Below are 57,671 nucleotides of genomic sequence, written 5' to 3'. Positions count from 1 at the left end.
ACAGCGCCCAGGCGGCCAGCGTCGTCGCCAGACAGAGGTCGAGTGCGGCCTGCGGAAGACCGGGAGCCAGGACCCGGAGCGCGTACGCGGCGAGGAAGGCCAGGGAGGCGACGGCGAGGGGGACCTCGGTGTGCTGCTCCCAGCGGGCCTGGCGGTGGGCTGCGTCTTCGAGCGGGCCGGGCTCGGGGCTGCCGGCTCGGGGGCGGGGGGTGCGGTGGGTTCCGGGGGTGTTCGTGGTGTGGGTCCGTCGGTGGGTGGGGGTGGCGCGGGGCGGGGGGCCCGGTGTGCCGGGGGTCTGGGGGGCTGTGGTGCTGTGGAGGTCGGGTTCGCGAGGGTTGTGGACCTCGTCGCCTGCTGGGCCGTGGTTTTCGTGCTTGCCAGTGGCGTGGGGCTCGGGAGTGTGGTCGCCGGAGGGCTTTTGCGCGTCGCTGTGCTGAGGCTGGGGCACGTTGGTGTCTTGAGGCTGGTGTGCGTCGGTGTCCTGAGGCCGGTGTGCGTCTGTGCCGTCGCTTTCGTGCCCGTCTTTGCCGTTGCTCTCGGAAGCGTCGTGCGCGTCGTTGCGCTGAGGTCGGCGCTCGTCTGTGCCGTCGGTCTCGTGCTCGTCGCCGTTGGGGGGTGTGCGGTTGTCGTCGGCTCTCTGCTGGTTGTTGTCGGGGCGCGCGTCAGTTTCGTCGGTCGTGTGCTGGTTGTTGTCGGGGTGCGCGTCGGTGTCGTCGGCCGGGTGCTCGTTGCCGTTGGGGGGTGTGCGGTTGTCGTCGGCTCCCTGCCGGTTGCTGTCGGGGCGCGCGTCAGTTTCGTCGGGTTCGTGCTCGTTGCCGCCGGGGCGCGTGCCGCTGTCGTCGGCTCCCTGCCCGTCGCTGCCCCGGCGCGTGCCGCTGTCGTCGTCCACCCGCCCAGCTTGGCCCGGGCTGCTTTTCCCACAACCCCGCCGACACGGCGCGAACGGGCGAAGTCATATGCTGCTTTGCATGACGAGTGAGCCGGAGCAGCAGTTGGGAGTGGGGACGCAGGACGCGTTCCAGCGTCTGTGGACACCCCACCGGATGGCCTACATCCAGGGCGAGAACAAGCCGACCGGCCCGGGTGCCGACGACGGCTGCCCCTTCTGCTCGATTCCGGCCAAGTCCGACGAGGACGGTCTGGTCGTGCGGCGCGGCCGGCTGGTGTACGCGGTGCTCAACCTCTACCCCTACACCGGCGGCCACCTCATGGTCGTGCCCTACCGTCATGTGGCCGACTACACCGACCTCACCGAGCCGGAGACCGCTGAGCTGGCAGCGCTGACCAAGCAGGCGATGACTGCCCTGCGGACGGCCTCCGGGGCGCACGGCTTCAACATCGGCATGAACCAGGGGACGGTCGCCGGCGCTGGTATCGCCGCTCACCTCCACCAGCACATCGTCCCGCGCTGGGGCGGCGACACGAACTTCATGCCGGTCGTCGGCCACACGAAGGTGCTGCCGCAGCTTCTCGGTGACACCCGCAAGATGCTGGCGGAGGCCTGGCCGAGCGAGTGAGCGAATGAGGTAGGGGGGCCGGTCATCGCGGCCCCCCTAGCCCTACGGGTCGTACCCGTCACCCCTACGCGTCGTAGACGTCCGCCTTCCGGGGCGACACGTCCTGCACCTGCGTGCTCAGGAAGCCCGCCCGCGTGCCGAACTTCTCGGTGTCCACGCCGTTCTCCTGGAGGACCCGGATCGCCGCCGAGTGCACGACCCTCAGTACCGGGGTCGCGGCGCGCAGCGCGTCGTCGGCCATGAAGCGGTGCCGCCACGGCTTGTCCGCCCAGGCGTGCCGCAGACCGAACGGCTCGGGAAGGACGAGCGAGCCGCCGAGCCAGTTGAGCAGCGGCGGATACCGGGTCAGGGGCGCCCGCGCGGTGAGGCGGACCACCTCGTCCGCGTCGACCAGCGGAAGCTTGATCTTCTTGGTCTCCCAGAACCTGACCTGCTTGGCGACTTCCTTCTCCTTGGCCGCCGGCTTCGAGGTGAACAGCCCGTGCACCGGCCCCAGGGCGTGCCCGGTGACCTCGATGCGCAGCGTCTCGTGCAGCACGGTCACCGTGATCAGCATGGTGAGGACCAGCTGCCCCTCCCAGAGGGTCCACTGGACGCCCAGGTAGTGCCGGTCGCCACCGCCGAACTGCTGCTTGTTGCAGATGTCCTGTATCGCGTGGGTCTTGACCTGGTACGCGTCCACGTCCGTGCCCCCGGGCCGGGACACCTCCTTCGCGCCCTCCGCGATCGGGGTGACGACCCAGTGGCGTACGGACGGCTTCGGGAAGCCGCCGGTGTTGATCGTGTTGCGTTCCAGCATGCGGAGCTGGTCATGGATGGAACGGATGACGTCCCAGCTGCGGAAGGGATGGATCTCCCGGGTGGGATCGGCGGACACCAGGTCCTCGGCGAGCTGCCAGCTGCCCCACCGGGTGCCCATGCCGAGTATGCCCTTGGGACCGGCGTAGAAGACCGAGTTGGACTGCTGCTCGGCGCTGAGCGTGGCCAGGGACTGGCGCAGCTGCTCGGCCGCCGTCTCGCCGGGGTTGCTCGGCACCGCCTCGGGCACCTTGGCGCCCACACTGCTGCCGGCCAGCAGACTGGCCCAGCGGTCCCGCAGATCCCTGGCGGTGCGCTCGCAGATCTGCTTGGCCCAGAACCAGCCGACCACGGGCAGGACGACGCACGCGCGTGCGTACAGACCCCAGAACCCGCTGAACGGCATCTTGAGGAGGAAGAGCACGGCGAGCGCGCCCATCGCGACGAGCAGCGCCGTGGCGAGCGCGCCCGCCTGCTTGTTGTCCTCACGCTTGGCGATGTTGGTGCGCAGCGTGAAGACCAGCAGCCAGACGAGGAGCCCCGGCAGGAAGAGCACACCGCACAGCACCATCACGGCGGTCAGCCAGTTGTCCCGGTCCCGGCGGATGTTGTTCGCCGCGAGACAGTGCTCGACCACGACCTGCGGCTCGGCGCCGAAGGACTGGATGAGCGGCTTGCGGCCCGCGCCGAGCATGCGGGTGACCACGGCCGTGGAGAACGCCTCGCCCAGGTTGGGGCGGAAGATCTTCGCCCACTTGCGGCCGTTCTTGACGGCCGACTCGTGCCACTCGTTGTTGGCCTTGAGGATCTCCTCCACCGGATTGTCCCGATAGGCCGCCGAGGCCAGGGCGAACGTCGCCGTCTGCGCCTCGTCGCCCGTGCGCGGCACCTGCGGACCGAAGATGTCCGCGTAACCGCCGTCAACGGTCATTCCCGCCCCCGATCGCCGCCGGACTCACCCACTGCGGCTTTCCCGACTTCCGTGCTTCGCACACCTGTTGATCAGGTCATCAGCGTATCGGTACGCGCTGACATTAATCGGCGGACGGCCGAAGCCGCCCGCCGATTCGGAGGGGAGGGTTCCAGAAACGTCACCCGAGGGGCTCCGGACGCCACTTGTGCGACGTCCGGACCCAACTACGAGGCGGCACGCGCCTCTTCACGGATCCTCTCGGCGATCTGCGGCGGCATGGGCTCGTGCCGGGCGTAGCAGCGGCTGAAGCGCGCGGTGCCGTGCGACAGGGACCTCAGGTCCACCGCGTACCGCCCGATCTCCATCTCGGGCACCTCGGCCTTGATGAGGGTGCGACCGCCGTTGGTCTGCTCGGTGCCCAGCACCCGGCCGCGCCGCCCGGACAGGTCGCTCATCACGGCGCCCACGTAGTCGTCGCCGACCAGCACGGACACCTCGGACACCGGCTCCAGCAGATGGATCCTCACCTCCGCCGCCGCCTCCCTGAGGGCCAGTGCCCCGGCCGTCTGGAACGCGGCGTCCGAGGAGTCCACGGAGTGCGCCTTGCCGTCCAGCAGCGTGACCCGGACATCGATGAGCTGGTGGCCGGTGGCAACTCCCTTGGCCGCCTGCGCCCGTACGCCCTTCTCGACGGACGGGATGAACTGCCGCGGCACCGCGCCGCCGACGACCTTGTCCACGAACTCGATGCCCGAGCCGCCGGGCAGCGGCTCCACCTCGATCTCGCAGATGGCGTACTGCCCGTGGCCGCCGGACTGCTTCACATGCCGCCCGCGCCCGGCCGACTTGTCCGCGAACGTCTCCCGCAGGGACACCCGGTGCGGTACGACGTCCACCTGCACGCCGTAGCGGCTGCGCAGCCGCTCCAGCGCCACGTCGGCGTGCGCCTCGCCCAGGCACCACAGGACGACCTGGTGGGTGTCCTGGTTCTGTTCGAGCCGCATGGTCGGATCCTCGGCGACCAGTCGGGCGAGCCCCTGCGAGAGCTTGTCCTCGTCCGCCTTGCTGTGCGCCTGGATGGCGAGCGGCAGCAGCGGGTCGGGCATCTCCCACGGCTCCATCAGCAGCGGGTCGTCCTTGGCCGAAAGGGTGTCGCCGGTCTCCGCGCGGCTGAGCTTCGCCACGCACGCGAGGTCGCCCGCGATGCAGTGCGTCAGCGAGCGCTGCTGCTTGCCGAAGGGAGCGGACAGCGCGCCGATGCGTTCGTCGACGTCATGGTCCTCGTGCCCGCGGTCGGCGAGCCCGTGCCCGGAGACATGGACCGTCTCGTCCGGACGCAGGGTCCCGGAGAAGACCCGCACCAGCGAGATCCGGCCGACATAGGGATCGGACGCCGTCTTCACGACCTCCGCGACCAGCGGCCCCTCGGTGTCGCACGCCTTGATCTCGCGCGGCTTGCCGTCGATGGTCGTGACGCCCGGGGTGGGGTGTTCGAACGGTGTCGGGAACCCGCCGGTGATCAGCTCCAGCAGCTCGACCGTACCGAGCCCCTGCCGGGCGCCGTCGCCCGCGGGGGCGGCGGCCAGCACCGGATGGAACACCCCGCGCGCGACGGCCCGCTCCAGGTCCTCCACGAGCGTCTTGAAGTCGATCTCCTCGCCGCCCAGATAGCGGTCCATGAGGGTCTCGTCCTCGCTCTCCGAGATGATCCCCTCGATCAGCCGGTTGCGGGCCTCCTCGATCCCCGGCAGCTGGTCCTCGCCCGGCTCGGACTCCTTGCGCTCCCCGGACGAGTAGTCGAACAGCTTCTGCGACAGCAGTCCGGTCAGCCCGGTCACGGGCGCGTGCCCGTCGGGCCCCTGCGGCCCGCGCAGCGGCAGATAGAGCGGGAGCACGGCGTCGGGGTCGTCGCCCCCGAAGACCTCCGCGCAGATCCGCGTCATCTCCTCGAAGTCCGCCCGCGCGGCCTCCAGATGCGTGACCACAATCGCGCGGGGCATCCCGACGGCAGCGCACTCCTCCCACACCATGCGCGTGGAGCCGTCCACCCCGTCCGAGGCCGAGACGACGAAAAGGGCCGCGTCCGCCGCTCGCAGACCGGCCCTGAGCTCCCCGACGAAGTCGGCGTATCCGGGGGTGTCCAGAATATTGATCTTGTACCCGTCCCATTCGACGGGCACCAGGGAGAGCTGCACCGAGCGTTGCTGCCGGTGCTCGATCTCGTCGTAGTCCGAGACGGTGCCGCCGTCCTCCACGCGGCCCGCCCGGTTCACTGCCCCCGCGGTGAGTGCGAGAGCTTCCACCAATGTCGTCTTGCCCGATCCGGAGTGGCCGACCAGCACCACATTCCGTACGGACGCGGGGTGGTCGGCCGCTGTTGCCCTGCCGGCGGCTCCGGGGTGTGCGTTCGCCTTGTCGCCCATGGCCTTGCCTCCCGTGCACGGTGAGGTCTCTGTGGGCGCGGACATGCGGACCCGCGTGCGGTGCGGCTCCGGTGACGCCCGCGGTCCTTCGAGCTTTCCACTCCCGTCACGGTGCGTCCATACGACGGACGCGATCGCGCCGTGACCCGGACGCGTCGAGCCCGTGACACGGGCTCCGGGTGCCCGGCCGTCGCCCACGCGTGCGCGTGGCTACGATGGGCCAGCCGGTGGCCAGCAGGGGCCGCGCGGCGACACCGACCCTCGGGAAGGCCATGCTGAACAAGTACGCGCGTGCTTTCTTCACGCGTGTTCTCACGCCGTTCGCCTCGTTTCTGATCAGAAGGGGCGTCAGCCCCGACACGGTCACCCTCCTCGGCACGGCCGGAGTGGTCGCGGGCGCGCTGGTCTTCTATCCCATGGGCGAGTTCTTCTGGGGCACGGTCGTGATCACGCTGTTCGTGTTCTCCGACCTCGTCGACGGCAACATGGCCCGGCAGCTCGGCCGCTCCAGCCGCTGGGGGGCCTTCCTGGACTCCACGCTCGACCGGGTCGCGGACGGCGCGATCTTCGGCGGCTTCGCCCTCTGGTACGCGGGCGGGGGCGACGACATCGCCCTGTGCGCGGTCTCCATCTTCTGCCTGGCCAGCGGCCAGGTGGTGTCGTACACGAAGGCCCGTGGCGAGTCGATCGGACTGCCGGTCGCCGTCAACGGCCTCGTCGAGCGCGCCGAGCGTCTGGTGATCTCGCTGGTCGCGGCCGGCCTCGCGGGCCTGCACAAGTTCGGCGTGCCCGGCATCCAGTACCTGCTGCCCGTCGCCCTGTGGATCGTCGCCGTCGGCAGCCTGGTCACGCTGATCCAGCGGGTCGTCACGGTCCGCCGGGAGTCCGCGGAGGCCGAGGATGCCGCCGACGAGCCCTCCACGACCCATCCTGCTGCGGGGGAGTCCCGGGAACAGGGGAGCGAGGCCGCGAAGTGAGCGCCCGGGAGCGGCTGACGGACTCGCTGTACGGCCTCGGCTGGGGCGTGGTGAAGAAGCTCCCCGAGCCGGTCGCCGTGCGCCTCGGCCGGAGCATCGCCGACCTGGCCTGGAAGCAGCGCGGCAAGGGCGTGCTCCGGTTGGAGGGCAACTACGCGCGCGTGCTGCCCGACGCGAGCCCCGAGCGCCTCGCCGAGCTCTCACGCGCGGGCATGCGGTCGTATCTGCGCTACTGGATGGAGTCCTTCCGGCTGCCCGCCTGGAGCAAGGAGCGCATCAAGGCCGGCTTCGACCCCAAGGGCCTGCACCACCTCACCGACGGACTCGCCGCGGGCAAGGGCGTCATCCTCGCGCTGCCGCACATGGCCAACTGGGATCTGGCCGGCGCCTGGGTCACCACCAAGCTGGAGACACCGTTCACCACGGTCGCCGAACGGCTCAAGCCCGAGACGCTGTACGACCGTTTCGTCGCCTACCGCGAGGGCCTCGGCATGGAGGTGCTCCCGCACAGCGGCGGCACCGCCTTCGGCACGCTGGCCCGGCGGCTGCGGGACGGCGGCCTGGTCTGCCTGGTCGCCGAACGCGACCTGTCGTCCTCCGGGGTCGAGGTGCGGTTCTTCGGCGAGGCGACCCGCATCCCCGCGGGCCCGGCCCTGCTGGCCCAGCAGACGGGCGCGCTGCTGCTGCCGGTGACACTCTGGTACGACGACTCGCCCGTCATGCAGGGACGGGTGCATCCCCCGGTCGGGGTGCCCGAGACAGGTACACGGGCCGAAAAGACGTCTGTCATGGCACAGGCGCTGGCCGATGCCTTCGCCACAGGGATCGCCGACCATCCGGAGGACTGGCACATGCTGCAGCGTTTGTGGCTGAAGGACCTCGAACCCCGACCCTCGGACGGGGCCCGCCCGTGAGAATCGGCATCGTCTGCCCGTACTCCTGGGACGTGCCGGGTGGCGTCCAGTTCCACATCCGCGATCTCGCCGAGTACTTCATCCGTCTCGGCCACGAGGTGTCCGTGCTCGCCCCGGCCGACGACGACACCCCGCTGCCGCCGTACGTGGTCTCGGCGGGCCGTGCGGTCCCGGTGCCGTACAACGGCTCGGTGGCCCGCCTCAGCTTCGGCTTCCTGTCGGCGGCCCGGGTCCGGCGCTGGCTGCACGACGGGGCGTTCGACGTCGTCCACATCCACGAGCCGTCCTCGCCCTCGCTCGGGCTGCTGACCTGCTGGGCCGCGCAGGGGCCGATCGTCGCCACGTTCCACACCTCGAACCCGCGCTCGCGCGTCATGGTCGCCGCGTACTCGATCCTCCAGGCCGCCCTCGAGAAGATCAGCGCCCGGATCGCGGTGAGCGAGTACGCCCGCCGCACCCTCGTCGAGCACCTCGGCGGCGACGCGGTGGTGATCCCGAACGGCGTGGACGTCGGCTTCTTCGCCAAGGCCCAGCCGAAGCCCGAGTGGCAGGGCGACACGATCGGTTTCATGGGCCGCATCGACGAGCCCCGCAAGGGCCTGCCGGTGCTGATGAAGGCCCTGCCGAGGATCCTCGCCGAACGTCCGCAGACCAGGCTGCTGGTCGCCGGGCGCGGCGACGAGAAGGAGGCGGTGGAGTCCCTTCCGGAGGAACTGCGCGCGCGCGTGGAGTTCCTCGGCATGGTCAGCGACCAGGACAAGGCGCGCTTCCTGCGCAGCGTCGACCTGTACGTCGCCCCCAACACCGGCGGCGAGAGCTTCGGGATCATCCTGGTCGAGGCCATGTCCGCGGGCGCCCCGGTGCTCGCCTCCGACCTCGACGCCTTCGCCCAGGTCCTCGACTACGGCGGGGCGGGCGAGCTCTTCGCCAACGAGGACGCGGACGCGCTGGCCGAGGCGGCGGTACGACTGCTCGGCGACCCGGCGAGACTGGCCGAACTCCGCGACCGCGGCCGCGCACACGTCCGCCGCTTCGACTGGTCGACCGTCGGCGCGGACATCCTGTCGGTCTACGAAACGGTGACGTCGGGCGCGGCGGCGGTGGCGACGGCGGACGACGACCGGGGGCCGGGCTTGCGAGCGCGCCTGGGACTGGCCCGGGACTGATCGCCGCGGCGGGGGCTGGGCGGGGTCGCCGGACTCAGGCCGACTCGCCCCGTGCACGGTCACTTGGGCAGGCTGCCGATGTGGCCGCCGCGCAGGGGACTGACCTGGGTTGCGGCCTTGGGGGTGGTCGGGGGGAGGTCGACTCGCCGCGTGCTGGGGCACCCGGTGAGGGGGACGAATTGATCGCCGGGCCGGCGGCTGAGCACTGTCGTGGCCCTGCGAGGCGGGGCCGCATCGCGGGCGCCCGCATGCCTGTCACGGACCTGGTCGTCTCGTCCCGCGCCCGGTCACCGCGTGAGGCGCCGCACGCACCCGACCGGACGGCCGTACCGGTGACTGGGTGGCCCTGAGGGACGGGCGGCGGCCCGCCCGGCACGGCACCGGCTGACCTGCCCCCGGGAGGGAACTGCCGACGCGGACCTCCAGGGTCGCCAGTGACAGCCTCCTGGCGCTCGGACATCCCCCGGCCCGCCCTCGTCTCGCCCGCGGCGGTCCACCCGTGCCTGGCCCACCCGGCCCCCACCCGCCCCGATAGCCTTGCTGCCCGTGACTGCCACCCTCATCTGGATTCTCGTCGCGCTGGTCGCGATCGGCCTTTATCTGAGCTGGACCGCGGGCCGTCTCGACCGGCTGCACGCCAGGATCGACGCCACGCGCGCGGGCCTGGACGCGCAGTTGCTCCGGCGTGCCTCCGTGGCCCAGGAGCTGGCCACCTCGGGCGTGCTCGACCCGGCCGCGTCGATCGTCCTGTACGAGGCCGCGCACGCCGCCCGGCAGGCCGAGGAAGAGCAGCGGGAAGTGGCCGAGAGCGAGCTGAGCCAGGCACTGAGGGCCGTGTTCGCGGAGCCGGCCCAGGTGGAGGCGGTTCGCGAGGTGCCCGGGGGAGAGGCGGCCGCCCATGAGCTCACCGAGGCCGTACGCCGGGTCCCCATGGCCCGCCGCTTCCACAACGACGCCGTCGGCGCCGCCCGCCGGCTGCGCCAGCACCGCAAGGTCCGCTGGTTCCGCCTGGCCGGCCACGCCCCCTTCCCGATGGCCTTCGAGATGGACGACGAGCCGCCCGCGGCCCTGGTGGACCGGGCCGCGTAGACCGAAGGCAAAACGATCCACCGGCTCTGCATTGGCCCTTGCTGTGGACTGGTCCGGTGGCGTTTCCTCGGTGCTGCAGCAGTCCCTTTCACTTCAGCGAGGTCAACCCGTGTCCAGCATCGAGAACCAGGCTCCCGAGACCGGCACCGCGCGCGTGAAGCGCGGCATGGCGGAGCAGCTCAAGGGCGGCGTGATCATGGACGTCGTCACACCGGAGCAGGCGAAGATCGCGGAGGACGCGGGCGCCGTAGCCGTCATGGCTCTGGAGCGGGTGCCGGCCGACATCCGCAAGGACGGCGGCGTGGCCCGTATGTCCGACCCGGACATGATCGAGGGCATCATCGAGGCCGTCTCGATCCCGGTCATGGCCAAGTCCCGCATCGGCCACTTCGTCGAGGCCCAGGTCCTGCAGTCCCTCGGCGTCGACTACATCGACGAGTCCGAGGTCCTCACCCCGGCCGACGAGGTCAACCACAGCGACAAGTTCGCGTTCACGACCCCCTTCGTCTGCGGTGCCACCAACCTGGGCGAGGCCCTGCGCCGCATCGCCGAGGGCGCCGCGATGATCCGCTCCAAGGGCGAGGCCGGCACCGGCAACGTCGTCGAGGCCGTCCGCCACCTGCGCCAGATCAAGAACGAGATCGCCCGCCTGCGCGGCTACGACAACAACGAGCTCTACGCCGCCGCCAAGGAGCTGCGCGCCCCGTACGAGCTCGTCAGGGAGGTCGCCGAGCTCGGCAAGCTCCCCGTGGTGCTGTTCTCCGCCGGTGGTGTCGCGACCCCGGCCGACGCCGCGCTGATGCGCCAGCTCGGCGCCGAGGGTGTCTTCGTCGGCTCCGGCATCTTCAAGTCCGGCGACCCCGCCAAGCGCGCCGCCGCCATCGTGAAGGCCACCACCTTCTACGACGACCCGAAGATCATCGCGGACGCGTCCCGCAACCTCGGCGAGGCCATGGTCGGCATCAACTGCGACACCCTCCCCGAGGCCGAGCGCTACGCCAACCGCGGCTGGTAACCACTCATGAGCACTCCTGTCATAGGCGTCCTGGCCCTCCAGGGCGACGTCCGGGAGCACCTCGTGGCCCTGGCCGCGGCCGACGCCGTGGCCAGGCCGGTGCGGCGCCCCGACGAACTCGCCGAGGTGGACGGCCTCGTCATCCCCGGCGGCGAGTCCACCACGATCTCCAAGCTGGCGGTCCTGTTCGGCGTGATGGAGCCGCTCCGCGCGCGCGTGCGGGACGGCATGCCCGTCTACGGCACCTGCGCGGGGCTGATCATGCTGGCCGACAAGATCCTCGACCCGCGCTCGGGCCAGGAGACGATCGGCGGCATCGACATGATCGTGCGCCGCAACGCCTTCGGACGTCAGAACGAGTCCTTCGAAGCCGCGGTCGACGTCAAGGGAGTCCCGGGCGATCCTGTGGAAGGCGTCTTCATCCGCGCCCCCTGGGTGGAGTCCGTCGGCGCCCAGGCCGAGGTGCTCGCCGAGCACGACGGCCACATCGTCGCGGTGCGTCAGGGCGACGCGCTCGCCACGTCGTTCCACCCGGAACTGACCGGCGACCACCGCGTGCACTCCCTCTTTGTCGACATGGTGCGCGCGTACCGGACGCGGGAGTCCTTGTAGGATCTCAGGCGTTGGTTGCAGAGATGGGTTACGCGAAGGAGATAGGCAGATGTCCGGCCACTCTAAATGGGCCACGACGAAGCACAAGAAGGCCGTGATCGATGCCAAGCGCGGCAAGCTCTTCGCGAAGCTGATCAAGAACATCGAGGTCGCGGCGCGCATGGGCGGCGTGGACCTGGACGGCAATCCGACGCTGTACGACGCCGTGCAGAAGGCGAAGAAGTCGTCTGTTCCGAACAAGAACATCGACTCCGCGATCAAGCGTGGCGGCGGTCTTGAGGCCGGCGGCGCCGACTACGAGACGATCATGTACGAGGGCTACGGCCCGAACGGCGTCGCGGTGCTCATCGAGTGCCTCACCGACAACCGCAACCGCGCCGCCTCCGACGTGCGGGTCGCCATGACCCGCAACGGCGGCAACATGGCCGACCCCGGTTCGGTGTCGTACCTCTTCAACCGCAAGGGCGTCGTCATCGTCCCCAAGGGCGAGCTCACCGAGGACGACGTGCTCGGTGCCGTCCTGGACGCGGGCGCCGAGGAGGTCAACGACCTGGGCGAGTCCTTCGAGATCCTCAGCGAGGCCACCGACCTGGTCGCCGTCCGCACCGCGCTCCAGGACGCCGGGATCGACTACGACTCCGCCGACGCCAACTTCGTCCCGACCATGCAGGTCGAGCTGGACGAGGAGGGCGCCCGGAAGATCTTCAGGCTGATCGACGCCCTCGAGGACAGCGACGACGTCCAGAACGTCTTCGCCAACTTCGACGTCAGCGACGAGGTCATGGAGAAGGTCGACGCGTAACCCTGCCGCGAGTTGAGCGGATTTCGGCGGGCCGGTGGGACACACCCCACCGGCCCGCCGACGTTGTCGGTGGCAGCGGATAGCCTGCACAAACAGGCGATCGAAAGCGAGAGGGGGGCGTGGTGCGCGTACTCGGGGTGGACCCCGGACTGACGCGGTGCGGTGTCGGTGTGGTCGAGGGGGTCGCGGGCCGGCCGCTCACGATGATCGGCGTCGGGGTCGTACGCACGCCCGTGGACGCCGAGTTGGGGCAGCGGCTCGTCGCCGTCGAGCAGGGCATCGAGCAGTGGCTGGACGAACACCGGCCCGAATGCGTCGCAGTGGAGCGGGTGTTCAGCCAGCACAACGTCCGTACGGTGATGGGCACCGCCCAGGCCAGCGCCGTCGCCATGCTGTGCGCCGCCCGCCGCGGCATCCCCGTCGCCCTGCACACCCCGAGCGAGGTCAAGGCCGCCGTCACCGGCAGCGGCCGCGCCGACAAGGCCCAGGTCGGCGCCATGGTCACCCGCCTGCTGCGGCTGGACGCACCGCCCAAACCGGCCGACGCCGCAGACGCCCTCGCGCTCGCCATCTGCCACATCTGGCGCGCGCCCGCCCAGAACCGACTCCAGCAGGCCGTCGCCCTGCACGCAGCCACAGCACGGAAAGGCCGTACGGCATGATCGCCTTCGTGAGCGGCACCATCGCCGCACTCGCTCCCGACACCGCGGTGGTCGAGGTCGGCGGTGTCGGCATGGCGGTGCAGTGCACGCCGAACACGCTGTCGACCCTTCGCCTCGGCCAGCCGGCCAAGCTCGCCACCTCCCTCGTCGTGCGCGAGGACTCCCTCACCCTCTACGGCTTCGTCGACGACGACGAGCGCCAGATCTTCGAGCTGCTCCAGACCGCCAGCGGAGTCGGCCCGCGCCTTGCCCAGGCCATGCTCGCCGTGCACGCGCCGGACGCGCTGCGCCGAGCGGTGGCCACAGGCGACGAGAAGGCGCTCATCGCCGTGCCCGGCATCGGCAAGAAGGGCGCCCAGAAGCTGCTCCTGGAGCTCAAGGACCGGCTGGGCGAGCCGATCGGCGCCCCCGCGATCGGCGCTCCCGTCACCCAGGGCTGGCGCGACCAGCTGCACGCCGCCCTCATCGGCCTCGGGTACGCCACGCGCGAGGCCGACGAGGCCGTCACCGCCGTGACCCCGCAGGCAGAGGCGTCCGAGGGCACGCCTCAGGTCGGCCGACTGCTGAAGGCCGCCCTGCAAACCCTGAACCGCGCCCGCTAGGAGAACGTCAGTGAACTGGGACGACACCACCGACGAGACCACCGCCGAGCGGCTGGTCGGTGCGTCCGCCGACGGTGAGGACCAGGCCGTCGAGGCCGCCCTGCGCCCCAAGGACCTGGACGAGTTCATCGGTCAGGAGAAGGTCCGCGAGCAGCTCGACCTGGTCCTGCGGGCCGCACGCGCGCGGGGCGCCACCGCCGACCACGTGCTCCTCTCCGGTGCCCCCGGCCTCGGCAAGACCACCCTCTCGATGATCATCGCGGCCGAGATGGGCGCCCCCATCCGCATCACCTCGGGCCCCGCCATCCAGCACGCCGGCGACCTCGCCGCGATCCTCTCCTCCCTCCAGGAGGGCGAGGTCCTCTTCCTCGACGAGATCCACCGCATGTCGCGGCCCGCCGAGGAGATGCTGTACATGGCGATGGAGGACTTCCGCGTCGACGTCATCGTCGGCAAGGGCCCCGGCGCCACCGCCATCCCGCTGGAGCTGCCCCCGTTCACCCTGGTCGGCGCCACCACGCGCGCGGGCCTGCTGCCGCCCCCGCTGCGCGACCGCTTCGGTTTCACCGCCCACATGGAGTTCTACGAGCCCGCCGAGCTGGAGCGCGTCATCCACCGCTCGGCCAACCTGCTCGATGTCGAGATCGGCTCCGAGGGCGCCGCCGAGATCGCGGGCCGCTCCCGCGGAACACCCCGTATCGCCAACCGCCTGCTGCGCCGGGTCCGGGACTACGCCCAGGTCAAGGCCGACGGGATCATCACCCGCGACATCGCCGCGGCCGCGCTCAAGGTCTACGAGGTCGACGCCCGGGGCCTCGACCGCCTCGACCGCGGAGTCCTGGAAGCCCTGCTCAAGCTCTTCGGCGGCGGCCCGGTCGGCCTGTCCACGCTCGCGGTCGCGGTGGGGGAGGAGCGCGAGACCGTCGAAGAGGTGGCCGAGCCCTTCCTCGTACGGGAGGGCCTGCTCGCCCGCACCCCGCGCGGACGCGTCGCCACACCCGCCGCATGGGCGCATCTCGGCCTCACCCCGCCCCGCTCGGCGTCCACAGGAAACGGACAACAGGACCTGTTCGGGACGTGATGCCTTTGTGACGGCGAAGCATTGGCCGGGTCCGGAACCCTGGTGCGATGCTGAGCGTTGTTCCCTGCGCGCGGACTCGCTTAGACTCCGCCGATGCCGCCTTTGTCGGCGGTATACATACCCCCAACCATCAGGCCGCTCTCTTCGCGGTCGCGTGAAGGAAGTACCGACCCGTGAGTCTCGTGACCCTCCTCCCGTTCATCGTGCTCATCGGGGCCATGTTCCTGATGACCCGCTCGGCCAAGAAGAAGCAGCAGCAGGCCGCGAGCATGCGGAACGACATGCAGCCCGGCAGCGGCGTCCGCACCATCGGGGGCATGTACGCCACGGTGAAGGAGGTCAACGAGGACACGGTCCTCCTCGACGCCGCTCCCGGCGTCGATCTTCTCTTCGCGAAGAACTCCATCGGTGCCGTGCTCACGGACGACGAGTACAACCGCATCGTGCACGGCATCGAGCACGACCTGAAGTCCGACTCCGACGTCGTCCCGGACGACGCCTCCTCCCTCACCGAGACCGACGAGTCCGCCGACGAAGCTGCCGCCGCCTCCGACGAGAAGTCCGTCGACCTCGGTAAGAAGGACACGGCCGAGGAGCCCGCCGACGACGCGCCCGCCGAGGCCGCCGAGGCGAAGTCGGACGACGAGCCGAAGAAGACCGACGGCGACTCCGACGCGAAGTAGTCGCACTCCGGGGTGCGCGCCACCAGCTCGGCGCGCCCCGGACCTGCGCGGCTCGCACGGGATCCCGACACCAGTCATGGCCGCCCGCCCGCCGACCGGCGCGAGAGCGGCCCGAGAGGGAGTACGAGAAGGTGGCAGCACCTAAAAGGGGCCGGAGCGCGAGTGCCCAGAGCAAGCCAGGGCGCGCGCTGGCCCTGATCCTGATCGCCATCGTGGCGCTCACCGGTGGAATGTTCCTCTCCGGACACACCACCCCGCGTCTCGGCATCGACCTTGCCGGAGGCACCAGCATCACGCTGGAGGCCAAGGCCGACCAAGGGTCCGCGATCAACAAGGCCAACATGGACACCGCGGTCGACATCATGAACCGCCGTGTCAACGGCCTGGGCGTCTCCGAGGCGGAGGTGCAGACCCAGGGTGACCGCAACATCATCGTGAACATCCCCAAGGGCACCAACTCCAAGGAGGCCCGCGACCAGGTCGGCACCACCGCCAAGCTGTACTTCCGTCCGGTCCTTGCCCAGGAAGCCACCGGCGCCGCGGCCGCCACGCCGAGCCCGTCCGCCAGCGGCTCCTCGACCGCCTCGCCCAGCCCCTCCGCGAGCAAGTCCGGCACCGGCGAGAAGGCGACCTCGTCGTCCTCCCCGTCGGCCACCGCCACCTCGCAGGGTCGCGCGGTCAGCGACGCGCTGAAGGCCGACTCCACGCCGTCGGCGTCCGCGAGCGCGTCGAGCTCCGCGTCCCCGTCGGCCCCCGCCAGCAACGCTCCGTCCGCCGCCCAGGCCAAGCTCCAGGCCCAGTACGCCGCCCTGGACTGCTCCAAGAAGGCGCAGCGCACCGCCGCGGGCGAGGGCGCCAAGCCGGGCGAGCCGACCTTGGGCTGTGGCGAGAGCTCCGGCGTCTGGTACAAGTACCTGCTCGGCCCGGCCGCCGTCGACGGCACCGAGGTCAAGAAGGCCCAGGCGGTCTTCGACACGCAGACCGCCGCCGGCTGGCAGGTCACCATGACCTTCACCGGCAAGGGCGCGAAGAAGTTCGCGGACATCACGGGCCAGCTCGCGAAGAACACCCAGCCGCAGAACGAGTTCGGCATCGTCCTCGACGGCGAGGTCGTCTCCAGCCCCTATGTCAGCTCCTCGATCACCGGCGGCAGCGCCCAGATCTCCGGCAGCTTCACGCAGGACGAGGCCCAGAACCTCGCCAACATGCTGTCGTACGGCGCCCTCCCGCTCTCCTTCCAGGAGCAGAGCGTGACCACGGTGACCGCCGCGCTCGGCGGTGACCAGCTGCACGCCGGTCTGCTCGCCGGTGCCATCGGCCTCCTGCTGGTCGTGATCTACCTGGTGGCCTACTACCGGGGTCTGTCGCTCGTCGCGATGGCCTCGCTGCTGGTCTCCGGCATCCTCACCTACGTGCTCATGGCGCTGCTCGGCCCGGCCATCGGCTTCGCGCTGAACCTGCCGGCCGTGTGCGGTGCCATCGTCGCGATCGGTATCACCGCGGACTCGTTCATCGTGTACTTCGAACGCATAAGGGACGAGATCCGCGAGGGCCGCTCGCTGCGCCCCGCCGTCGAGCGGGCCTGGCCGCGTGCCCGGCGCACCATCCTGGTCTCCGACTTCGTGTCGTTCCTCGCCGCCGCGGTGCTGTTCATCGTGACGGTAGGCAAGGTCCAGGGCTTCGCGTTCACGCTCGGTCTGACCACCGTGCTCGACGTGGTGGTGGTCTTCTTCTTCACCAAGCCGCTGATGACGCTGCTGGCCCGCCGGAAGTTCTTCGCGAGCGGCAGCAAGTGGTCCGGCCTCGACCCGAAGAGCCTGGGTGCCAAGCCGCCGCTGCGCCGCACCCGCCGTCCCGCCCCCGTTGAGACGAAGGAGGCGTGAGCATGTCGAAACTCGGCAACCTCGGCGCCCGACTGCACCGCGGCGAGATCAGCTACGACTTCATCGGTCACCGCAAGCTCTGGTACGGCATCTCGATCCTGATCACCATCACGGCGATCCTGGGCCTCGCGGTACGCGGCCTCAACATGGGCATCGACTTCCAGGGCGGCGCGGTCTTCACCACCGAGAAGACCAGCGTCTCGGTCTCCCAGGCCGAGGACTTCGCGAAGGAAGCCTCCGGCCACGACGCCGTGGTGCAGAAGCTCGGCAACGGCACGCTGCGCATCCAGATCGCCGGCATGGACACCAAGCAGTCCGACCAGATCAAGACGGACCTGGCCAAGGACTTCAAGGTCGACCCGGAGAGCATCGCCGCCGATCTGGTCGGACCCAGCTGGGGCGACCAGATCGCCAACAAGGCCTGGCAGGGTCTGGCGATCTTCATGGTCCTCGTCGTGATCTATCTGGCGATCGCCTTCGAGTGGCGCATGGCCATCGCGGCGCTCGTCGCCCTGATCCACGACATCACCATCACCGTCGGCATCTACGCCCTCGTCGGCTTCGAGGTCACGCCGGGCACGGTGATCGGTCTGCTGACCATCCTCGGCTACTCGCTCTACGACACGGTGGTCGTCTTCGACTCCCTCAAGGAGCAGACCAAGGACATCACCAAGCAGAACCGCTGGACCTACAGCGACATCGCCAACCGCTCGATCAACGGCACCCTGGTCCGCTCGATCAACACCACGGTGGTCGCGCTGCTTCCGGTGGCGGGCCTGCTGTTCATCGGTGGCGGTTTCCTCGGCGCGGGCACGCTCAACGACATCTCGCTGTCGCTGTTCGTCGGTCTCGCCGCCGGTGCGTACTCCTCGATCTTCATCGCCACCCCGCTCGTCGCCGACCTCAAGGAGCGCGAGCCGGCCATGAAGGCCCTCAGGAAGCGGGTCCTGGCCAAGCGCTCGCAGGCCACCGCCGAGGAGGAACTCGCGGAGGTCCGCGGCGACTTCTCGGACGAGGGTGAGCCGGAGGACTCCGCGCACGCGGTCGTCGGTCCGCGCACCCAGCCCGCCTCCCGCGGCCGTGGCCGTGGCCGTCCCTCGGGCAAGCGCCGATGACCGGACTCGTAGACATCACGGCGCTGCTGCTCAGCCGTATCCGCGATGTGGCCGACTACCCGGAGCCGGGGGTGATGTTCAAGGACATCACCCCGCTCCTGGCGGACCCGGCGGCGTTCACGGCGCTCACCGACGCGCTGGCCGCGGTCGCCGCGAACACCGGCGCCACGAAGATCGTCGGTCTGGAGGCCCGGGGCTTCATCCTCGGCGCCCCGGTCGCCGTCCGCGCGGGACTGGGCTTCATCCCCGTGCGCAAGGCGGGCAAGCTCCCTGGGGCGACCCTCAGCCAGGCGTACGACCTGGAGTACGGCTCGGCGGAGATCGAGGTGCACGCGGAGGACCTGTCCGCCGACGACCGCATCCTGATCGTCGACGACGTGCTGGCCACGGGCGGCACCGCCGAGGCGTCCATCGAGCTCATCCACCGCGCGGGCGCCGAGGTGGCGGGCCTCGCGGTGCTGATGGAGCTGGGCTTCCTGGGCGGGCGGGCCCGTCTGGAGCCGGCCCTTTCGGGCGCCCCGCTGGAAGCGCTGCTCGTGGTCTGATCTCCGACCGCACCACGCATGCATCGTGCGACGGCCGTTCCGGGAGACCGGGACGGCCGTCGCGCATGGTGGAGCGAGGCGCCCCGCCCGGATCCGGCGGAATGCCGACGGCAGCCCCTCGTGTTCCAGAGGTAGACGACCCTCACATCGGCCTGCGGGCGATGCCGGGGCGCAGGATCGCTACCATGGGTTCTCCGGAGCCTGACCGGGGGATTCGGATCGCGCACGAGGAGTCCTCTTGCCAGACGAGGCCCAGCCACTGACCGCCGCCAAGCCCGAGCCCGGCTCGGCGCCCGCGGCGAAGCCCGCGCCGGACGCGAAGACCGCGACGAACGACGTCCGCGGGCCGGTCGAGCACGCCCAGTCCGCGCCCGTCGACAAGCCGGCCGAGCCGCCCCGACCCAAGCCCGCCTCGTCCGAGCCCGCCGGTTCGGCGACCCCGGCGGCCCGCACGAACACGGGCCAGCCCGCCCGCACCGGCTCCTCCAACCGCGTCCGTGCCCGTCTCGCCCGTCTCGGCGTCCAGCGCTCCAACCCGTACAACCCGGTCCTGGAGCCCCTGCTGCGGATAGTGCGCAGCAACGACCCGAAGATCGAGACCGCGACCCTGCGCCAGATCGAGAAGGCGTACCAGGTCGCGGAGCGCTGGCACCGCGGCCAGAAGCGCAAGAGCGGCGACCCGTACATCACCCACCCCCTCGCCGTGACCACGATCCTCGCCGAGCTCGGCATGGACCCGGCGACCCTGATGGCGGGCCTGCTGCACGACACCGTCGAGGACACCGAATACGGCCTCGACCAGCTCCGCCGCGACTTCGGCGACTCCGTGGCGCTGCTCGTCGACGGCGTCACCAAACTGGACAAGGTCAAGTTCGGCGAGGCCGCGCAGGCCGAGACCGTGCGCAAGATGGTCGTGGCCATGGCCAAGGACCCGCGCGTCCTGGTCATCAAGCTCGCCGACCGGCTGCACAACATGCGCACCATGCGCTACCTCAAGCGCGAGAAGCAGGAGAAGAAGGCGCGCGAGACGCTGGAGATCTACGCGCCGCTCGCCCACCGCTTGGGCATGAACACCATCAAGTGGGAGCTGGAGGACCTCGCCTTCGCGATCCTCTACCCCAAGATGTACGACGAGATCGTCCGGCTGGTGGCCGAGCGGGCGCCGAAGCGTGACGAGTACCTGGCCATAGTGACCGACGAGGTCCAGTCCGACCTGCGCGCGGCCCGGATCAAGGCCACCGTCACCGGCCGCCCCAAGCACTACTACAGCGTCTACCAGAAGATGATCGTCCGCGGTCGCGACTTCGCGGAGATCTACGACCTGGTCGGCATCCGCGTCCTCGTCGACACCGTCCGCGACTGCTACGCCGCCCTCGGCACCGTGCACGCGCGATGGAACCCGGTCCCCGGCCGGTTCAAGGACTACATCGCGATGCCCAAGTTCAACATGTACCAGTCGCTCCACACGACGGTCATCGGGCCGAACGGCAAGCCGGTCGAACTGCAGATCCGCACCTTCGACATGCACCGCCGCGCCGAGTACGGCATCGCCGCGCACTGGAAGTACAAGCAGGAGGCCGTCGCCGGCACCTCCAAGGTCCGCTCGGACCAGCCGAGGACCACCGGCAAGGACGACCACCTCAACGACATGGCGTGGCTGCGTCAGCTCCTCGACTGGCAGAAGGAGACCGAGGACCCCGGCGAGTTCCTGGAGTCCCTGCGCTTCGACCTCTCGCGCAACGAGGTCTTCGTCTTCACCCCCAAGGGCGACGTCATAGCGCTGCCGGCCGGTGCCACCCCGGTGGACTTCTCGTACGCGGTGCACACCGAGGTGGGCCACCGCACCATAGGAGCCCGCGTCAACGGCCGTCTCGTGCCGCTGGAGTCGACCCTGGACAACGGCGACCTCGTCGAGGTCTTCACGTCCAAGGCGCCCGGGGCCGGGCCGTCCCGGGACTGGCTGAACTTCGTGAAGTCGCCGCGGGCGCGCAACAAGATCCGTGCCTGGTTCTCCAAGGAGCGCCGCGACGAGGCGATCGAGCAGGGCAAGGACTCCATCGTCCGCGCGATGCGCAAGCAGAACCTGCCGATCCAGCGCATCCTCACAGGTGACTCCCTCGTCACGCTCGCGCACGAGATGCGGTACTCGGACATCTCCGCGCTGTACGCGGCGATCGGTGAGGGCCATGTCTCCGCGCAGAACATCGTGCAGAAGCTGGTCCAGGCGCTCGGCGGCGAGGAGGCGGCCACCGAGGAGATCGACGAGTCGGTCCCGCCGTCCCACGGCCGCGGGCGCAAGCGGCGTACCAACGCCGACCCCGGTGTCGTCGTCAAGGGCGTCGAGGACGTGTGGGTCAAGCTGGCCCGCTGCTGCACCCCCGTCCCCGGCGACCCGATCATCGGCTTCGTCACCCGGGGTAGTGGCGTATCGGTTCACCGCAACGACTGCGTCAACGTGGAGTCACTGTCCCGGGAGCCCGAGCGCATCCTCGAGGTCGAGTGGGCGCCCACGCAGTCCTCGGTCTTCCTGGTCGCCATCCAGGTCGAGGCCCTGGACCGCTCCCGGCTCCTCTCCGACGTCACCCGCGTCCTGTCCGACCAGCACGTCAACATCCTCTCCGCGGCCGTCCAGACCTCCCGCGACCGCGTCGCCACCTCCCGCTTCACCTTCGAGATGGGCGACCCGAAGCACCTCGGTCACGTCCTGAAGGCGGTCAGGGGCGTGGAGGGCGTGTACGACGTCTACCGCGTGACGTCGGCGCGGAGCCGGTCGTAGCGCGATCCGAGAACTCGAACCCTCCTGATTCGCTTGCGTGACGGGCGAGTCGGGAGAATCATCGAGGAACGACGGGGCTCGGGGCGGGGGACGTGGCGGACACGCAGGTGATCGACAACCGGTACCAGGTGTTACGCACCCTGGGCTCCGGCGGCATGGGACAGGTCTACGAAGCCGAGGACCGGGCGTTGAAGCGCCGGGTGGCCGTCAAGGTCATCCGCTCGGACTTCGCCGGGCCCGACCTGCAGGAGCGATTTACCCGCGAGGCCCAACTGCTTGCCCGCCTCGCCCACCCCAACATCGTGGCGGTGCACGACATGGGGGCGCAGGGCAGGGTGCCCTACCTCGTGATGGAACTCCTCGAAGGCGTGGACCTTCGGGATCTGCTCGCCGAGCGCGGAGCCCTGCGGCCCGACACAGTGCGGGCCGTCGGCGCAGGCATGTGCGCAGGACTCGCCGCGGCGCACGACGCCGGAGTGCTGCACCGGGACGTCAAACCCAGCAACGTCCATCTGACCCGGACCGGTCGCGTGGTGCTCCAGGACTTCGGCATCGCCCATCTCCTGGACGCCAACGAGACCACGCTCACCGCGACCGGAATGATGATCGGCACCCCCGCCTATCTGCCGCCCGAAACACTCTCCGGCGACCGGATGGGCCCGCACAGCGACATGTACTCCCTCGGCGTCTGCATCTACGAGATGCTCACCGGCCGACAGCCCTTCTCCTCGGGCGAGGGCTCGATGCACGCCCTGTTGTACCGCGTCGTCAACGAGGACCCCCCATCGCTGAGAGGACAGCCCGGCATACCCGACGACCTGGCGGATCTGGTCGGGGACCTCATGGCCAAGGAACCGGCCATGCGGCCCGGCCCCGGGGACGTCCTGGCCAAGCTCAACTGCCCCGCCAACGCCGACCAGTTGGTCGCCGAGATCGCGACGGGCGACCTGCGTGACCGAGCCGTCGAGTGGTTCCGCCCGCACGAGGACTCGTCGGCCGACCTGGCCCGGCCCGACACCCGCCAGGTCGTGGGGCGGGACGACCCCGGTGCGTATGTGACGCTCAGCGAGGCCACGCGCAGGAGCATTCTGCGGGCCATGTCGTCGGAAGCGGCGGAGGCGAAACAGCGCGAGGCCGTCCACCTGGTACTGCGGGGCTCGCTGGAAGAGGCCGTGGACATGCTCAGGGGTCTGGCCGAGTTCTGGCGCTCGATTTTCGGACCCGATCACCCATCGACTCTGACCTGCGAATACTGGCAGGGTGTCTGCCTCGCACGCCTGGGGGCGGGCGCCGAATCACTGGCGAAGTTCTCCTCGGTCGCCACCTCGACCCGGCGCGCCCTGACCCAGCAGGCGCTCACCAGGCTCGAATGACCGGCGCCGGGCGAGCGAGTACGGCAGCCTCGCGAACGACGGTCGACCCGTACACGGACGGAAGGGACGGTAGTGCCGCAGATCGATGTGCGAGTGGCCGGGACGGCCGATGCGGAGAGGGAACTGCGTTCCCTGCTGCACTGGCTCAAGGCGGACGAGGAGACCGGTCGCGCACTGCACGGCGAACTCCGCAGCTCCGGGCCCGCCGATCCCGAACACATGGGTACCCTGCTCGACCTCATCACGCTGGTGGTGAGCGGTGGGCTGTCCGCGGCACAGCTGACCCTGTGCATCGACCAGTGGCGGACTGCACGCCGGACCCCGCCGCGGGTGATCCTGCGCAGCGGGACGGTCGAGGTCGAGGTGATCGGCGCCGAGGAAGGGACCGTGCGGGCCATCGCCGCGTTGCTGAACGGGGAACGGGACGATGACGGCGGCCCTGCCTGATCCCTCCGCCTCGGCGGCCGTGCTCATCGGCACGTCCACCTACGTTCATCTGCCCCAGCTGCCGGCCGTCGAGGCGAACGTCCTGGACCTGGCGGCGATGTTGTGCGACCCGATGGTCTGGGGGCTGCCCCAGGCGCACGCCCTGACGGTCAGCGAGCCCGACAACCCGGCCGCCCTCCTCGACCCGGTGTACGAGGCGGGCGGCCGTGCCGAGGACACGCTGCTCGTGTACTACTGCGGCCATGGGCTCAGGGATTCCGAGACGGCGGACCTGTACCTCTCCCTCACCGGTTCGAGGGACGCCCGGGGGTACACCGCGGTCGCCTACACCCATTTGCGGCAGGCGATCCTCGCGTCCCGGGCCCGCCGCAAGGTCGTGGTGCTCGACTGCTGTTTCAGCGGCCGTGCCGCGCGCACCCTCGCGGGGCAGGACGCTCTCGTCTCCCAGGCCGGTATCGACGGTGCCTACGTCCTCACGGCCTCGCCCAAGGACCACGTGGCCCTGGCGCCGGACGGCGAGCGCCATACCGCGTTCACCGGCGAACTGCTCCATGTGCTGGGAAGAGGGGTGCCCGACGGGCCCGACACACTGGACCTGGAAACCCTGTACCGAGAGGTCTCGGGCAGGCTCAGCGCGAAGAACCGCCCGCTGCCACAGCGCAGTCAGGAGAACGACGTCGGTCGGCTCCCCCTCGTCCGCAACCGGGCCAAGGCCGCTCGGGGGACCACGGCGGGACCGGTCATGGACGCCGAAGTGGAGGCCGCCATGGTCTCCTCCGGCCTCCAACTGGCCAGACTCCTGCGGACGATGGGACGGCAACGGGACGCGCTTCCCATTCTGCGGATGATCATCCAGGCCGGCGCCCTGGACGCCGAGGGCGACAGCATCACCGTCCACCTGGAGCTGGCCGAGCTTCTCACCGAAACCGGCCAGGACCAGCAGGCCATCGAGATCCTGGAGAACGCCTTCCATCTCACCCGCAAACGGTTCGGCCCGGAGGCCGTGACCGTCTGCCGCAGACTGGCCGAACTGTTGCAGTCCGCGGGCAATCACCGCCAGGCCTGCGAGGTACTGCGGCACGCTCTGGACAACCTGGACAGAATGGGCCGCGCGCCCGGGGCCTCCGGTGAGGAGAGGCTCCGCTGACACGGAAGGGCCCCGCACGTCATGTGCGGGGCCCTCTCGTCGTACAGTCGGGATCCGGCCTCAGCCGCCGAACTCCTCAAGACCCTTGAGCGCCTGGTCCAGGAGTGCCTGGCGGCCCTCCAGCTCACGCTCCAGCTTGTCGGCCCTGGCGTTGTTGCCCTGGGCGCGGGCCTGGTCGATCTGGCCCCGGAGCTTGTCCACGGCGGCCTGGAGCTGGCCGGTCAGACCCGCGGCACGCGCGCGTGCCTCCGGGTTGGTCCGGCGCCACTCGGTCTCCTCGGCCTCCTGGAGGGCGCGCTCGACCGCGTGCATCCGTCCCTCGACCTTCGGCCGGGCGTCCCGCGGGACGTGGCCGATGGCCTCCCAGCGCTCGTTGAGCGTGCGGAAGGCGGCGCGGGCGCTCTTCAGGTCGCCGATCGGCAGGAGCTTCTCGGCCTCCTCGGCCAGCTCCTCCTTCAGCTTGAGGTTCTCGGTCTGCTCGGCGTCCCGTTCGGCGAAGACCGAACTGCGGGCGGCGAAGAAGACGTCCTGGGCGCCGCGGAAGCGGTTCCACAGGTCGTCCTCGTGCTCGCGCTGGGCGCGGCCCGCGGCCTTCCACTCGGCCATCAGCTCGCGGTAGCGCGCGGCCGTCGGACCCCAGTCCGTCGACCCGGACAGCGCCTCGGCCTCGCCGACCAGCCGCTCCTTGGTCCTGCGGGCCTCCTCGCGCTGCGCGTCCAGCGACGCGAAGTGGGCCTTGCGGCGCTTGGAGAAGGCCGAGCGGGCGTGCGAGAAGCGGTGCCACAGCTCGTCGTCGGACTTGCGGTCCAGGCGCGGCAGCCCCTTCCAGGTGTCCACCAGCGCGCGCAGCCGCTCACCGGCGGCCCGCCACTGGTCCGACCGGGCCAGCTCCTCCGCCTCGACGACCAGCGCCTCCTTGGCGTGCCGGGCCTCGTCGGACTGCTTCGCGCGCTGCTGCTTGCGCTCCTCGCGGCGCTTGTCGACGGTCTCCACGAGCTTGTCCAACCGCACCTTGAGCGCTTCCAGGTCGCCGACCGCGTGATGCGCGTCGACCTGCTCGCGGATGTGGTCGATGGCCGCCTGAGCGTCCTTCGCCGACAGGTCGGTGGTCTTCACTCGCTTCTCGAGGAGGCCGATCTCGACAACCAGGCCCTCGTACTTGCGCTCGAAGTAGGCCAGGGCTTCCTCGGGGGAGCCGGCCTGCCAGGAACCGACGACCTGCTCGCCGTCGGCCGTACGCACGTACACGGTCCCCGTCTCGTCGACGCGGCCCCACGGGTCGCTGCTCACAGCGCCTCCTCCACATGATGCCTGCGGGAGGCTTCCCCGCCCCCGGGCATCGTCCACAGTTTCGTCACGGCCAACATAGGCGACCAGCGGGTTGCCTGTCCGCATCCCGCGCGACCGAAATTCCGCACTTGACGGTCAGGATTTGGTGACCGTCGCCTTGTTGATCACGACGGTCGCGTTCGGCGCGCCGTCGCCCGCGCCGGTGCTCTCACCGGCCGCGGCGATCTTCTTCAGCACCTTCATACCGGATTCCGAGATGGTCCCGAACGGGGTGTAGCTCGGGGGCAGCTGGCTGTCCTGGTAGACGAGGAAGAACTGGCTGCCTCCAGTGTGCGCCTGCCCGGTGTTCGCCATCGCGACGGTGCCCGCCGGGTAGACGTTGGACTTGAGGCTCTTGTCCTTCAGATTCTCGTCCGGGATGGTGTAGCCCGGCCCGCCGCTGCCGGAGCCCGTCGGGTCGCCGCACTGCAGGACGTAGATGCCGTTGGTGGTGAGCCGGTGGCACTTCGTGTGGTCGAAGAAGCCCTTGTTCGCGAGGAAGTCGAACGAGTTCACGGTGTGCGGGGCCGCCGACGTCTTCAGCGCGATGTCGATCTTCCCGCACGTCGTCGCGAGGTCAAGCGTGTACTTGGCCGACTTGTCGATGGACATCGCCGGCTCCTTCTTCCAGCTCTGCGTCTCGACCTTGCCGGCGGCCGGCTTGTCGCACGGGTCCGGCGCCTTGCTGGTCGCCGCCGCGCTGGGGCTCGTCTCGGAGCTCGCGTTGGCCTTGTCGTCGTCCTTCATGACCCCGGAGGTGTAGAGCGCGAGGCTGCCCACCAGGATCACGCCGAGCACCGACGCGATCACAGAGTTGCGTACACGGGCCTTGCGTCGCGCCTCCGTGCGCCGCTGCTGCTGCCGCAAGAACTTCTCCCGCGCGAGCTGCCGCTTCCGCTGTTCCTGGGTGACCACGGGGTTCTCTCCTCATGCGTCTCGTACGCCGACCGGTACGCATGCGTCCTATGAACCGACCGCCTGCGTGTGCCCCGTACCGTATATGGGTTCGCTGAGGAATCGGCAGCGCCGGTAGGCTCTGACCACTGGGGCAGCCGCCCGGAAGACCGCCCGTACCGACACAAAACGAGGACGATCGTGCTCATTGCCGGGTTCCCCGCCGGGGCCTGGGGGACGAACTGTTATCTCGTCGCCCCCGCCGCCGGCGAGGAGTGCGTGATCATCGACCCCGGCCACCAGGCCGCCGAAGGCGTCGAGGAAGCACTGAGAAAGCATCGGCTCAAGCCCGTCGCGGTCGTCCTCACGCACGGCCACATCGATCACGTGGCCTCGGTCGTCCCGGTGTGCGGAGCGCACGGAGTACCGGCGTGGATCCACCCCGAGGACCGCTACATGATGAAGGACCCGTCGATGGGTCTCGGGCGTTCCATCGGGATGCCGCTCATGGGCGAGATCACCGTGGGTGAGCCGGACGACGTCAAGGAGCTGACCGACGGCGCCAAGCTGGAGCTCGCGGGCCTGGAGCTCTCCGTCGCGCACGCGCCGGGCCATACCAAGGGGTCGGTGACCTTCCGGATGCCCGAGACCGCGGAGATCCCTTCCGTGTTCTTCTCCGGGGATCTGCTGTTCGCCGGCTCCATCGGACGCACCGACCTGCCCGGTGGTGACATGGCCGAGATGGTCGACTCGCTGGCCCGCGTGTGCCTGCCGCTCGACGACTCGACCGTGGTGCTGTCCGGCCACGGCCCCCAGACGACCATCGGCCAGGAGCGCGCCACCAACCCGTATCTGCGGGACGTGGCCGCCGGCCAGGGAGAGGGTTCGCCGACCCCTCCCCGACGAGGAATGTGACGAGAGACTTCGTGAGCACCTTTCAGGCCCCCAAGGGCACGTACGACCTGATCCCGCCGGACAGCGCCAAGTTCCTGGCCGTCCGTGAGGCGATCGCGGCTCCGCTGCGCACCTCCGGATACGGCTACATCGAGACGCCCGGCTTCGAGAGCGTCGAGCTGTTCGCACGCGGGGTCGGTGAGTCCACCGACATCGTGACCAAGGAGATGTACGCCTTCGAGACCAAGGGCGGCACCAAGCTGGCCCTGCGTCCCGAGGGCACGGCCTCCGTGCTGCGCGCGGCGCTTGAGGCGAACCTGCACAAGCTGGGCAACCTGCCGGTCAAGCTCTGGTACTCCGGCTCGTACTACCGCTACGAGCGTCCGCAGAAGGGCCGTTACCGGCACTTCTCGCAGGTCGGCGCCGAGGCGATCGGTGCGGAGGACCCGGCGCTGGACGCCGAGCTGATCATCCTGGCCGACCAGGCGTACCGCTCGCTGGGTCTCAGGAACTTCCGCATCCTGCTCAACAGCCTGGGCGACAAGGAGTGCCGGCCGGTGTACCGGGCCGCGCTCCAGGACTTCCTGCGCGGACTGGACCTCGACGAGGACACCCTGCGCCGGGCGGAGATCAACCCGCTGCGGGTCCTCGACGACAAGCGCGAGTCGGTCCAGAAGCAGCTCGGGGACGCCCCGTTGCTGCGGGACTACCTGTGCGACGCCTGCAAGGCGTACCACGAGGAGGTCCGTGAGCTGATCACCGCGGCGGGCGTGGCCTTCGAGGACGACCCGAAGCTGGTGCGCGGCCTCGACTACTACACCCGTACCACCTTCGAGTTCGTCCACGACGGTCTGGGCTCCCAGTCCGCGGTGGGCGGCGGCGGCCGGTACGACGGGCTGTCGGAGATGATCGGCGGCCCCGCCCTGCCGTCCGTCGGCTGGGCTCTCGGCGTCGACCGCACGGTCCTCGCCTTGGAGGCGGAGGGCGTCGAACTCGAACTCCCCTCCACCACGGCCGTGTTCGCGGTCCCGCTGGGGGAGGAGGCCCGTCGGGTCCTGTTCGCCAAGGTCACCGAACTGCGCAAGGTGGGCATCGCTGCGGACTTCTCCTACGGCGGCAAGGGCCTCAAGGGCGCCATGAAGAACGCCAACCGCAGCGGTGCCCGCTACACCATCGTGGCCGGCGAACGCGACCTCGCCGAGGGCGTCGTACAGCTCAAGGACATGGAGTCCGGGGAGCAGTCGGCGATCGGGGTCAACGAGATCGTGGCGGAGCTGGAGTCACGCCTGGGCTGAGCGCGACGGAGTGAGGGGGACGAGCCCCCTCACTCCAGCAGCCCGAACCGCATGGCGCTCGTCACCGCCGCCGTCCGGTCGTCGACCCCCAACTTGGCGAAGGCGCGCAGGAGATGGGTCTTCACCGTCGACTCGCCGATGTACAGCCTGCGGCCGATCTCCGCGTTCGTGCAGCCCTCCGCCACCAGGCGCAGCACCGCCGTCTCGCGCTCCGAGAGCCGGGGCCGTTCCGGTCTGGTGCGCAGCTGGTCGACCAGACGGGCGGCGACGGTGGGCGCCAGGACCGTCTCGCCGCGCGCGGCGGCCCGTACCGACTCCGCCAGTTCGGCGCGGGGCAGGTCCTTGAGGAGATAGCCGGCCGCTCCCGCCTCCACGGCCCGCAGGATGTCCCGGTCCGTCTCGTACGTCGTCAGGACGATCACCCGGCAGGGCAGACCCGCCTGCGTCATCCGCGCGATCGACTCCACGCCCGAGCCGCCCGGCATCCGCAGGTCCATCAGCACGATGTCGGGCCGGAGTTCGGCGGCCAGCGCCTCCGCCTGCGGCCCACTGGACGCGTCGGCGACCACCTCCAGGTCCGGCTCCGCCGTCAGCATGGCCCGCAGGCCCTCCCGTACGACGGGGTGGTCGTCGGCCAGGATGATCCGGATCATGAACAGCTCCTCGGGGGCGGTACGGGCAGACGGACGGTGACCGTGGTGCCGTCGCCGGGCGCGCTGTGCACCCGGACCGTCCCGCCGACCTCGGCGGCGCGGGAGCGGAGCCCCGCCAGACCGTAGCCGTCACGGACGGCCCCCGGGTCGAAGCCGTGACCGTCGTCCCGTACGAAGAGGGTGAGGCTGTCGTCGGCGTAGGCGAGTGCGATGCCCACCGCTGCCGAACTTCCCGCGTGCTTACGGCAGTTCGTGAGGGCCTCCTGGCACGAGCGCAGGGCGACGACCTCGGGTCCCGCGGGCAGCGGACGGATCTGTCCGGTCACGTCGAGCCTCGCCGCGTGCCGGGCCGCCAGCCTGCACAGGGCGTCCGGCAGCGAGGAACCCTCCAGGTCGGCGGGGGTCCCGTGGGCGACCAGGGCCCGCGCCTCGGCGAGGTTCAGCCGGGCCGTCTCGTCCATCAGGGCCAGATGCCGGCGGGCCTGCGGCACGTCGTGGTCGAGCTCGGCCTCCACGGCCTGGATCAGCATCAGCAGGCTGGTGAAGCCCTGCGCGAGGGTGTCGTGGATCTCCCGGGCCATCCGCTCCCGCTCGGTCAGCGCCCCGTGCGCCGCCGACAGCCGCGAGACCTCGTGTCGGCTGGTGTCCAACTCGGCGATCAGGGCCGCCCGTTCCTGGCTCTGCTCGATGATCCGGATGACATAGCTGCCGACGGCCACCGAGAAGACCAGGGTGACGACGGCGAACAGGCCGTTGAAGAAGACGTCCTGGTCGCTCGGCCACCACAACAGGGCCCAGCCCAGAACGGGCGCGAGGTTGATCACGGCCACGGCGGTCAGCGCCCACCGCATCCGCAGTGTCATGAAGCACTGCGGCACCAGGGCGAAGGTCATCAGCCGGGTCTCGCCCACCAGGATCGCCGACGGCAGGAACAGCGCCATCATCGCGCCGAGGTAGGCGAGGGCCTTGCGCGCGTCGGGCGGATCCTGGCGGAGCAGGGGGCGCCCGACCCGTACGAAGAGCGGGACCAGCGGCACCAGCAGCGCCGCCGCGGTGACACGGACCGGCCACCCGGGATACCCGGTACCCAGCACGAACACCAGGGTGGCCAGCCAGATCAACGCGAAGTAGGTGTCCCAGAGCCGGAAGGAGCGGTCCCAGGAGTACGCGCCCCCGGCGTCCGCCCGACCGTTCATCCCGCGCGCCGGTTCTTCCACCGGAAGGTCAGCAGACACAGCAGCAATCCTCCGACGCACCACGCCCCCAGCACCAGGGCGGTGCGCCCGAACTCCCAGTCGCCGGCCTGCTCCAGAACCTGCGCGGAGTCCGGCAGGAACACCCCGCGCAGCCCCTGGCACATCCACTTCAGCGGGAACAGCGCGCCGATGTTCAGCATCCAGTCGGGGATCGTGTCGATCGCGATGTACACCCCGGAGATGAACTGGAGGACCAGGAAGGGCAGGACGACCACGGAACTCGCGCTCTTGCTGGACTTGGGCACCGAACTGACCGCGATGCCGAGCAGCGCGCACGCCGTGAGACCGAGCACGAAGATCCAGGCGAAGGCGAACCACCTGCCCGCGTCCGAGGGCAGAGCGACGTCGTAGAGCGTGGTGCCGACGAGGAGCAGGATCGCCGTCTCCAGGATGCCGGTGACGAGAACCAGCCAGATCTTGCCGAGGAAGTACGCCGCCGGCGGCATCGGGGTCCCGCGCAGCCGGCGCAGCACCTTCTCGTCCCGCTCCACGGCGATCGAGACGCCGAGCGACTGGAAGCTCGTCGACATGATGCCGGCGGCCATCATCGCGGGTACGTACAGCTGCGAGGCCTTGATGCCGGCCCCCTCCACGTCGTCGCTGAAGATCGACGCGAACAGGAACAGGAAGACCACCGGGAAGGCGAAGGTGAACACCACCTGGTCGCGCTGGCGGAAGAACTGTTTGATCTCCAGGGCGCTGCGCCGCAGCCCGAGCCCCCAGACGCCGGGCAGCCTCCCGTCACGAGCATCGGTCCGGGACCGTACGGCGGTCGTGGTCATCGCGCGTCCTCCTGTCCGGTGAGCCGGAGGTAGACGTCCTCCAGGGTGGGGCGGCTGACCTGGAGCCCCGGGATCTCGCCGTCGAAGCGGCGCATCAGCTCGGCGACCGTCCTGGTCGGGGTGTCCGTGGGCACCGCGCGCGGGGCGCCGTCCGGCTCGGTCCACTCGACGGTGGCACCGGAGCCGTACCGCTCCCGCAGGGCGGCCGGCTCGCCCTCGGCGACGACTCGGCCCCGGGAGACCACGGCCAGCCGGTCGGCGAGCGCCTCGGCCTCCTCCAGGTAGTGCGTGGTGAGCAGGATCGTCGTGCCCTCGACGGACAGCTTGCGGATCAGGTCCCAGAACTGGCGCCGGGCCGCCGGGTCGAAACCGGTCGTCGGCTCGTCCAGGAGCAGCAGCTCGGGGTCGCCGATCACGCCGAGCGCCACGTCGAGGCGCCGGCGCTGACCGCCCGACAGGGCCTTGATCCGGCTGCCCGCCTTGCCCTCCAGGCCCACCAGCCCGATGACCTCCTCGGGGTCCCGCGGCCTCGGGTAGTAGTGGGCGAAATGCCGGACGGTCTCCACGACCGTCAACTCGGCGGGCGCGGATTCGTCCTGCCAGACGATTCCCACCCGGGATCGCCACGCGCGCGTGCCGTGCGCCGGGTCGGCGCCGAGCACGGACACCTCGCCCGCGTCCCGGTCCCGGTTGCCCTGGAGGATCTCCACCGTGGTGCTCTTGCCCGCGCCATTGGGTCCGAGCAGGCCGAACACCTCGCCCCTGCGGATGCCGAGATCGATCCCGTCGACCGCGGTCACGTCGCCGTACTGCTTGCGCAGCCCTCGAACGTCCACCGCGAGTTCGTTCGCGTGTGTGGTCATGCCCAAGAGCCTCGGCCGGAACCGAACGCTCGGGGACGACCGTGCGTACTTCCTTATGTCCACCGAACGGTGGACAAGCCGCCGTGTGCGGCACAATGGCCCCTGCCCGAAGAAGGTCCAACTCTCAAGCAGACGGATCGGCGTGATGAGCAAGACCACAGTGAAAGACGTCTCCACGCAGCCCGAGCCCTCGTCGGCGAACGCCGACGCCGCGCCCCGGACGGTGGGCGGCAGCCGTGCCTTCGCCCTGCTGCTGGTGATCACCGGCGCCGCCGGACTGCTCGCCGCGTGGGTCATCACGATCGACAAGTTCAAGATCCTCGAGGGCAAGGTCAGCGGCAAGACGTTCACGCCGAGCTGCTCCCTCAACCCGATCGTCTCCTGCGGCAGCGTGATGGAGAGCAAGCAGGCCGCCGCCTTCGGGTTCCCCAACCCGATGCTCGGCCTGGTCGCCTACGGCATCGTGATCTGCGTCGGCATGAGCCTGCTGGCCCGCGCCACCTTCCCGCGCTGGTACTGGCTCACCTTCAACTTCGGCACCCTGTTCGGGGTGGCCTTCGTCACCTGGCTCCAGTTCCAGTCGCTGTACCGCATCAACGCCCTGTGCCTGTGGTGCTCGCTGGCCTGGGTCGCGACGATCACGATGTTCTGGTACCTGACCTCGTTCAACATCCGCAACGACCTGCTGCCGTCCCCGGGCTGGCTCAAGCGGTTCCTCGCCGAGTTCACCTGGGTCCTGCCGGTCACGCACTGCGGCATCATCGCGATGATGATCCTGACCCGCTGGGGCGACAAGCTCTGGGCCTGAGCCTTCGGGCGTTGTCAGTGGCGTGACATAGGGTTTTGAACGTGGAGCCCGATCTGTTCACCGCCGCGGCGGAAGAGCGCCAGGAGAAGGACCCGGCCGGCAGCCCCCTGGCGGTCCGGATGCGCCCGCGCACCCTCGACGAGGTCGTGGGCCAGCAGCACCTGCTCAAGCCGGGCTCGCCGCTGCGCCGGCTGGTCGGCGAGGGCAGCGGCGGTCCCGCCGGGCCGTCCTCGGTGATCCTCTGGGGCCCGCCCGGCACCGGCAAGACGACCCTGGCGTACGTCGTCTCCAAGGCGACGAACAAGCGCTTTGTGGAGCTCTCCGCGATCACCGCCGGCGTCAAGGAGGTCCGCGCGGTCATCGAGGGCGCCCGCCGCGCCACCGGCGGCTTCGGCAAGGAGACCGTCCTCTTCCTCGACGAGATCCACCGCTTCAGCAAGGCCCAGCAGGACTCCCTGCTCCCCGCGGTCGAGAACCGCTGGGTGACCCTGATCGCGGCCACCACCGAGAACCCGTACTTCTCGATCATCTCCCCGCTGCTGTCCCGGTCCCTCCTGCTGACCCTCGAACCCCTCACCGACGACGAGGTCAGAGGACTGCTGAAGCGGGCGCTGAGCGACGAGCGCGGTCTGAAGGACGCCGTCGCCCTTGCCGAGGACACCGAGGACCACCTCGTGCGGATCGCCGGCGGCGACGCCCGCCGCGCCCTGACCGCCCTGGAGGCAGCCGCCGGGGCCGCCCTCGACAAGGGCGAGCCGGAGATCTCCCTCACCACCCTGGAGGAGACGGTCGACCGCGCGGCCGTGAAGTACGACCGCGACGGCGACCAGCACTACGACGTGGCCAGCGCCCTCATCAAGTCCATCAGGGGCTCCGACGTCGACGCGGCCCTGCACTACCTGGCCCGCATGATCGAGGCCGGCGAGGACCCCCGCTTCATCGCCCGCCGCCTGATGATCTCCGCCAGCGAGGACATCGGCCTCGCCGACCCGAACGCCCTGCCCACAGCCGTGGCCGCGGCCCAGGCCGTCGCCATGATCGGCTTCCCCGAGGCCGCGCTGACGCTGAGCCACGCCACCATCGCGCTCGCCCTGGCCCCGAAGTCCAACGCCGCGACCATGGCGATCGGCGCCGCCATGGAGGACGTACGCAAGGGGCTGGCCGGGCCGGTCCCGCCGCATCTGCGCGACGGGCACTACAAGGGCGCCGCCAAGCTCGGGCACGCGCAGGGGTACGTCTACCCGCACGACCTGTCCGAGGGGATCGCCGAGCAGCAGTACGCCCCGGACGCCATCAAGGACCGCGAGTACTACGAACCGACCCGGCACGGCGCCGAGGCCCGGTACGCGGACGCGGTGGAGTGGACCCGCAAGCACCTCGGTCGCAAGCGGTCCTGAGCACCCTGTAGAATCCCTCGAAGTGCTGTGTCCCGTGCAGTCAGAACGGGACGGTCAGCCGGAACCCCCAGCGGGGGTTCCAGGAGCGTCGCGCACCGTTCGAATGGTGTCGCGGGCAGCCCACCACCGCCAGCGGTAGGTGGGCCACTCGCGTGCTGCACGTATGTGCCCAGACCAGGGGAGCGGCTGCCCAGCGGGTCCTTCGAGGACCCGGCGGGTTTCCCCGGCTGCGGATGCGACCTCCCATAACTCTGACAAGCCGAACACAAGAGATGAGAGATTGTGGCGAACCAGCCCCGCCCCAAGGTCAAGAAGTCGCGTGCCCTCGGCATCGCGCTGACCCCGAAGGCCGTCAAGTACTTCGAGGCCCGTCCCTACCCCCCGGGTGAGCACGGCCGTGGCCGCAAGCAGAACTCGGACTACAAGGTCCGTCTGCTCGAGAAGCAGCGTCTGCGCGCGCAGTACGACGTGTCCGAGCGTCAGCTCGTCCGCGCCTACGAGCGTGCCGCCAAGACCCAGGGCAAGACCGGTGAGGCCCTGGTCATCGAGCTCGAGCGCCGTCTCGACGCGCTGGTCCTGCGTTCGGGCATCGCCCGCACGATCTACCAGGCCCGCCAGATGGTCGTCCACGGCCACATCGAGGTCAACGGTCAGAAGGTCGACAAGCCGTCCTTCCGCGTCCGTCCCGACGACGTCGTGATGGTCCGCGAGCGCAGCCGCGAGAAGACCCTCTTCTCGATCGCCCGTGAGGGCGGCTTCGCCCCCGAGGGCGAGACCCCGCGCTACCTCCAGGTGAACCTCAAGGCCCTGGCGTTCCGCCTGGACCGTGAGCCGAACCGCAAGGAGATCCCGGTGATCTGCGACGAGCAGCTCGTCGTCGAGTACTACGCCCGCTGATCATCCGCAGGCCGTAGGACACGCACCACCTCAGCCCGCCGTCTCCCCGCCCTTCCGGGTGGGCGAGGCGGCGGGCTGCTGCATGCCGTGGGTCGCCTCGGTGTGCCGCTCGCAGCTCCGCGGCGCCGGCAGCCCGGCGCCGGGGTGGGCACGGGTCAGCGCCCGGGACACCGCGGCCTCCCGCCCGAGCGCCCTGCCCTGCCGTGCGCACTCCTCGTACCGCGCGTCGCCCAGCCGCTCCCGAACCAACGTCTCGCAGAGCTCGTGCGGGGCGTCGTAGTAGGCCGAGCCGAACAGCGGCAGGCCCACCGACGGCCACAGCGAGGCCGCCGCACCCTGGAGCACGGCGGCCTCGGCCGCGTCGCCCAGGGTCACCGTGACCAGGGCCAGGAGTTCGATCGACAGCACCGAGCCCAGCAGGTCGTGAAAGGCGTGCGCGCAGGCCAGGCAGTCGGTGAGCAGCTCACGCGCGCGTGCCTGGTCCCCCTCGCTCCAGGCCGCGTACGCCAGGACGTACAGCGCGTACGACCGCGCCCAGCGCTCGCCGTGGTCCTCGCACACCCGGCGCACGTCCTCGCACAGCCGCACCGCGTCCGGCAGATCGCCCAGGAAGGCCCGGGCCATCGCCAGCTCGACCTGGGCCATCAGCACGTTGCTGTTGAGCTCGCCGATCTCCTGGTAGCGCTCCAGCGACGAGCGCAGCAGCCTCTCCGCGCGGGGCATGTCGTCCGAGACGAGCGCCAGACAGCCCGTGCGGTGCTCGGCGTACGCCACGGCCGTCGGATTCGCGGACCGCTCCGCCTCCGTCCGGCACTCCTCCAGCGCCGCCAGCGCCGGCACGGTGTCGCCCTGGAGGATCGCCACATAGCCGAGGACCCACAGGGCCTTCAGACGGGTGTGCTCATGGCCCGGCTCCAGCTCGATGCTGCGCTCAAGCCAGTGCCGGCCCTCCGAGAGCCGGCCGCAGCCCACCCAGCAGAACCAGAGGGAGCCCGCGAGATGCCGGGCCAGCTCCGCGCCGTCCGGCTCGGTCAGGCAGTACTCCAGAGCGCAGCGCAGGTTCGGCAGCTCGGCCTCGATCCGCGCGGCCACCTCGTTCTGCCGCGGGGAGAACCAGTCCAGCTCGCACCAGGTCGCCAGGCCCACGTACCAGTCGCGGTGCCGCCTGCGCAGCCGGATCGCGTCGCCCGTGGCCTCCAGCCACTCGGTGCCGTACGCCCGGACCGTGTCGAGCATCCGGTAGCGCACGCCGGTCGCGGTCTCCTCGCGGGCCACCACCGACTGGGCGAGCAGTGCGGACAGGACGTCGAGGACGTCGTCGCAGTGCAGGCCGCCGCCGCTGCACACGTACTCGGCGGCCTCCAGGTCGAACTGGCCGGCGAACACCGAGAGCCGCGACCACAGCAACCGCTCCTCGGGCGTGCACAGTTCGTGGCTCCAGCCGATCGCCGTGCGCAGCGTCCGATGGCGGGGCAGCGTGTCCCGGCAGCCGCCCGTCAGCAGCCGGAACCGGTCGTCGAGCCGCTCCAGCAACTGCCCGGGGCACAAGGCTCCGAGCCGGCCCGCGGCCAGCTCGATCGCCAGCGGAATGCCGTCCAGGCGCCGGCACAGCTCCCGTACGTGCGGATCGGCGCCGACCGTCACCCCCTGCCGCCCGGCCCGCTCCGCGAACAGTTCCACGGCCTCGTCCTCGCCCAGCGGGCCCAGCGCGAAGACCTGCTCGCCGGCGACGCGCAGCGGCCGGCGCCCCACGGCGAGGACCGCCAGCCCCGGCACCTGACCCAGCAGGTCGGCGACCAGGGTCGCGCACGCGTCCACCAGATGCTCGAAACCGTCGAGGACCAGCAGGAGCCGACGCCCGGCCAGATGGGCCAGCAGCGTCTCGCGCGGCGGCCGCGCGGTGTGGTCCGTCAGACCCAGGGTCTCCACGACGGCGTAGTCGACGAACTCCGGGTCGCGTACGGAGGCCAGCTCGACGCGCCACACCCCGTCGGGCGGGGTGCGCCGGTCGCCCGCCACCCGTGCCGCGAGCCGTGACTTGCCGATACCGCCGGGGCCCGTCACCGTCACCAGGCGCGAGGCGTCCAGGGCCCGTGCCAGCTCCGGGAGTTCCGCGCGCCGGCCCACGAAGCCGTCGAGCTCCAGGGGCAGATTGCCGTTCACCTCGGTGTCCTCGGGCTGATGACTGCGCATGGAACACGGAGCGTACTGAAGCGTATGCACTCCGTACAATCGTCATGGGGTAACTCGGGTGTGGGCGAGGGGTAATCCGGTGCGGACCGCCGTCCCCGGCGCGATAGGCTCGGCGGAGACTTTTTCCATAGACAGCACGTATTCAGGGAGCGGGTGCACACAGTGTCCGGTGGAGAGGTTGCCGGCATCCTGGTGGCCGTCTTCTGGGCGATCCTGGTCTCCTTCCTCGCCGTCGCGCTGGCGAGGCTGGCCCAGACGCTCAAGGCGACCACCAAGCTCGTGGCGGACGTGACCGACCAGGCCGTCCCGCTGCTGGCCGAGGCCTCCACCGCGGTGCGCTCCGCGCAGACCCAGATCGAGCGGGTCGACGCGATCGCCTCGGACGTCCAGGAGGTCACGTCGAACGCCTCCGCGCTGTCCACCACCGTCGCCTCCACCTTCGGCGGCCCCCTGGTCAAGGTCGCGGCCTTCGGCTACGGCGTGCGCCGTGCGATCAGCGGCCGCAAGGACGACGTGCCCGCCAAACCCTCCCGGCGTACCGTGATCGTGGGCCGGACGGTCTCCCGGGGCCGAGGCAAGAAGGACTGAGGCTCAAGAGATGTTCCGCCGTACTTTCTGGTTCTCCACGGGTGTGGCCGCAGGTGTCTGGGCCACCACCAAGGTGAACCGCAAGCTGAAGCAGCTGACCCCCGAGAACCTCGCCGCGACGGCGGCCAACAAGGCGATCGAGACGGGCGCCCGGATCAAGGACCGCGCGGTCGGTTTCGCGCTCGAAGTCCGCGACAACATGGCCCAGCGGGAGGCCGAGCTGACGGACGCCCTCGGTATCCGCGAGAGTCCCGAACTGCCCGCACCACGGCGCATCGCCGCCATCGAGAACACGACGTACACCACGAAGTCGTACAAGACGCACCCGTACAACCGGAATGAGGACCACTGATGGAGTCGGCCGAGATTCGCCGCCGCTGGCTGAGCTTCTTCGAGGAGCGCGGGCACACCGTCGTCCCTTCGGCGTCGCTCATCGCGGACGACCCGACTCTGCTCCTCGTCCCGGCCGGCATGGTGCCCTTCAAGCCCTACTTCCTGGGTGAGGTCAAGCCGCCCTGGCCGCGCGCCACCAGCGTGCAGAAGTGCGTGCGCACCCCCGACATCGAAGAGGTCGGCAAGACCACCCGGCACGGCACGTTCTTCCAGATGTGCGGCAACTTCTCCTTCGGCGACTACTTCAAGGAAGGCGCCATCAAGTACGCCTGGGAGCTGCTCACCAGCGCCCAGGACAAGGGTGGTTACGGTCTGGAGCCGGAGAAGCTCTGGATCACCGTCTACAAGGACGACGACGAGGCCGAGCGCATCTGGCACGAGGTCGTCGGTGTGCCCAAGGAGCGCATCCAGCGCCTCGGCATGAAGGACAACTACTGGTCCATGGGCGTCCCCGGCCCCTGTGGCCCGTGTTCCGAGATCAACTACGATCGCGGCCCCGAGTTCGGCGTCGAGGGCGGCCCCGCCGTCAACGACGAGCGGTACGTGGAGATCTGGAACCTCGTCTTCATGCAGTACGAGCGCGGCGAGGGCATCGGCAAGGACAACTTCGAGATCCTCGGCGAGCTCCCCAGCAAGAACATCGACACCGGCCTCGGACTCGAGCGCCTGGCGATGATCCTGCAGGGCGTGCAGAACATGTACGAGATCGACACCTCCATGGCCGTCATCAAGAAGGCCACCGAGCTGACCGGCGTGGCCTACGGCGACGCCCACGACTCGGACGTCTCGCTGCGCGTGGTCACCGACCACATGCGCACCTCGGTGATGCTCATCGGCGACGGTGTCACGCCCGGCAACGAAGGCCGCGGCTACGTCCTGCGACGCATCATGCGCCGGGCCATCCGCAACATGCGCCTGCTCGGTGCCACCGGCCCGGTCGTGCTGGACCTGGTCGACACCGTGATCGCCATGATGGGTCAGCAGTACCCGGAGCTGGTCACCGACCGCGAGCGCATCGAGAAGGTCGCCGTCGCCGAGGAGAACGCCTTCCTCAAGACGCTGAAGGCCGGCACCAACATCCTCGACACCGCCGTCACCGAGACCAAGGCCGCCGGCGGCAAGGTCCTCGCCGGCGACAAGGCGTTCCTGCTCCACGACACCTGGGGCTTCCCGATCGACCTCACCCTGGAGATGGCCGCCGAGCAGGGCCTGTCCGTGGACGAGGACGGCTTCCGCCGCCTGATGAAGGAGCAGCGGGAGCGCGCCAAGGCCGACGCCCAGGGCAAGAAGACCGGCCACGCCGGCGCGGGCGCCTACCGTGCGATCGCCGACCAGGCCGGGGAGACCGAGTTCCTCGGCTACTCGGACACCGAGAGCGAGTCCACGATCGTCGGCATCCTCGTCGACGGCACCTCCTCGCCGGCCGCCACTGAGGGCGACGAGGTCGAGATCGTCCTGGACCGCACCCCCTTCTACGCCGAGGGCGGCGGCCAGATCGGCGACACCGGCCGGATCAAGGTCGACTCCGGTGCCGTCATCGAGATCCGTGACACCCAGAAGCCGGTCCCGGGCGTGTACGTGCACAAGGGCGTCGTCCAGTTCGGTGAGGTCACCGTCGGAGCCAAGGCCCACGCCTCGATCGACGGCCGCCGCCGCACGGCCATCGCCCGCGCCCACTCGGCCACCCACCTCACCCACCAGGCGCTGCGGGACGCGCTCGGCCCGACGGCCGCCCAGGCCGGTTCCGAGAACCAGCCCGGCCGCTTCCGCTTCGACTTCGGTTCCCCGTCCGCCGTTCCCACGGCCGTGATGACCGACGTCGAGCAGAAGATCAACGAGGTGCTCGCCCGCGATCTCGACGTGCACGCCGAGATCCTGAGCCTGGACGAGGCCAAGAAGCAGGGCGCCATCGCCGAGTTCGGCGAGAAGTACGGCGAGCGGGTCCGGGTGGTGACCATCGGCGACTTCTCCAAGGAGCTGTGCGGTGGCACCCACGTGCACAACACCTCGCAGCTCGGCCTGGTCAAGCTGCTCGGCGAGTCGTCCATCGGCTCCGGTGTCCGCCGTATCGAGGCGCTCGTCGGTGTCGACGCGTACAACTTCCTCGCCCGCGAGCACACCGTCGTCGCCCAGCTCCAGGAGCTGATCAAGGGCCGACCTGAGGAGCTTCCGGAGAAGGTCTCCGCCATGCTCGGCAAGCTGAAGGACGCCGAGAAGGAGATCGAGAGGTTCCGCGCGGAGAAGGTCCTCCAGGCCGCCGCCGGTCTCGCCGAGTCCGCCAAGGACGTCCGCGGGATCGCCGTCGTCACCGGTCAGGTCCCGGACGGCACCACCCCCGACGACCTGCGCAAGCTGGTCCTCGACGTGCGCGGCCGCATCCAGGGCGGCCGGGCCGCCGTGGTGGCCCTCTTCACGGTCAACAACGGCAAGCCGCTGACGGTCATCGCCACCAACGAGCCCGCCCGTGAGCGCGGTCTCAAGGCCGGTGACCTGGTCCGCACGGCCGCCAAGACGCTCGGCGGCGGCGGTGGCGGCAAGCCGGACGTCGCCCAGGGCGGCGGCCAGAACCCGGCCGCGATCGGCGAGGCCGTGGACGCCGTGGAGCGCACGGTCGGGGAGACGGCCAAGTAATGCGCCGAGGCCGCAGGCTCGCGATCGACGTCGGGGACGCCCGCATCGGGGTCGCCTCGTGCGACCCCGACGGGATCCTCGCCACCCCGGTGGAGACGGTCCCGGGCCGCGACGTCCCGGCGGCCCACCGCCGGCTGAAGCAGCTGGTCGAGGAGTACGAACCGATCGAGGTCGTCGTCGGTCTCCCTCGCTCCCTCAAGGGGGGCGAGGGCCCGGCCGCCGTGAAGGTCCGCGGCTTCGTCCAGGAGCTCGCCCGGGGGATCGCGCCCGTTCCGGTCAGGCTCGTCGACGAGCGCATGACCACCGTGACGGCCAGTCAGGGACTGCGCGCATCCGGAGTGAAATCCAAAAAGGGCAGATCGGTCATCGACCAGGCAGCAGCCGTGATCATTCTTCAGCAGGCCCTGGAATCCGAACGGGTGTCAGGTAAAGCACCCGGCGAGGGCGTCGAAGTGGTCATCTGATCGCGATACGGTAACGTTCCGCGCGATGCGGCGACATTCGAACAGTCACCGCACAGAAAGAGGCGGAACGGTAGCCCGGATCGTGGAAGCAGGAGACCGCCGCCTCGCGGCTCTAGGGGATCGATGACTGAGTATGGCCGGGGCGAAGGCTCCGAACCGTGGAATCCCGAGGACCCGTTGTACGGGGACGGTGGATGGGAAGGACAGCAGGCCCACGCGGGTCAGCAGTCCCCCTACGGCGGCCAGCCGCAGCACTACCCGCAGCAGCCGCAGCAGCAGTACGACAACAATGGCTGGGACGAAGGCCGGCAAGCTGCCTATGGTCAGGCGCAGCAGCAGTACCCGCAGCACAACGGCCAGTACGACCAGCACCAGCAGTACAATCACCAGTACGACCAGCAGCAGTACGGTCAACAGCAGTACGACCAGCAGGCCTATCAGGACCAGCAGCAGCAGTCGTACGACAACAACGGCTGGGCGACCGGCACCCAGGCGCAGATCCCGTACCCCGCCGACCCGTCGGATCCCTACGGTCAGCAGGCCGCCGCGTACGGCGCCGAGCAGCAGGACTACTACGGCAGCCCGGACGCCTACCCGCCGCCCGAGCCGCCGAGCCGCCGGCGTGCCGAGCCGGAGCCGCAGACCGACTGGGACCCGGGCCCCGACCAGGGCGAGCACGCCTTCTTCGCGGGCGGTGACGACGACCAGGACGACCCCGGCGACTTCGACGACCCACAGGGCGGCCGCGGCGACCGGCGGGGGCGCGGCGGCAAAGGATCCAAGAAGCGCAAAAGCGGCTGCGCCTGTCTGGTGGTGCTGCTGGTCTTCGGCGGCGGCACCGCGGGCGTCGGGTACTTCGGGTACCAGTACTACAAAAGTCGTTTCGGCGCGGCTCCGGACTACGCCGGGGGCGGGACGAGCCAGATGGTCACCGTCCAGATCCCCAAGGGCGCGGGTGGGTACGCGATCGGTCGGCTGCTCAAGGACGCGGGTGTCGTCAAGAGCGTCGACGCCTTCGTGTCCGCCCAGGAGCAGAACGACAAGGGGAATTCAATCCAGGCCGGCGCCTATCTCCTGAAGAAGGAGATGTCCGCCGAGAGCGCTGTGGCGATGATGCTCGATCCGAAGAGCCAGAACAACGTGCTGGTTGCTCCGGGGATGCGGAACGCTACCGTCTACAAGAAGATCGACGAGAAACTCGATCTTGCTTCCGGTGCCACCGAGAAAATCGCCGAACAGAAATACAAGAGCCTCGGACTGCCGAGTTGGGCGAACGACAACCGGGATATCAAGGACCCTCTGGAGGGATTCCTGTACCCGGGCACCTATCCCGCGGCGAAGGGCATGAAGCCCGAATCGGTGCTGAAGGACATGGTCACCGAGGCCGTCGACAAGTACGCCGCGTACGACCTGGAGGCCAAGGCCAAGGCGCTCAAGCTGGACAGTCCGCTCCAGGTCATCACGGTCGCCAGCCTCGTCCAGGCCGAGGGCAAGACGGAGGACGACTACCGCAAGATGGCGGAGGTCGTCTACAACAGGCTGAACCTCGCGAACCCCGAGACCTACGGGTTCCTGCAGTTCGACTCGACCTTCAACTACGTGAAGAACGAGAGCAACATCGAGATCTCCGAGAAGGAGATCAACAGCAACAAGGACCCGTACAACACGTACACGAACAAGGGCCTGCCGCCCGGACCGATCGACAACCCGGGCGACACCGCGATTAAGGCGACACTCAATCCGACCGACGACGGCTGGTACTACTTCGTCGCGACCGACGGTGTGAAGAAGACCGAATTCGCCAAGACCCACGCCGAATTCCTGCGCCTCAAGGAAAAGTTCAATGCAAGCACGGGCAGCTGACGCCCGCCGGGCCGCCGTACTCGGCAAGCCCATCGCGCACTCCCTTTCGCCGGTCCTGCACCGGGCCGCCTACGAGGAGCTGGGGCTCACGGGCTGGTCGTACGACCGGTTCGAGCTCGACGAGGCCGCACTGCCCGCGTTCGTGGAGCAGCTCGGGCCGGAGTGGGCCGGGCTGTCGCTGACCATGCCGCTGAAGCGGGCCGTCATCCCGCTGCTGGACGGCATCAGCGACACCGCCGCCTCGGTGGAGGCCGTCAACACGGTGGTGTTCACCGAGGACGGCCGTCGCCTCGGCGACAACACCGACATCCCGGGGATGGCCGCCGCCCTCAGGGAGCGGGGCATCGAGCAGGTCGACTCGGCGGCGATCCTCGGCGCCGGCGCCACCGCCTCCTCCGCGCTGGCCGCGCTGGCCAGGATCTGCACCGGTGAGGTCGTCGCCTACGTGCGCAGCGAGGCCCGGGCCGCCGAGATGCGGCAATGGGGCGAGCGCCTCGACGTCGAGATCCGCACCGCGGACTGGGCGGACGCGGCCGAGGCCCTGCGCGCCCCGCTGGTGATCGCCACCACCCCCGCCGGGGCGACGGACGCCCTCGCCCACGCCGTACCGGAGCGCCCCGCGGCCCTGTTCGACGTGCTCTACGACCCCTGGCCGACCGAGCTGGCGGCCCGCTGGTCGATGATCGGCGGAGCCGTGGTCAGCGGCCTCGACCTGCTCGTGCACCAGGCGGTGCTGCAGGTCGAGCAGATGACGGGCCGCACGCCCGCGCCCGTGGACGCCATGCGCAAGGCGGGCGAGCACGCCCTGGCGGCCCGCTGACGTGGTGTGACGCAGGGGGACATGGCGATCCTGTGAAAGCGCTGTACTGAGAAGTAACCCCAGGTCATGCTCTGCGGACGGCCCGGCAGAGTCGGCGGGCCGCCGAACGGAGCCCGCCATGACCCGTCACGCCCGGCGCAGGTTTCTCACCTATCTGGTGGCCGCGCCCGCTCTCGCCGTAGCGACCAGGTTCGGTGTCGAGGCCTACGCCCCCGGCAGCGCCGACGCCGCGATCCCCACCCCGCCCGCACCGGCCGATCTGGTCGACCTGGGCGATCTGCTGATCCTCGCCGGGAAGCCCACCGCCGACATGCTCGTACTGAGCGTCGACGAGGACGGCGGCGTCGACTTCCGGCTGCCCCGCGAGGAGGTCGGCCAGGGACTCACCACCGCCGTGGCCATGCTGGTCGCGGAGGAACTCGACACCCCGCTCGACCGGGTCCGCGTGCACCTGGAGGACGCCCGGCCCGAGCTGCTGTTCAACCAGCTCACCGGCAGTTCCAACGCGGTGCGTTCGCTGTACGACCCGGTGCGCCGGACGGCGGCGGCCGCGCGGGCCAGGATGGTCGCGGCGGCGGCCCGGCAGTGGGGCCTGAAGGCGAGCGAACTGACGGTCCGCGCCGGAGTGGTGGTCGCGCCGGACGGCCGCACGGCCTCCTACGGCTCCCTGACGACGGCGGCCGCGACCTTGGATCTGGGCTCGCTCACGGTCACGCCGAAGAAGGAGTCCGAGCACACCCTCGTCGGCACTCCCACCTCCCGCATCGACGCCCGCGCCCTCGTCACCGGCTCGCACCCGTACACCCTCGACCTCGACGTGCCCGGCGCCAAGCCCTGCATGGTGCGCCGCCCGCCGACCATCAACGGCACGGTCACATCGGTCGGCAACGAGGCCGCCGTACGGGCCATGCCCGGGGTCGTCGACGTGGTCGTCATCGACTCGGGCGTCGCGGTGGTCGCGGAAACGTTCGGGCAGGCCCTGGACGGCAAGAACGCCCTGGAGGTCACCTGGGGCGGCGGGACGGTCGACACGCTGTCGGACAGCGACATCCGCGCCCGGCTCAAGGCGGCCACCCCCTCGCTCGACCTGCTCGGAGCGCTGGTGCGGAAGGTGGACACCGAGTTCGACTTCGCGTTCGCCAGCCACGCCCCGCTGGAGACCAACTCGGCCGTCGCGGACGTACGGCCGGACCGCGCCGAGATCTGGTCCGGCCTCAAGTCGCCGATCGTCGCCCAGGCCGCGATCGCGCAGGCCGTCGGACTGCCCGTCTCCAAGGTCACGGTGCATGTGATGCAGTCGGGCGGCTCGTTCGGGCGGCGGCTGTTCTACGACGCGGCCCTGGAGGCCGCCGTGGTGTCCAAGAAGAGCGGGCGGCCCGTACGGCTGATGTGGTCCCGGATCGACGACATGCGGCACGGACGGATGCGGCCCGCCACCCACCACCGCGTCCGTGCCACCTACGCGGCCGGCCAGGTGCTCACCTTCCAGCACCGGGTGGCGGCCGTGGAGACCGACTTCCGGCACGGACTCGGCGACGCGGTCACCGCCGCCGCGGCGAGTCTGCCCACCGGCCTCGGCAACGCCACCTTCGCCCAGACTCTGTTCCTGACCACGGTGAAGTCGCCGTACGACTTCGGCGTGACCACCCAGACCCTCACCGAGGTGCCGCTCAGGATGCACACCGGGTCGTGGCGGTCGGTGTACTCGGCCAACACCCGCGGCGCCGAGGAGATCGTCGTCGACGAGCTGGCCGCGAGGCTCGGGAAGGACCCCGTGGACTTCCGGCGGTCCTTCCTCAAGACCGACCGGCAGCGGGCCGTCCTCGACCGGGCCGCGACGGAGGGCGACTGGGGCCGCGAGCTGCCCGACGGCTGGGCCCAGGGCATCGGCTTCCACGAGGAGTACAAGTCCTGCACCGCCTGTCTGGTCGAGATCGACGCCACCGACCCGAAAAAACCCCGGGTGGCCAGGGCGGTGATCGTGGCCGACGTGGGCCGCGTGATCAACCCGCGCGGCCTGGAGGCACAGCTCCTCGGCGGGCTCACGGACGCGATCTCCACCACGCTCAGGGCGGGCCTGCACATCGACAAGGGCCTGCCGCTGGAGGGCAGCTACTCGCAGTTCCACTACGCGCGCCAGAAGGACGCCCCCAAGGACGTGAGGATCCACGTCATCGAGGGCGCCGGCGAACCGGGCGGAGCGGGCGAACTCGGCGTCCCCGCGGCGGTCGGTGCCGTGGCCAACGCCTACGCCCGGGCCACCGGCACCAAGCCGCGCAGCTTCCCCGTCAACTTCGACGTCGACTTCACCCCGTTCCCGCGCTGACCCCGCCCGGTTCCAGGAGCCTTGATGCCCTCCCACACCTTCACCGTCAACGGGAAGTCCGTCACCGTCGACGCCCCCGACGACCTGCCCCTGCTCTGGGCGCTGCGCGACCTGCTCGACATCCGCGGCCCCAAGTACGGCTGCGGGATCAACGTCTGCAAGGCCTGCACCAGCCACCTCGACGGCGAGGCCTTCAACCCCTGCGTGCTCCCCGTCTCCGAGGCCTCCGGCCGTGAGGTCACCACCATCGAGGGTCTCGCCGACGGTGACCGGCTGCACCCCGTCCAGGAAGCCTGGCTGGAACAGGACGTGGCCCAGTGCGGCTACTGCCAGCCGGGCCAGATCATGGCGGCCGTGGCCCTCCTCAAGCGCACGAGGAACCCCACGGACGCCGACATCGACGCGATCGCCAACGTCTGCCGCTGCGGGACCTACTTCCGCATCCGGGAGGCGATCAAGAGCGCGGCGGAGCGGATGGCCTGAGGGGCCGGTGCGCGGCCCCACGTCCGTCTGCTGGACCTGTGACCGGTGGTCGCGGCCGGACGTGGGAGGATCGGAGGTGGCCGGCCGGGGCCGCGCACCTGGTCGCGCCGTTGCCGTACGCGAGGACGCGCGTACGCAGGGCAGTACCAGGGCGCGAGCACTGAGGAGCACCGTTGAGCAGGTTGCGCTGGCTGACCGCGGGGGAGTCCCACGGTCCCGCACTCGTCGCGACGCTGGAGGGCCTTCCCGCCGGCGTGCCCATCACCACGGAGCTGGTGGCGGACCACCTGGCGAGGCGTCGGCTCGGCTACGGCCGCGGTGCCCGGATGAAGTTCGAGCAGGACCAGGTCACCTTCCTCGGCGGGGTCCGGCACGGTCTCTCCCTCGGTTCCCCGGTCGCGATCATGGTGGGCAACACCGAGTGGCCGAAGTGGGAGCAGGTCATGTCGGCCGACCCCATCGACCCGGAGATCCTCGCGGGCCTCGCGCGCAACGCCCCGCTGACCCGCCCGCGCCCCGGCCACGCCGACCTCGCGGGCATGCAGAAGTACGGCTTCGACGAGGCCCGGCCGATCCTGGAGCGCGCCTCCGCCCGGGAGACGGCGGCCCGGGTGGCGCTGGGCGCGGTGGCCCGGTCGTACCTGAAGGAGACGGCCGGCATCGAGATCGTCAGCCACGTCGTCGAGCTGTGCTCCGTGAAGGCCCCGCAGGGCGTCTACCCGACCCCGGCCGACGTCGAGAAGCTGGACGCCGATCCGCTGCGCTGCCTGGACGCGGACACCTCGAAGGCGATGGTGGCCGAGGTCGACCAGGCCCACAAGGACGGTGACACCCTCGGCGGCGTGGTGGAGATCCTGGCGTACGGCGTGCCCGTGGGCCTGGGCTCGCATGTGCACTGGGACCGCAAGCTGGACGCCCGCCTCGCGGGTGCGCTGATGGGCATCCAGGCGATCAAGGGCGTCGAGCTCGGTGACGGCTTCGAGCTGGCGCGGGTGCCGGGCTCGAAGGCGCACGACGAGATCGTGAACACCCCCGAGGGCATCCGCCGCGTCTCCGGACGCTCCGGCGGCACCGAGGGCGGGCTCAGCACGGGTGAGCTGCTGCGGGTGCGGGCCGCGATGAAGCCCATCGCCACCGTCCCTCGGGCCCTGCAGACCGTGGACGTGACCACCGGCGAGGCCGCGCAGGCCCACCACCAGCGCTCCGACGTGTCCGCGGTCCCGGCCGCCGGCATCGTCGCCGAGGCGATGGTGGCGCTGGTCCTGGCCGACGCCGTGGCCGAGAAGTTCGGCGGCGACAGCGTGCCCGAGACCCGCCGCAACGTGCGGTCGTACCTCGAGAACCTGGCCATCCGATGAGCCCTGCGGTCGTCCTCGTCGGTCCGATGGGCGTGGGCAAGTCCACCGTCGGGCGGCTGCTGGCCGAGCGCCTCGCGACGGGGTACCGGGACACCGACGACGACATCGTCGCCGAGCAGGGCCGCGCGATCGCGGAGATCTTCGTCGACGAGGGCGAGGCCGCTTTCCGGGCGATCGAGAAGGCCGCCGTAAGCCGGGCGCTCGCCCAGCACGACGGCGTCCTCGCGCTCGGCGGCGGCTCGATCCTCGACGAGGACACCCGCGCCCTGCTGGCCGGGCAGCGCGTGCTGTACCTGTCGATGGACGTCGAGGAGGCGGTCAAGCGCACCGGCCTGAACGCCGCGCGTCCGCTGCTCGCGGTCAACCCGCGCAAGCAGTGGCGCGAGCTGATGGAGGCGCGCCGCCACCTGTACGAGTCGATCGCCACGGCGGTCGTGGCCACCGACGGCCGTACCCCCGAAGAAGTCACCGAGATCGCGCTGGACGCACTGGAGTTGAAGGAAGCATGAGCGAGGCAGTGACGCGCATCCAGGTCGGCGGCACCGCGGGCAGCGAGCCGTACGAGGTCCTGGTGGGACGTCAACTCCTGGGCGAGCTCGGCACGTTGGTGGGAGAGAAGGCCCAACGGGTCGCCGTCATCCACCCCGAGGCGCTCGCCGACACCGGTGACGCGCTGCGCGCCGACCTCGCCGAGCAGGGCTACGACGCCGTCGCCATCCAGGTCCCGAACGCGGAGGAGGCCAAGACCGCCGAGGTCGCCGCCTACTGCTGGAAGGCGCTCGGCCAGTCCGGCTTCACCCGCTCCGACGTCGTGGTCGGCGTCGGCGGCGGCGCGACCACCGATCTCGCCGGGTTCGTGGCCGCGACCTGGCTGCGCGGAGTGCGCTGGATCGCCGTCCCGACGACCGTGCTCGCCATGGTCGACGCGGCGGTCGGCGGCAAGACCGGCATCAACACCGCCGAGGGCAAGAACCTCGTCGGCGCCTTCCACCCGCCCGCCGGCGTCCTGTGCGACCTGGCCGCGCTGGACTCCCTGCCGGTCAACGACTACGTGTCCGGGCTCGCCGAGATCATCAAGGCCGGCTTCATCGCCGACCCGGTGATCCTGGAGCTCATCGAGTCCGACCCCGAGGCCGCGCGCACCCCGGCCGGCCCGCACACCTCCGAGCTCATCGAGCGCTCGATCCGGGTCAAGGCCGAGGTGGTCTCCTCCGACCTCAAGGAGTCGGGCCTCAGGGAGATCCTCAACTACGGCCACACGCTCGCCCACGCCATCGAGAAGAACGAGCGGTACAAGTGGCGGCACGGCGCCGCGGTCGCCGTGGGCATGCACTTCGCCGCCGAACTGGGCCGTCTGGCGGGCCGGTTGGACGACGCGACCGCCGACCGCCACCGCACGGTCCTGGAGTCGGTCGGCCTGCCGCTGCACTACCGCTACGACCAGTGGCCCAAGTTGCTGGAGACCATGAAGGTCGACAAGAAGTCCCGCGGCAACCTGCTGCGGTTCATCGTCCTCGACGGACTGGGCAAGCCCACCGTTCTGGAGGGCCCGGACCCGGCCGTTCTGCTCGCCGCGTACGGCGAGGTCGGCCAGTAAGTCCCGCGACGGGCGTTCCGCCTGATTCGCCGTGCACCAGGGGCACTTCGGGGCGCCCCCGGCCGTTTCACCAAACGTGGGCCGGGGGCGGTACCGTTCGATGGCGAGCGGGGTATGCACCACCCCGTAACCAGCGCCGATCAGCCTGACGCGAGTGAGCCGGAGGGGCGCGTCGGAGACGAGAGGACGAGCGAGCGGAGGCCTTCGGGCCGCGCCCGGTCGGGCTCCCGGCACCGACGCGAGCGCCCCGGAGGCGAGCGAGCCGAAAAAGACGAGACGGAGTGGCACCGGATGCAGCACGCAGTGGGTTCTCCGCTGCCGCCGCCCCATCAGCCGGGGCACGGACCGGCCGCCGGCTGGTCGCCGGCCGCACATCACCCGGGTGCGCACCAGGGCTCCGCCCCGGTGCCCCCACCGCCGTCGGCACCGGGCTTCGCCCCGGCCCCGGTACCGCCGACGCCACCGCACTCCCAGGTCCCGCCCGCCCCGCAGCACTCACCGGGGCCGGTACCGGACACCACCGGCCATGTGCCGCTGCCGCCCGGCGCCCCCGTGGGTGCCCCCAGCACCCCGCCCGTCGCCGCGCCCGATCCCGCGGGCACCACCCTCGCGGTGCTGCTCATCGGTCCTGCGGGCGCCGGAAAGACCAGCGTCGCCAAGTACTGGGCCGACCATCGCCGGGTCCCCACCGCCCACATCAGCCTCGACGACGTACGCGAGTGGGTCCGCTCGGGCTTCGCCGACCCGCAGTCCGGCTGGAACGACCACTCCGAGGCCCAATACCGCCTCGCCCGCCGCACCTGTGGCTTCGCCGCCCGCAACTTCCTCGCCAACGGCATCTCCTGCATCCTCGACGACGCGGTCTTCCCGGACCGGCCGGTGGTCGGCCTCGGCGGCTGGAAGCGGCACGTGGGCCCGGGACTGCTGCCGGTGGTCCTGCTGCCCGGCCTGGAGATCGTCCTGGAGCGCAACGCGGAGCGCTCCGGCAATCGCCGCCTGACGGACGAGGAGGTGGCACGGATCCACGGTCGGATGGCCGGCTGGTACGGCTCCGGTCTGCCGATCATCGACAACTCCCAGATGGACGTACCGCAGACGGCGAGGGTCCTGGACGACGTCCTGGCGCGCTCCGTCGCTAGCCCACCGACCTGGTAGCGGCCCGAACGACCAGCGCCGCTCCCCACTCGGACTCTCTCAAACAGCGGCATATCGGTAGAACTCCTACGCTCAAGTCATGTCAGAGGTGTACGCCACCCGCAGAACCCGTGTCCGCGACCGCTGCCAGGCCGGCGGCAGCCGGTCCGCGCTGATCTCCCGCCCGGCCAATGTCCGCTACCTCGCCGGGGCCGCCCCGCGGGGCAGCGTGCTGCTGCTCGGCATGACCGAGGACCTGCTGGTGTGCGCCGGGCCCCCGGACGACCGTCCCGGCGCCGGCCGCCCCGACGAGAACCTGCGGCTGCACCACCTTTCCGGTGCCGCCGGCGACCCGGCTGTCGCCGCCGCCGACCTCGCCACGGCTCAGGGCGCGGACTCGCTCGCCGTGGAGGAACAGCACCTCACGGTCGCCCGGCACCGGGCGATCCGCTCGGTCGTCCCGCGGCTGCGCCTCGCCGACCTCGGCGGCGCGGTCGAACAGCTCCGCGTCATCAAGGACGAGGAGGAGATCTCCTGCCTGCGCATCGGCGCGGAGATCGCCGACCAGGCACTGGGCGAGCTCCTGGAGTCCATCCTCGTCGGCCGCACCGAGCGCCACCTCGCCCTCGAACTGGAGCGCCGCCTCGTCGACCACGGCGCCGACGGCCCGGCCTTCGCCACCTCCGTCGGCACCGGCCCGAACTCCGGCCGCCCCGGCCACCGCCCCACCGACCGCCGCGTCGAGGAGGGCGACTTCCTCTCCGTCTGCCTGGGCGCGAACTACCGCGGCTACCGCTGCGAGATCGGCCGTACCTTCGTCATCGGTACGTCCCCCGCCGACTGGCAGATCGAGCTCTACGACCTCGTCTTCGCCGCTCAGCGGGCCGGACGGGAGTCGCTGGCACCCGGCGCCGCCTACCGTGACGTGGACCGGGCGGCACGCCAGGTGCTGGAGTCCGCGGGCCATCACGAGGGGCTCCCGACCCTCACCGGACACGGTGTGGGACTCGAAATCGACGAGGACCCGCAGTTGGCCCCCGCGGCCATGGGTAAACTGGACGCTTGCGTGCCGGTCACCGTCGAACCGGGGGTCCACCTCCCGGGACGGGGCGGCGTCCGGATCGATGACACGCTCGTCGTACGCCCCGAGGCGGACGGCGGACCCGAGCTACTCACCATCACGACCAAGGAGCTGCTCGCACTATAGGCAAGGTGCGTGCGCCGGGGTCGTCCACGTCAGTCCAGGAGATTCCGCAACCGTGGCTTCCACGAACGACCTCAAGAACGGCCTGGTGCTCAAGCTCGAAGGCGGCCAGCTCTGGTCCGTCGTCGAGTTCCAGCACGTCAAGCCCGGCAAGGGCCCCGCATTCGTGCGCACCAAGCTCAAGAACGTGCTGTCCGGCAAGGTCGTCGACAAGACGTTCAACGCCGGCGTCAAGGTCGAGACGGCCACTGTCGACAAGCGCGACATGCAGTTCTCGTACATGGACGGCGAGTACTTCGTCTTCATGGACATGGAGACCTACGACCAGCTCATGGTCGACCGCAAGGCGGTCGGCGACGCCGCCAACTTCCTGATCGAGGGCTTCACGGCCACCGTCGCGCAGCACGAGGGCGAGGTCCTCTTCGTCGAGCTGCCGGCCGCCGTCGAGCTCGTCGTCCAGGAGACCGAGCCGGGCCTGCAGGGCGACCGCTCCACCGGCGGCACCAAGCCCGCCACCCTGGAGACCGGTCACCAGATCCAGGTCCCGCTCTTCATCACCACCGGTGAGAAGATCAAGGTCGACACGCGCACGAGCGACTACCTCGGCCGGGTGAACAGCTAACCGTGGCTGCCCGCAACACGGCCCGCAAGCGCGCCTTCCAGATCCTCTTCGAGGGCGACCAGCGCGACGCCGACGTCCTGACGGTCCTGGCGGACTGGATCCGGCACTCCCGGGAAGACACCCGGCAGCCGCCGGTGAGCGAGTACACGATGCAGTTGGTCGAGGGCTACGCGGAGCACGCGACGCGCATCGACGAGCTGATCGCGCAGTACTCGGTCGGCTGGACGCTGGACCGGATGCCGGTCGTCGACCGCAACATTCTGCGTCTGGGCGCCTTCGAGCTGATATGGGCCGACGAGACCCCGGACGCCGTGGTGCTCGACGAGATGGTGCAGCTGGCCAAGGAGTTCTCCACGGACGAGTCGCCCTCGTTCGTGAACGGCCTGCTGGGCCGGCTCAAGGACCTGAAGCCGTCGCTGCGCCGGGACGAGGCGTAAACCGGGACGCCGAGGCGGCTCGAGACGCGAAATTGCCTGAGGGCCCGCAGCGTGAGCGTTGCGGGCCCTCAGGCGTGTGCGTACGTGAGCGCCCCCCGAGGCCCGCAGAAAGCCGCCGGGGTGGCCGGAACCGTGAAGTTCCGGCCACCCCGGCGGCACGTTTCTGCTGAGGCTGGGAGCGGCTCAGCTGTCCTCGTGGGACACCGCGCGACGCGCGTCCGCGTCCAGCACGCCCCAGCTGATCAGCTGCTCGGTGAGGACCGAGGGCGACTGGTCGTAGATGACGGCGAGTGTGCGCAGGTCGTCCTGGCGGATCGAGAGCACCTTGCCGTTGTAGTCACCGCGCTGGGACTGGATCGTCGCGGCGTAACGCTGGAGCGGGCCCGCCTTCTCGGCCGGGACGTGGGCCAGCCGCTCCAGGTCCAGGACCAGCTTCGGCGGGGGCTCGGCGGCCCCGCCCGGAGTGGTGCCGGGCAGCAGCTCCTGCACCGGAACGCCGTAGAAATCCGCCAACTCGGCAAGACGCTGCACGGTCACCGCGCGGTCGCCACGCTCGTACGAACCGACCACGACCGCCTTCCAGCGTCCCTGGGACTTCTCCTCGACACCGTGGAGGGAAAGGCCCTGCTGGGTGCGGATGGCCCGGAGCTTGGCCCCGAGCTGTTTGGCGTATTCGCTGGACATATAGCTCCCCGGACACTGGATCGACGCGGCCGCAGTGGTTTCGAGCCGCGCGTCTGGTAACTCACTGTGAGGTTACGCAGCGTGACTCTTCTGCGTCAAGCCGAATGGTCCACACCGACGCTTCCGTGAGAGTGGTGGCCGATTGGGCCAAGGGGGTGATCAGGGCCCCGGTCCGGCCTGCTACCGTGGATGGCGCAAATCCGACGTCCTTTAAGGTCCGTCCCGTGAGGCGGAGAAGGAGGTCCGTTTCGTATGGACAAGCAGGACACTTCCGATATCCAGGCGTCCGATGCCCGGCCCGTTCTCGAAGGCCCCGACATCGCACGCGTGCTGACCCGTATCGCCCACGAGATCGTCGAACGCGCCAAGGGCGCCGACGACGTGGTGCTCCTCGGCATCCCCACCCGAGGCGTCTTCCTCGCCCGGCGGCTCGCCGCGAAGCTGGAGGAGATCACCGACCGCGTGATTCCGGTCGGTTCGCTCGACATCACCATGTACCGCGACGACCTGCGCATGCACCCGCCGCGAGCGCTGGCCCGCACCGAGATCCCGGGTGACGGCATCGACGGCCGCCTGGTGGTCCTCGTCGACGACGTGCTCTTCTCCGGCCGCACCATCCGCGCAGCCCTGGACGCCCTGAACGACATCGGGCGGCCCCGCGCGGTGCAGCTCGCGGTCCTCGTCGACAGAGGCCACCGCGAACTGCCCATCCGCGCCGACTACGTCGGCAAGAACCTCCCCACGTCGTTGCGGGAGACGGTCAAGGTCCAGCTCCACGAGGAGGACGGTCGCGACACCGTGCTGCTCGGTGTGAAGCAGACCTAGCAGCAGGCACACGGGGGCACTTCTCGGTGCGCCCTCGCCTGCCCGGATCCTCCCGATACCTGAACTGCCTTACGGAGCCTGACAGATGCAGCGTCATCTCATCTCGGCCGCCGACCTCACCCGCGACGACGCCGTCCTGATCCTCGACACCGCCGAGGAGATGGCCCGGGTCGCCGACCGGCCGATCAAGAAACTGCCGACCCTGCGCGGCCGCACGATCGTCAACCTCTTCTTCGAGGACTCCACGCGTACGCGTATCTCCTTCGAGGCCGCCGAGAAGCGGCTCTCGGCGGACGTCATCAACTTCACCGCCAAGGGCTCCAGCGTGTCCAAGGGCGAGTCCCTCAAGGACACCGCCCAGACCCTGGAGGCCATGGGCGTCGACGCCGTCGTCATCCGCCACGGCGCCTCCGGAGCGCCGTACCGCCTCGCCAACTCCGGCTGGATCGACGCGGCCGTCATCAACGCCGGTGACGGCACCCACCAGCACCCGACCCAGGCCCTGCTGGACGCGTTCACCATGCGCCGCCGGCTCGTCGGGCGGGACGCGGGCATCGGCCAGGACCTCTCCGGCAAGCGCATCACGGTCGTCGGCGACATCCTGCACAGCCGCGTCGCCCGCTCCAACGTCGACCTGCTGCACACCCTCGGCGCCCAGGTCACCCTCGTCGCCCCGCCCACCCTGGTGCCGGTCGGCGTCGAGACCTGGCCCTGCGAGGTGGCGTACGACCTCGACAGCACGCTCGCCAAGTCCGACGCGGTGATGATGCTGCGCGTGCAGCGCGAGCGCATGAACGCCGCGTTCTTCCCGACCGAGCGCGAGTACTCGCGGCGCTACGGCCTGGACGGCGACCGCATGGCGCGGATGCCGGAGCACGCCATCGTGATGCACCCCGGCCCGATGGTCCGCGGTATGGAGATCACCGCCGAGGTCGCCGACTCCGACCGCTGCACCGTGGTGGAGCAGGTCGCAAACGGAGTCTCCATCCGGATGGCCGTTCTCTACCTGCTTCTGGGCGGCAACGAGCCCGCCGTCAGCCACACCCGTACCGAGGAGAAGTAAGTCACATGAGCAAGATCCTGATCCGTGGTGCGAAGGTGCTCGGCGGCGAGCCGCAGGACGTGCTGATCGACGGCGCGACCATCGCCCAGGTGGGCGCCGGTCTGCCGGCCGAGGGCGCCGAGGTCGTCGAGGCCGGCGGCAAGGTGCTGCTGCCGGGACTCGTCGACCTGCACACCCACCTGCGCGAGCCCGGCCGCGAGGACTCCGAGACCGTCCTCACCGGTACGCGCGCGGCCGCCTCCGGCGGCTACACCGCCGTGTTCGCCATGGCCAACACCTTCCCGGTCGCGGACACCGCCGGTGTCGTCGAGCAGGTCTGGCGGCTGGGCAAGGAGCACGGCTACTGCGACGTCCAGCCCATCGGCGCCGTCACCGTCGGCCTGGAGGGCAAGAAGCTCGCCGAACTGGGCGCCATGCACGAGTCGGCCGCCGGCGTGACCGTCTTCTCCGACGACGGCAAGTGCGTCGACGACGCCGTGATCATGCGCCGCGCGCTGGAGTACGTGAAGGCCTTCGGCGGGGTCGTCGCCCAGCACGCGCAGGAGCCGCGGCTGACCGAGGGCGCCCAGATGAACGAGGGCATCGTCTCCGCCGAGCTGGGACTGGGCGGCTGGCCCGCGGTCGCCGAGGAATCGATCATCGCCCGGGACGTCCTGCTCGCCGAGCACGTCGGCTCCCGCGTCCACATCTGCCATCTGTCGACCGCCGGGTCCGTCGAGATCGTGCGCTGGGCCAAGTCCCGCGGCATCGACGTCACCGCCGAGGTCACCCCGCACCACCTGCTCCTCACCGACGAGCTGGTGCGCACCTACAACCCGGTCTACAAGGTGAACCCGCCGCTGCGCACCGAGCGGGACGTGCTCTCCCTGCGCGAGGCCCTGGCCGACGGCACCATCGACATCGTCGCCACCGACCACGCCCCGCACCCGCACGAGGACAAGGACTGCGAGTGGGCCGCGGCCGCCATGGGGATGGTCGGCCTGGAGACCGCGTTGTCAGTGGTGCAGGAGACCATGGTGGACACCGGGCTCCTCGACTGGGCCGGGGTCGCCGAGCGCATGTCCGCCACGCCCGCCCGCATCGGGCAGGCCACCGGACACGGGCGTCCCGTCTCGGCTGGTGAGCCCGCCAACCTCACGCTGGTCGACACGGAATACCGTGGCTCCGTGGACCCCGCGGGCTTCGCCTCGCGCAGCCGCAACACTCCGTACGAGGGGCGTGAGCTGCCGGGCCGTGTCACGCACACGTGGCTCCGGGGCAAGGCCACGCTCGTCGACGGGAAGCTCACGTGACACCAGTAACCCTGATCGCCGCCGGACTCGCCGCCGAGAAGAAGTCGGCCGAGGTCACCGACTGGGCCGCCCGTGTCGGCTGGCTC

The 57,671-nt window shown here is 70.4% G+C and carries 54 protein-coding genes (2 of these 54 cut by a window edge); 43 read left to right on the top strand and 11 right to left on the bottom strand.

Annotated features, from left to right (window positions below; all coding sequences use genetic code 11):
* Window positions 1-103: the 5' portion of a potassium channel family protein gene (locus H293_RS54625; RefSeq protein WP_078612554.1), read on the bottom strand. Its footprint begins 488 nt before the window's first position; only the first 103 of its 591 coding nucleotides appear in the window; it begins with the start codon at window positions 101-103; its stop codon lies beyond the left edge, outside the window.
* Window positions 104-956: 853 nt separating this feature from the next.
* On the opposite strand from H293_RS54625, the gene H293_RS0108730 reads away from it, so the two are divergent.
* On the top strand, window positions 957-1,517 hold the full coding sequence (locus H293_RS0108730) for an HIT family protein (protein ID WP_033415321.1): 561 nt from the start codon (window positions 957-959) through the stop codon (window positions 1,515-1,517).
* Between the two features lie 64 nt (window positions 1,518-1,581).
* Here the strand turns inward: H293_RS0108730 and H293_RS0108725 are convergent, their stop codons facing one another.
* Both H293_RS0108725 and H293_RS0108720 read right to left on the bottom strand, forming a co-directional pair.
* Window positions 1,582-3,246, bottom strand: coding sequence for a membrane protein (locus tag H293_RS0108725; RefSeq protein WP_020117493.1), 1,665 nt, complete (start codon window positions 3,244-3,246; stop codon window positions 1,582-1,584).
* A gap of 206 nt (window positions 3,247-3,452) precedes the next feature.
* Window positions 3,453-5,651 (bottom strand): elongation factor G-like protein EF-G2, encoded by a 2,199-nt coding sequence (locus H293_RS0108720; protein ID WP_020117492.1) that lies wholly within the window; start codon window positions 5,649-5,651, stop codon window positions 3,453-3,455.
* A gap of 215 nt (window positions 5,652-5,866) precedes the next feature.
* On the opposite strand from H293_RS0108720, the gene pgsA reads away from it, so the two are divergent.
* The 18 genes from pgsA to H293_RS53690 all read left to right on the top strand — a co-directional run bounded on the left by pgsA (window position 5,867) and on the right by H293_RS53690 (window position 24,540).
* Complete coding sequence (pgsA, locus tag H293_RS0108715) at window positions 5,867-6,628, top strand: phosphatidylinositol phosphate synthase (RefSeq protein WP_020117491.1); 762 nt, start codon at window positions 5,867-5,869, stop codon at window positions 6,626-6,628.
* Window positions 6,625-7,542 (top strand): phosphatidylinositol mannoside acyltransferase, encoded by a 918-nt coding sequence (locus H293_RS0108710; RefSeq protein ID WP_020117490.1) that lies wholly within the window; start codon window positions 6,625-6,627, stop codon window positions 7,540-7,542. The genes pgsA and H293_RS0108710 overlap by 4 nt, the downstream gene beginning before the upstream one ends.
* Window positions 7,539-8,708, top strand: a complete 1,170-nt coding sequence (locus tag H293_RS0108705) for a glycosyltransferase family 4 protein (protein WP_020117489.1) — start codon at window positions 7,539-7,541, stop codon at window positions 8,706-8,708. Before H293_RS0108710 ends, H293_RS0108705 begins: the two co-directional genes overlap by 4 nt.
* Window positions 8,709-9,254: 546 nt before the next feature.
* Window positions 9,255-9,797 carry a LemA family protein gene (locus tag H293_RS0108700; RefSeq protein WP_028807676.1) on the top strand — a complete coding sequence of 181 codons (543 nt, stop codon included), beginning with the start codon at window positions 9,255-9,257 and terminating at the stop codon, window positions 9,795-9,797.
* 109 nt (window positions 9,798-9,906) lie between these two features.
* The gene (gene pdxS / locus H293_RS0108695) at window positions 9,907-10,812 is read left to right on the top strand and encodes a pyridoxal 5'-phosphate synthase lyase subunit PdxS (protein WP_020117487.1); all 906 of its coding nucleotides are present in this window, start codon (window positions 9,907-9,909) and stop codon (window positions 10,810-10,812) included.
* A gap of 6 nt (window positions 10,813-10,818) precedes the next feature.
* On the top strand, window positions 10,819-11,424 hold the full coding sequence (pdxT, locus tag H293_RS0108690) for a pyridoxal 5'-phosphate synthase glutaminase subunit PdxT (protein ID WP_020117486.1): 606 nt from the start codon (window positions 10,819-10,821) through the stop codon (window positions 11,422-11,424).
* Between the two features lie 49 nt (window positions 11,425-11,473).
* Window positions 11,474-12,226, top strand: coding sequence for a YebC/PmpR family DNA-binding transcriptional regulator (locus H293_RS0108685; protein WP_020117485.1), 753 nt, complete (start codon window positions 11,474-11,476; stop codon window positions 12,224-12,226).
* A gap of 122 nt (window positions 12,227-12,348) precedes the next feature.
* Window positions 12,349-12,888 carry a crossover junction endodeoxyribonuclease RuvC gene (ruvC, locus tag H293_RS0108680; RefSeq protein WP_028807675.1) on the top strand — a complete coding sequence of 180 codons (540 nt, stop codon included), beginning with the start codon at window positions 12,349-12,351 and terminating at the stop codon, window positions 12,886-12,888.
* The gene (ruvA, locus tag H293_RS0108675; RefSeq protein ID WP_020117483.1) at window positions 12,885-13,490 is read left to right on the top strand and encodes a Holliday junction branch migration protein RuvA; all 606 of its coding nucleotides are present in this window, start codon (window positions 12,885-12,887) and stop codon (window positions 13,488-13,490) included. Before ruvC ends, ruvA begins: the two co-directional genes overlap by 4 nt.
* Before the next feature lie 10 nt (window positions 13,491-13,500).
* On the top strand, window positions 13,501-14,571 hold the full coding sequence (ruvB, locus tag H293_RS0108670) for a Holliday junction branch migration DNA helicase RuvB (protein WP_020117482.1): 1,071 nt from the start codon (window positions 13,501-13,503) through the stop codon (window positions 14,569-14,571).
* 173 nt (window positions 14,572-14,744) lie between these two features.
* Window positions 14,745-15,254 (top strand): preprotein translocase subunit YajC, encoded by a 510-nt coding sequence (gene yajC / locus H293_RS0108665; RefSeq protein WP_020117481.1) that lies wholly within the window; start codon window positions 14,745-14,747, stop codon window positions 15,252-15,254.
* 131 nt (window positions 15,255-15,385) lie between these two features.
* Entirely contained in the window at window positions 15,386-17,137 is a 1,752-nt protein-coding gene (secD, locus tag H293_RS0108660) for a protein translocase subunit SecD (RefSeq protein WP_199790142.1), read from the top strand.
* A 2-nt stretch (window positions 17,138-17,139) separates the two neighbouring features.
* Window positions 17,140-18,252, top strand: coding sequence for a protein translocase subunit SecF (gene secF, locus H293_RS0108655; RefSeq protein ID WP_020117479.1), 1,113 nt, complete (start codon window positions 17,140-17,142; stop codon window positions 18,250-18,252).
* On the top strand, window positions 18,249-18,797 hold the full coding sequence (locus H293_RS0108650) for an adenine phosphoribosyltransferase (RefSeq protein WP_020117478.1): 549 nt from the start codon (window positions 18,249-18,251) through the stop codon (window positions 18,795-18,797). The genes secF and H293_RS0108650 overlap by 4 nt, the downstream gene beginning before the upstream one ends.
* Before the next feature lie 238 nt (window positions 18,798-19,035).
* Window positions 19,036-21,573 (top strand): RelA/SpoT family protein, encoded by a 2,538-nt coding sequence (locus H293_RS0108645; protein ID WP_020117477.1) that lies wholly within the window; start codon window positions 19,036-19,038, stop codon window positions 21,571-21,573.
* 92 nt (window positions 21,574-21,665) lie between these two features.
* Window positions 21,666-22,946 carry a serine/threonine-protein kinase gene (locus tag H293_RS53695; protein ID WP_051138072.1) on the top strand — a complete coding sequence of 427 codons (1,281 nt, stop codon included), beginning with the start codon at window positions 21,666-21,668 and terminating at the stop codon, window positions 22,944-22,946.
* A gap of 72 nt (window positions 22,947-23,018) precedes the next feature.
* Window positions 23,019-23,393: an effector-associated constant component EACC1 gene (locus H293_RS0108635; protein ID WP_020117476.1), complete on the top strand. Its 375-nt coding sequence runs from the start codon at window positions 23,019-23,021 to the stop codon at window positions 23,391-23,393.
* On the top strand, window positions 23,374-24,540 hold the full coding sequence (locus H293_RS53690; protein ID WP_051138071.1) for a caspase family protein: 1,167 nt from the start codon (window positions 23,374-23,376) through the stop codon (window positions 24,538-24,540). Before H293_RS0108635 ends, H293_RS53690 begins: the two co-directional genes overlap by 20 nt.
* 60 nt (window positions 24,541-24,600) lie before the next feature.
* Here H293_RS53690 and H293_RS0108625 read toward each other — a convergent pair whose 3' ends face one another.
* On the bottom strand, window positions 24,601-25,830 hold the full coding sequence (locus tag H293_RS0108625; protein ID WP_020117475.1) for a DUF349 domain-containing protein: 1,230 nt from the start codon (window positions 25,828-25,830) through the stop codon (window positions 24,601-24,603).
* Window positions 25,831-25,965: 135 nt separating this feature from the next.
* On the bottom strand, window positions 25,966-26,784 hold the full coding sequence (locus H293_RS0108620) for a peptidylprolyl isomerase (RefSeq protein WP_020117474.1): 819 nt from the start codon (window positions 26,782-26,784) through the stop codon (window positions 25,966-25,968).
* Window positions 26,785-26,964: 180 nt separating this feature from the next.
* On the opposite strand from H293_RS0108620, the gene H293_RS0108615 reads away from it, so the two are divergent.
* Both H293_RS0108615 and hisS read left to right on the top strand, forming a co-directional pair.
* Window positions 26,965-27,678, top strand: coding sequence for an MBL fold metallo-hydrolase (locus tag H293_RS0108615; RefSeq protein ID WP_020117473.1), 714 nt, complete (start codon window positions 26,965-26,967; stop codon window positions 27,676-27,678).
* Window positions 27,679-27,689: 11 nt separating this feature from the next.
* Entirely contained in the window at window positions 27,690-28,952 is a 1,263-nt protein-coding gene (gene hisS, locus H293_RS0108610; RefSeq protein WP_028807673.1) for a histidine--tRNA ligase, read from the top strand.
* A gap of 29 nt (window positions 28,953-28,981) precedes the next feature.
* Here hisS and H293_RS0108605 read toward each other — a convergent pair whose 3' ends face one another.
* Genes H293_RS0108605 through H293_RS0108590 form a run of 4 tightly spaced genes read right to left on the bottom strand, consistent with a single transcriptional unit; the run spans window position 28,982 to window position 32,506 of the window.
* Window positions 28,982-29,605, bottom strand: a complete 624-nt coding sequence (locus tag H293_RS0108605; protein WP_020117471.1) for a response regulator — start codon at window positions 29,603-29,605, stop codon at window positions 28,982-28,984.
* Complete coding sequence (locus H293_RS0108600) at window positions 29,602-30,801, bottom strand: sensor histidine kinase (RefSeq protein ID WP_033415330.1); 1,200 nt, start codon at window positions 30,799-30,801, stop codon at window positions 29,602-29,604. Before H293_RS0108600 ends, H293_RS0108605 begins: the two co-directional genes overlap by 4 nt.
* On the bottom strand, window positions 30,798-31,643 hold the full coding sequence (locus tag H293_RS0108595) for an ABC transporter permease (protein ID WP_020117469.1): 846 nt from the start codon (window positions 31,641-31,643) through the stop codon (window positions 30,798-30,800). The genes H293_RS0108600 and H293_RS0108595 overlap by 4 nt, the downstream gene beginning before the upstream one ends.
* The gene (locus tag H293_RS0108590) at window positions 31,640-32,506 is read right to left on the bottom strand and encodes an ABC transporter ATP-binding protein (protein WP_020117468.1); all 867 of its coding nucleotides are present in this window, start codon (window positions 32,504-32,506) and stop codon (window positions 31,640-31,642) included. The genes H293_RS0108595 and H293_RS0108590 overlap by 4 nt, the downstream gene beginning before the upstream one ends.
* Before the next feature lie 145 nt (window positions 32,507-32,651).
* On the opposite strand from H293_RS0108590, the gene H293_RS0108585 reads away from it, so the two are divergent.
* The 3 genes from H293_RS0108585 to rpsD all read left to right on the top strand — a co-directional run bounded on the left by H293_RS0108585 (window position 32,652) and on the right by rpsD (window position 35,608).
* Entirely contained in the window at window positions 32,652-33,314 is a 663-nt protein-coding gene (locus tag H293_RS0108585; RefSeq protein ID WP_020117467.1) for a vitamin K epoxide reductase family protein, read from the top strand.
* 41 nt (window positions 33,315-33,355) lie between these two features.
* Window positions 33,356-34,711 carry a replication-associated recombination protein A gene (locus H293_RS0108580; RefSeq protein WP_028807671.1) on the top strand — a complete coding sequence of 452 codons (1,356 nt, stop codon included), beginning with the start codon at window positions 33,356-33,358 and terminating at the stop codon, window positions 34,709-34,711.
* Between the two features lie 282 nt (window positions 34,712-34,993).
* Window positions 34,994-35,608: a 30S ribosomal protein S4 gene (gene rpsD, locus H293_RS0108575; RefSeq protein ID WP_007380699.1), complete on the top strand. Its 615-nt coding sequence runs from the start codon at window positions 34,994-34,996 to the stop codon at window positions 35,606-35,608.
* Between the two features lie 30 nt (window positions 35,609-35,638).
* Here rpsD and H293_RS0108570 read toward each other — a convergent pair whose 3' ends face one another.
* Window positions 35,639-37,801 (bottom strand): ATP-binding protein, encoded by a 2,163-nt coding sequence (locus H293_RS0108570; protein WP_020117465.1) that lies wholly within the window; start codon window positions 37,799-37,801, stop codon window positions 35,639-35,641.
* Window positions 37,802-37,954: 153 nt separating this feature from the next.
* Here H293_RS0108570 and H293_RS0108565 point away from each other — a divergent pair, with 153 nt between their 5' ends.
* From H293_RS0108565 to nusB, 15 genes are all read left to right on the top strand, one after another.
* Window positions 37,955-38,389 (top strand): DUF948 domain-containing protein, encoded by a 435-nt coding sequence (locus H293_RS0108565; protein WP_199790141.1) that lies wholly within the window; start codon window positions 37,955-37,957, stop codon window positions 38,387-38,389.
* A 10-nt stretch (window positions 38,390-38,399) separates the two neighbouring features.
* Window positions 38,400-38,741, top strand: a complete 342-nt coding sequence (locus H293_RS0108560) for a hypothetical protein (RefSeq protein ID WP_020117463.1) — start codon at window positions 38,400-38,402, stop codon at window positions 38,739-38,741.
* A complete protein-coding gene (gene alaS / locus H293_RS0108555) occupies window positions 38,741-41,413 on the top strand; it encodes an alanine--tRNA ligase (protein ID WP_020117462.1) in 2,673 nt (890 codons plus the stop codon). The genes H293_RS0108560 and alaS overlap by 1 nt, the downstream gene beginning before the upstream one ends.
* Window positions 41,413-41,877: a Holliday junction resolvase RuvX gene (ruvX, locus tag H293_RS0108550; RefSeq protein WP_007380695.1), complete on the top strand. Its 465-nt coding sequence runs from the start codon at window positions 41,413-41,415 to the stop codon at window positions 41,875-41,877. The genes alaS and ruvX overlap by 1 nt, the downstream gene beginning before the upstream one ends.
* 123 nt (window positions 41,878-42,000) lie before the next feature.
* Window positions 42,001-43,740, top strand: a complete 1,740-nt coding sequence (gene mltG, locus H293_RS0108545) for an endolytic transglycosylase MltG (RefSeq protein WP_020117461.1) — start codon at window positions 42,001-42,003, stop codon at window positions 43,738-43,740.
* Window positions 43,721-44,560 (top strand): shikimate dehydrogenase, encoded by an 840-nt coding sequence (locus H293_RS0108540; RefSeq protein ID WP_020117460.1) that lies wholly within the window; start codon window positions 43,721-43,723, stop codon window positions 44,558-44,560. Before mltG ends, H293_RS0108540 begins: the two co-directional genes overlap by 20 nt.
* Window positions 44,561-44,678: 118 nt before the next feature.
* On the top strand, window positions 44,679-46,886 hold the full coding sequence (locus tag H293_RS0108535) for a xanthine dehydrogenase family protein molybdopterin-binding subunit (RefSeq protein ID WP_020117459.1): 2,208 nt from the start codon (window positions 44,679-44,681) through the stop codon (window positions 46,884-46,886).
* 24 nt (window positions 46,887-46,910) lie between these two features.
* On the top strand, window positions 46,911-47,369 hold the full coding sequence (locus H293_RS0108530; RefSeq protein WP_020117458.1) for a (2Fe-2S)-binding protein: 459 nt from the start codon (window positions 46,911-46,913) through the stop codon (window positions 47,367-47,369).
* A 173-nt stretch (window positions 47,370-47,542) separates the two neighbouring features.
* Entirely contained in the window at window positions 47,543-48,727 is a 1,185-nt protein-coding gene (gene aroC / locus H293_RS0108525) for a chorismate synthase (protein ID WP_028807670.1), read from the top strand.
* Complete coding sequence (locus H293_RS0108520; RefSeq protein WP_028807669.1) at window positions 48,724-49,236, top strand: shikimate kinase; 513 nt, start codon at window positions 48,724-48,726, stop codon at window positions 49,234-49,236. The genes aroC and H293_RS0108520 overlap by 4 nt, the downstream gene beginning before the upstream one ends.
* Entirely contained in the window at window positions 49,233-50,324 is a 1,092-nt protein-coding gene (gene aroB, locus H293_RS0108515) for a 3-dehydroquinate synthase (protein ID WP_020117455.1), read from the top strand. Before H293_RS0108520 ends, aroB begins: the two co-directional genes overlap by 4 nt.
* Window positions 50,325-50,615: 291 nt before the next feature.
* Window positions 50,616-51,479, top strand: coding sequence for a Pro-rich N-terminal domain-containing protein (locus tag H293_RS0108510; protein ID WP_078612545.1), 864 nt, complete (start codon window positions 50,616-50,618; stop codon window positions 51,477-51,479).
* A 79-nt stretch (window positions 51,480-51,558) separates the two neighbouring features.
* Window positions 51,559-52,665, top strand: coding sequence for an aminopeptidase P family protein (locus H293_RS0108505; RefSeq protein ID WP_020117453.1), 1,107 nt, complete (start codon window positions 51,559-51,561; stop codon window positions 52,663-52,665).
* A 52-nt stretch (window positions 52,666-52,717) separates the two neighbouring features.
* Complete coding sequence (gene efp / locus H293_RS0108500) at window positions 52,718-53,284, top strand: elongation factor P (protein WP_020117452.1); 567 nt, start codon at window positions 52,718-52,720, stop codon at window positions 53,282-53,284.
* Between the two features lie 2 nt (window positions 53,285-53,286).
* Window positions 53,287-53,721 (top strand): transcription antitermination factor NusB, encoded by a 435-nt coding sequence (gene nusB / locus H293_RS0108495; RefSeq protein WP_020117451.1) that lies wholly within the window; start codon window positions 53,287-53,289, stop codon window positions 53,719-53,721.
* 183 nt (window positions 53,722-53,904) lie between these two features.
* Here nusB and bldD read toward each other — a convergent pair whose 3' ends face one another.
* Window positions 53,905-54,405 carry a transcriptional regulator BldD gene (bldD, locus tag H293_RS0108490; protein ID WP_007380685.1) on the bottom strand — a complete coding sequence of 167 codons (501 nt, stop codon included), beginning with the start codon at window positions 54,403-54,405 and terminating at the stop codon, window positions 53,905-53,907.
* A 252-nt stretch (window positions 54,406-54,657) separates the two neighbouring features.
* Here bldD and pyrR point away from each other — a divergent pair, with 252 nt between their 5' ends.
* The 4 genes from pyrR to H293_RS0108470 all read left to right on the top strand — a co-directional run.
* Entirely contained in the window at window positions 54,658-55,230 is a 573-nt protein-coding gene (pyrR, locus tag H293_RS0108485; RefSeq protein ID WP_020117450.1) for a bifunctional pyr operon transcriptional regulator/uracil phosphoribosyltransferase PyrR, read from the top strand.
* Window positions 55,231-55,315: 85 nt separating this feature from the next.
* Entirely contained in the window at window positions 55,316-56,293 is a 978-nt protein-coding gene (locus H293_RS0108480) for an aspartate carbamoyltransferase catalytic subunit (RefSeq protein ID WP_020117449.1), read from the top strand.
* 5 nt (window positions 56,294-56,298) lie between these two features.
* Window positions 56,299-57,585, top strand: coding sequence for a dihydroorotase (locus tag H293_RS0108475; RefSeq protein ID WP_020117448.1), 1,287 nt, complete (start codon window positions 56,299-56,301; stop codon window positions 57,583-57,585).
* Window positions 57,582-57,671, top strand: the start of a protein-coding gene (locus tag H293_RS0108470) for a PH-like domain-containing protein (RefSeq protein ID WP_020117447.1). Its footprint extends 489 nt past the window's final position; 90 of the gene's 579 nt are visible here — the first part of the coding sequence; its start codon is at window positions 57,582-57,584; its stop codon lies off the right edge, out of view. The genes H293_RS0108475 and H293_RS0108470 overlap by 4 nt, the downstream gene beginning before the upstream one ends.

It is taken from the genome of Streptomyces canus 299MFChir4.1 (assembly GCF_000383615.1).
Lineage (GTDB): Bacteria > Actinomycetota > Actinomycetes > Streptomycetales > Streptomycetaceae > Streptomyces > Streptomyces canus_C.
Note: the sequence above shows the minus strand (reverse complement) of the source record. Positions and strands in the feature narration are given on the sequence as shown.

Excerpts from the sequence above, each read along its gene's own strand:
- H293_RS0108570 (WP_020117465.1), bottom strand. The coding sequence starts at position 37,801 with ATGCGCAGTCATCAGCCCGAGGACACCGAGGTGAACGGCAATCTGCCC.
- pyrR (WP_020117450.1), top strand. The coding sequence starts at position 54,658 with ATGGACAAGCAGGACACTTCCGATATCCAGGCGTCCGATGCCCGGCCC.
- H293_RS0108530 (WP_020117458.1), top strand. The coding sequence starts at position 46,911 with ATGCCCTCCCACACCTTCACCGTCAACGGGAAGTCCGTCACCGTCGAC.
- H293_RS0108725 (WP_020117493.1), bottom strand. The coding sequence starts at position 3,246 with ATGACCGTTGACGGCGGTTACGCGGACATCTTCGGTCCGCAGGTGCCG.
- H293_RS0108540 (WP_020117460.1), top strand. The coding sequence starts at position 43,721 with ATGCAAGCACGGGCAGCTGACGCCCGCCGGGCCGCCGTACTCGGCAAG.
- H293_RS0108560 (WP_020117463.1), top strand. The coding sequence starts at position 38,400 with ATGTTCCGCCGTACTTTCTGGTTCTCCACGGGTGTGGCCGCAGGTGTC.
- alaS (WP_020117462.1), top strand. The coding sequence starts at position 38,741 with ATGGAGTCGGCCGAGATTCGCCGCCGCTGGCTGAGCTTCTTCGAGGAG.
- H293_RS0108685 (WP_020117485.1), top strand. The coding sequence starts at position 11,474 with ATGTCCGGCCACTCTAAATGGGCCACGACGAAGCACAAGAAGGCCGTG.
- H293_RS0108590 (WP_020117468.1), bottom strand. The coding sequence starts at position 32,506 with ATGACCACACACGCGAACGAACTCGCGGTGGACGTTCGAGGGCTGCGC.
- ruvA (WP_020117483.1), top strand. The coding sequence starts at position 12,885 with ATGATCGCCTTCGTGAGCGGCACCATCGCCGCACTCGCTCCCGACACC.
- pgsA (WP_020117491.1), top strand. The coding sequence starts at position 5,867 with ATGGGCCAGCCGGTGGCCAGCAGGGGCCGCGCGGCGACACCGACCCTC.
- H293_RS0108480 (WP_020117449.1), top strand. The coding sequence starts at position 55,316 with ATGCAGCGTCATCTCATCTCGGCCGCCGACCTCACCCGCGACGACGCC.
- H293_RS0108520 (WP_028807669.1), top strand. The coding sequence starts at position 48,724 with ATGAGCCCTGCGGTCGTCCTCGTCGGTCCGATGGGCGTGGGCAAGTCC.
- H293_RS0108510 (WP_078612545.1), top strand. The coding sequence starts at position 50,616 with ATGCAGCACGCAGTGGGTTCTCCGCTGCCGCCGCCCCATCAGCCGGGG.
- mltG (WP_020117461.1), top strand. The coding sequence starts at position 42,001 with ATGACTGAGTATGGCCGGGGCGAAGGCTCCGAACCGTGGAATCCCGAG.
- H293_RS0108605 (WP_020117471.1), bottom strand. The coding sequence starts at position 29,605 with ATGATCCGGATCATCCTGGCCGACGACCACCCCGTCGTACGGGAGGGC.
- H293_RS0108535 (WP_020117459.1), top strand. The coding sequence starts at position 44,679 with ATGACCCGTCACGCCCGGCGCAGGTTTCTCACCTATCTGGTGGCCGCG.
- pdxT (WP_020117486.1), top strand. The coding sequence starts at position 10,819 with ATGAGCACTCCTGTCATAGGCGTCCTGGCCCTCCAGGGCGACGTCCGG.
- secF (WP_020117479.1), top strand. The coding sequence starts at position 17,140 with ATGTCGAAACTCGGCAACCTCGGCGCCCGACTGCACCGCGGCGAGATC.
- H293_RS0108720 (WP_020117492.1), bottom strand. The coding sequence starts at position 5,651 with ATGGGCGACAAGGCGAACGCACACCCCGGAGCCGCCGGCAGGGCAACA.
- H293_RS53690 (WP_051138071.1), top strand. The coding sequence starts at position 23,374 with ATGACGGCGGCCCTGCCTGATCCCTCCGCCTCGGCGGCCGTGCTCATC.
- H293_RS0108650 (WP_020117478.1), top strand. The coding sequence starts at position 18,249 with ATGACCGGACTCGTAGACATCACGGCGCTGCTGCTCAGCCGTATCCGC.
- H293_RS0108730 (WP_033415321.1), top strand. The coding sequence starts at position 957 with ATGCTGCTTTGCATGACGAGTGAGCCGGAGCAGCAGTTGGGAGTGGGG.
- aroB (WP_020117455.1), top strand. The coding sequence starts at position 49,233 with ATGAGCGAGGCAGTGACGCGCATCCAGGTCGGCGGCACCGCGGGCAGC.
- H293_RS0108600 (WP_033415330.1), bottom strand. The coding sequence starts at position 30,801 with ATGAACGGTCGGGCGGACGCCGGGGGCGCGTACTCCTGGGACCGCTCC.
- ruvX (WP_007380695.1), top strand. The coding sequence starts at position 41,413 with ATGCGCCGAGGCCGCAGGCTCGCGATCGACGTCGGGGACGCCCGCATC.
- H293_RS0108585 (WP_020117467.1), top strand. The coding sequence starts at position 32,652 with ATGAGCAAGACCACAGTGAAAGACGTCTCCACGCAGCCCGAGCCCTCG.
- H293_RS0108475 (WP_020117448.1), top strand. The coding sequence starts at position 56,299 with ATGAGCAAGATCCTGATCCGTGGTGCGAAGGTGCTCGGCGGCGAGCCG.
- H293_RS0108595 (WP_020117469.1), bottom strand. The coding sequence starts at position 31,643 with ATGACCACGACCGCCGTACGGTCCCGGACCGATGCTCGTGACGGGAGG.
- bldD (WP_007380685.1), bottom strand. The coding sequence starts at position 54,405 with ATGTCCAGCGAATACGCCAAACAGCTCGGGGCCAAGCTCCGGGCCATC.
- H293_RS0108505 (WP_020117453.1), top strand. The coding sequence starts at position 51,559 with ATGTCAGAGGTGTACGCCACCCGCAGAACCCGTGTCCGCGACCGCTGC.